Raw genomic sequence first — 57,671 nt, forward strand, 5'->3', positions numbered from 1 at the left:
AACCCTAAAGCGATTAAGATAACCCCTGCACTAATGATTGCCCTTCTGCTGGCAACTCCTGTAATGGCGATGATACCAGCATTGGAAGAATAACCAGTCATTGGGGTACCGCCGAAAAGGGATCCTACGAAACAACCAAGTCCTTCACCGAGAGAAGCTCTGTTCAATCTTTTCTCATCTAATTCACTACCTGTTACAGTTGATACGACAAACCAAGTACCTGTTGTTTCAATTAAAATAATTAAATAGATAAAGACCATCGTTAGGATTGCTTGTAAATCAAATACAGGCTTTCCAAATGGGAAAAAGCTTGGAAGTGAAAACCACGCTGCTTGTTTTACAGTAGAGAAATCGACAGAACCAAATAATGAGGCAGTTAAAGTACCAACGGCAATTGCTAATATTACAGAAATAAGTCGGAAAAATGTTCCATACCCTTGCTTCTTTCGACCTAACAGGATACAAACGACTAGGACAGCGGCAGAAACAAATGCAATTACTACGTTGTGTCCAACATTACCTGGTGCTGAATAAATGCTATTAAATGCAGAAGGCATAAGAGATAATCCAACGATTACAATGACCGTTCCACCAACAAGCGGAGGAATAATTTTTTTTACGGCTTTTGCAAACCATTTTAATGGATAACCAAGGATGGCTATTAATAAAGCCCCTGGAAGTAAGCTTCCTAATACTGCTCCCATTCCTAGCTTTCCACCAATCGCTGCCAATGCACCAATTGGTACATAAGATGGGCCTTGAACAACAGGTAATCTCAGACCGCCAATGGTCTGAATGAGAGTAGCAATCCCTGCAGCCAAGAAACACATTTGAATGAAAAAGGTAGTATTCATGGAATCTAACGCTAGTAAACCTGCAATAATGATGGGTGCGATATATAAGTCCATTGCAAGTACATGCTGCATTCCAAGAAGAAGTGCCTTCCCCCAGCCGATCTTTTCATCTACTCCTACTGTAATGTTCGGATTTTGCTCGTTTTGTGACACAGTACCATTCTCCTTTTTTATTAATTCATGTAAAAACAATCTAGAAAACTAATGAAAATCCTAGTGAAAAAGCGGTTGTATTGATTAAATACTGTATTGATAATAAAAACCATAGTTGAATTATAATGAAGGATTTGAAAATTGTAAATATCTTTTTACGAATACTTTTTTATTAAAATATTATAATGTTCGTCTTTTGGTTGACTTTAAAAAAGTTTCTTCATAGAATATACGTATATAGTTTAGTAGAAGGAGATATAAAGATGATCATCAATGACACCGTTTTACGCAGTGATTGGATTGTTGCATGTAAGATAGAGGACGTAAAGGAAGAACCAATACAGGCTGTAATCCTTGGTGAAAGGATTGTTCTTTTCAAAAATGAGCAAGGCATTCATGCGTTTAAGGATTTATGTATTCATCGGGGAGCCGCACTATCCTTAGGGTGTGTAAAAGACGGTAACCTCGTTTGTCCCTATCATGGATGGGAATATAATTCAGCGGGGACATGTACGAAAATTCCACAGCTTCCTGAAGGAAGGTCAATTCCATTAAAAGCGAAAGCGATTAAATATTCATGTAGAGCAGAGTATGGATTCGTTTGGGTAAACCTAGAAAATAACAACCCTGAGTTCCCTGCATATCCTGAATTTACGGATAGCAGCTATCGGAATGTTCTATGGGGACCGCAGGAAGTAAATGCGAACCCGCCACGAATTGTGGAGAACTTCCTTGATGTTAGCCATCTTTCATTTATTCATGAAGGTTTTCTAGGAGTACCGGAGCATCCTGAAATTGGCGATTACGATGTTCATACAGAAGGAAATCGAATTTACTCCGATGAAATTGCTATTTTTCAACCAGATCCAGATGGTACCGGAATCGCAAAGAATGTCTATTACACCTATGAAATCGTTCAGCCGCTGTCCGTCCGATTCACGAAAAGAGATCCGGATACGGACAATAAGATGACAATCATGCTAATCATCCAGCCAATCGCGGAAGGAAAATCTATTGCGTACGGAATTATGTCAGTAAACTATGAAACAGGTACAACCGACCAAGAAATGATAGATTTCCAAGATATGATCTTTGCTCAAGATAAACCAATCGTCGAAAACCAAAAACCAGAGGATTTGCCTTTAGACTTACAGGTAGAACTATCGTTAAAATGTGATCGAATGAGCATTGCTTACCGGAAATATTTAAAGAAACATGGAGTTACACTAGGTACAGAGTGATTTTCGTAAGCAGAAGACGCTTTCTTTTAGGAAGCAGATTTTCTTTAGAAGGAATTTTTAAATATATTCAGCATTAAAAAAACGTCAACCCCGAAAAGAGATTAGGGTTGACGTTTTTTTTAACGTGATAATATTGTTTGATGGTTGTTATGGTTTGGAGGAACCATCGGAAAGACATTTTCTTCTTCAAGAACATTAAACTCAATAAGAACAGGTCCAATACGCTGAAAAGCGTCAGATATTGTCTGTTGGGCTTCTTCCTCGTTCTGAGCTTTAAAACCTTCAACACCATAAGCTTGAGCGAGCAGTGCAAATTCAGGAGAAATCATTTTAACCTCTGAATAACGACCCTGATAAAACAGTTCTTGCCATTGGCGAACCATGCCTAGATAGCCATTATTTAGAATGGCAATTTTAATGGGAAGCTGATACTTCACTATCGTAATCAATTCTTGAATATTCATTTGAAAACTGCCATCACCAGAGACACAAATAATGGATTTTCCCGGATGAGCAGCAGCTGCCCCAATAGCAGCAGGCAATCCATAGCCCATCGTTCCTAATCCGCCGGATGTAATAAGTGTTCTTGGATGAGAAAACGCATAATGATGAGCCGTCCATATTTGATGCTGACCTACATCTGTTACTACAATGGTATCATGAGCGGAATAGTCACTTAAGAGCCGAATTACGGTCTGAGGTTTAAGCAGACTATTGGATTTATCAAATCGGGGGACAGTCCGTTTCCATTCCATCACTTCGTTTGTCCAGATTTCGGTATTATTACTAATTTGTTGATAATCTAAATAATTATTTAGTTTTAAAATGAACTCTTTGGCATCACTGACAATAGGTAAATCTACTGAAATGATTTTATTGATTTCAGCAGGGTCAATATCGATATGAATCTTCTTCGACTTTGGTGAAAAACCGCTTATTCTTCCTGTCACACGATCACTAAAACGAACCCCAATACAAATTAAAAGGTCAGCATGGTGTACAGCTTTATTGGCAGCAAACGTCCCATGCATCCCTAACATTCCTAAGTATAACGGGTTTCGTGCTTCCATTGAACCTATACCCAAAAGGGAACTTACGACCGGCATACGGGACTTCTCCACAAACTCTCTTAAATGATTTGTTGCCCCGGAAGCAATGACTCCGCCTCCTATAAAAAGAACAGGTTTTCTGGCATTTTCAATTAAATCTTTTGCTGCATTAACTGATTTTTCAAGGATGGGCTTATTGACTTTTGTTGTATTCTGACGCTGCGTTGGAATATTCTTTATAGTCGTATCTGAGGTGAGTTCAATTAAAACAGGACCTGGTCTGCCATCAGCAGCTATCGTTATTGCCTTTTTAAAAACATCGTTAAAACCTTGCAGGGCATTAATTTTAAAAGCATGCTTAGTGATGGGCAGCGTGAGTCCTGAAATATCTAAATCTTGCAGTGCTTCTTTTTTAAATGGATCTTGCCTAAGTGGACCTGCAATTATGACTAACGGTATGGAGTCACTAAAGGCTGTTGCAATCCCTGTAACTCCATTTGTGATTCCGGAAGCAGATGTAAGCAGGACCACTCCAGGATGCCCTGTTGCTCGTGCGTACCCATCTGCAGCATGAACAGCAGCCTGCTCATGCTTCATTTGATAATAACGGACATTAGAGTCTTTATAGGCGAAAAATTCTTGGTGGTCACAACCAAAGAAACAATCCACTCCAAGTGAGCTAAAAGAGTTAAATAATATATCTACATCCAAATATTCTTTTACTACTGACATTTCTACACCTGATTTCTATTTTTAAAGAACATTCTAAAATATTTGGATTCTTTTGTATGTGAAATAAATCATCCTTGCCAAGTTTTTTATTAATTTTCAATTTTTAACGTTTGCCATCTTTTAATCAAATTCCTTTGTGTACTCATTCAACAAAGATAGAGAAAATGACAAAACAAAACCCTATCTTTTTAAAGATAGAGATTTTGTTTGTTGAATATTGGAAGGATCATCTTATTTTTCTGATTGCAAGGGGGTTTTTTTCTGAAGGTCAAGTCTGTTATCCTGATTTTTATAATCATTATTACTCTCATTTACATTTGGTTTACGTTCGTAACGAACAGGGCGGAAATTTACATCATTTTCCTGATTTAATGATTCTCTTTTTTCTGCATTACATGATGTTAATAATCCTCCGGCAAGAAAAGTGATCAAAATCTTTTTTTTTCTTTTTTTATTCATATGACTTCTCCTTGATTCCATTTTATTGTATTTATTTTTACTATGCACGTTGATGTAATTTTTAGTCGTAAAGTTAAAAAACCCGCTAATGTTTCATAGCGGGTTAAAATAAATTTAGAGTTTTTAAAATAATGTATGGAATAAAAGTAAAGAGCGCTAAAAATGAAAAATTGTATATACTAAATTTTAGCAAATATTTTTTCCCGTCATTAGGATTAGTTTGAATATACAATTTGTACGATATCACGCTAGCCAACGAAGCAATAATGGTCCCAAGTCCCCCAATATTTACACCTAATAATAATGGTTTCCAATTAGTGGTGAATTCCGCTAAAAAGATTGAAGCAGGGACATTGCTGATAAATTGGCTTACTAGAATCGAGTTAAAATAGATGGATTCGGCGTCGTTAAGATTTGCAATTGCAACTGTGTGCACTGCAGTAGTATTCGAGATATTACCTGTAAAGATGAAAAAACAACTAAATGTTAATAACAGAAAATAATCCACTTTAAAAAATAATTTACGATTTAAAAATGCAACAGTCAGTAATGTAATGCTAAACGCAACATGGTAATGAATGATTCCAAAAATCGAAGCGAGGATGATGACTAAAACCATTGCCCATATAATTGTTTTTTTCTTATCGATAATCTGTATTGGAGATATCTCGACCCTTAACTCTTTTTTATCCAATTTGAATATGAAGATAAATAAAGATAGAACACCAAGAATAGCAAGTAATAGAACAGTTGTGAAAAAAGGCATTGCGGTTAATCCATAAAAAGAATAAATAAACAAATTTTGTGGATTTCCCATCGGTGTTAGACTGCTTCCGATATTTGCCGCGATGGTTTGTAATATGATTGTTTCCATCATGGGTAGTTTTGTTTTTCTGCTAATCACAAGGGTAAGAGGAACGAAAGTGAGTAATGCCACATCATTTGTTATGATCATCGAACAGAAAAAACATAAAAAAATCAGAATGGCTGAAATTGATCTACTATTTTTGCATTTATTTAAAATAGAAATCGCAAATTTGTCTAATACTCTTAATTCCTCGAATGCCTTTATCACAAGCATGAGGTTCAATAAACTAATCAATACAGGAAAATTTAGATACTCTACTTTGGGAGCTTGAAAGAAACAACTTCCAACTGCAAAAACAAGAGAGATCGTTAACACCATGTCTTTTTTTAAAAAGCTTAAATCCAGCTTGGTACTTTTCTTATTTTGAATGATTACAGACTCTTTCACGAGACACCACCGATAATCTATGTTTCTATCCTTATTGACAACCTTTAGATTCTATCATGTTGATAATGATTTGGGAATAAAAAATCTTATTATGATTAGTTGGTATGGATAATTTTGTGATTTAGGTATAAATGGTATAATATGCACTGTAGTGAAAAATATAGTAATGGAGGACACACAATGTATACAGCTATCTCTCATTTTATTGAAGAATGGAATCAAGAAGCTGCCTCAACACAAAAGGTACTAGACGCTTTAACGGATCAATCAATTCAACAGAAGGTTTCACCTGAAGACCGTTCATTAGGCTCTATTGCTTGGCACATCGTTGCTAGTACTCCAGGGATGCTAATGGAGTTTGGTGTAACGGTAAAAGGTGTGGAGAATGAATTAAGTGTTCCAACTTCGGCAAGGGAAATAGCAGAGACGTTCCGAAGCGTTAGTGCAGAAACTAGTGAAGCAATTAGACAACAATGGACAGATGCAAGCCTAAGTGAAACTAAGAACGTGTTTGGAAGGGAACTGCAAAAATCTTCCATGCTGAATATGCTGATCAAACATATTGTGCATCATCGTGGACAAATGACAGTCCTTATGCGTCAAGCAGGTGTTCAGGTTCCAGGAATATATGGTCCATCGAGGGAAGAATGGAGCCAAATGGGTATGGAAGCGCCATCTATTTAAGCCATTATTCAGAAATTAAGCACCCATGTTTTGGGTGCTTTTTTGTCGTTTCACCAACTAAAAACATATAGCAAATGAAATCCTTATCCCCTGTTATTTGACAAATATCTCAGACTTTCGATGTATTTTGTAGAATAAAATCGAAATTTATTTATTTTGGATGTATAATAGATTCTTGTGTTGGTCTATTAAAAAGAAGGAGGTAGATTTCGATGGAATGGACTTTATTCGGATTGTTTCTTCTTTCCGCATTATTGCTCGTTTTTTCAATAGTTAAGACATACCGTGACTCAAAGCTTGAAAAAAAGCAAATTGATTTAGTACATGTATCCATGATGAAAGAAATCAATAGCATTCAAGACTCAATCCGAGATATCGAGCTTGATATAGAAGTTGTAACAAAAGAAGCTGGAATTCAACTTTCTGCAGATGAGAAGCTTTTTATGCGTGAAGTAATAGATTTATATAGACGTAATTACTCGATTGAAAGCATCGCTGAGATGAAAGAAGTACCAGTAACAGAAATTGAACAGCTGCTAACACCTTATCTAAAAATAAAGGATGAAGGGGGACAAGTTGCCAATGCGAATTAATTTATTGAGCAGCTTTGCAGCAGGAATTCTTATTGCTACAACGATTTGTGGTATTGTTTACTTTACTGATGATACAACCACTGAAAAAGCGTCAGCTAAAGCTTCCAAAGGTGTTAGCTTAACTGCAGCGCAGATGAAGGATGAACTTGAATCTGCCGGTTATGTGGTACAAACGAAAGAAGAATTAGAAAAGACTTTGGAAGCCGCAAAGGGTATTGAAACGAAGCCTGCTGATTCAAAAGAGCAGGATAAGCCAGTAACTCAAGTAGTAGTCAATGTAGCAGATGGGATGACGAGTATCGATGTTGCGAATGTGCTTGTTCAAGCGAGTTTAATCCCTGATGCGTTTAAGTTCACGCAGGATATTGAAGCTAGAGGGTTACAAAATGCTTTGCGTCCTGGATCCTATACAGTCAATAGTGGAATGTCCTACGATGAAATCATTGGATCTATTTTTAAAAATTAAATGAACATAAGAAAGCCGTTCTCTTCTATAGGGACGGCTTTTCTTAATGGAGTAATCTACTAGTATATTCCAAGAGAGCTTCGGTATGATAAAATAAGATTATTATATAGTAAGAGGAGCCTTTACATGGATAACCAATCATACTTCTATCAATTTATTGAGCGGCTTTCTAAAGAACTGGCATTAGTTGCACGTGAATTGGAAAATAGTATTTTTACCAGCCCAAGAACGATGCTGACACACGCACGTGTGTTTGTCGAAAATATATTGCAGCAAGTAATTCGAGCTGAGGAATTGCCAGAAGATCCTCGTGCTAATTTAAAAGACCAGCTTGATATGCTGAACGACAAAGGATATTTAATTCCTGAGATACGAGATGCTCTCCATTTTGTAAGACAAATGGGAAATCAGGCTGCACATAATGCAAGAATGTTCCGTTATTCTGAGGCGCTGTTATCTTGGGAGGCGTTATACAAAATTGTAAAATGGTATGTAGAAGTATATGGACCTGTAGATATTACCGTTCCGGATTATCAGGATCCCTCTCCGATTATGGAAAAAAGATATGATATGTCTGAGCTGGAAATTAGACTCAAGTCATTGGAAGAACTCCTTTCACATTCCGTTGAAAAGCTAACTCCTGAGACTGCACTTGCAGAACCGGCGGTTAGCGTTGAAACAATGGAAGCAGAAGTACCCGCAGTGGACGAAAGTATTCCCGGCGTGACGACAATTCGTACCATTACTTTTAACGGAAGAAAACTGGAAGTTCCTTATTTTCTTCGTGACGCATTCTTGCTGCCACAACGATTTGATAAATCCGAAACCTTTTTAATTCGATTAGGAGCAGAGCAGCAAGCACGGCTTATGAGTGAACTGCCTAAGAACTTAGCAGGCTTACACAAGCATGTGAAACGTTATAGTGAAAAGAATGACGAAATTCTTTTTGAAGAATTAAAGACGTTTATTGGGGAAGAAAAGATTAGAAGGAAGCTTTCACTTGAACGACCAGGTGAACTGTTCTTCTTTTACAAGGCTGACCATATCATTGTCACCGAGGAACTTTCCAAAGTTGCGCTTACCTCGGAGGAATTCACTGGAATTCCAAGCCTATTAAGGCAACTTAATGAGGATCAAATTGAACGAGTGGGGCAGTTACCGAAGGAGCTTGTGATACTCGCAAAATATGAAAATGTCGGGATTGGAACAGTAGAGAAGTTGTTTGAGCAGTTGAAGAAAAAAACATATGAAAAAGCCTCCGTCATTGTACCAAAGGTTGAGGAGGAGTCCATACGGATCAGTAATAAAAAATGGGATTCTTTGTATATCAATGTAAAGCTTGGAAAAGGCAACACGGTTATTCGTGGTGAAAGTGTGCCGGCACTTTGGAAAGAAGGTTTAAATTGGATTGAGGATCATCATCTTCCTCTTCATGAAATGATAAAAGAGGGAGTTGTTCTCGGTTCCACTGATTCGGGAAAACGCTATGCCATGGCGCTTGAACCCGTTCATAAAGATAAACGAACTTTTACGCAATTGCATACGTATAAATCGAAACAAACAGGCACCACTTATTACCTTGAAACGAAAATTAATCCGAAATCTGGACTTGAAACCCTTGCTAAGTTACTTACACGGTTAGGGGTAGAAGTTAAGATTCCATTATTAGAGAGTAATGATTAAAAACGTTTCTAACACCGACATTTGTTTAAAGACGTCGGTGTTATTTTCATTTTGGCAGGCTCTTTTCTCAAGTATTGTTGCCTTTTGAAAATATATAACATTGATTGAGCATTATTTCCACTGAGAATAAGTTAAAATCGGCTTTAAGATTTTAACCACAATGTTCTCGAAAACCAACTTTTTGTAAAAATAATTATATCCATAAAAAAACATAGGATTTATAATAAAATGGAATAAATTTAGTGTTCCGAAATAAATTTAGGAAGATATTCTAATTAGAAGGTGTTGGAGAGAATGAAAAAAACAAAAGAAGAACTGAATATGAAATCCTTGTTCATTTTCTTTATTCCTTTAGGATTATCTGCGAGTCTGGTAACGATATCCCATATCATTATCAACAGTACATTGGTTAGAGCAGATAATTCTGAATTTATTTTGGCTACTTATGCGATTGCGATGAGTTTATTTGGAATTACGGAACGACTGGGAAATTTACTTCGACAAACTTGTTCTTCGTTGGTAAGAGACAAAGGCTCGTATAAATTAATGTCCCATTTTTCCTTTTATCTCATCGGGAGTTTAATGTTGGTTGCATTTGCAGTTGCGTATACTCCGGCTGGAGATTTTATTTTTGCAAAAATCTTTGGAGCCAAAGAGACTATGGTGGATGATATAAAGGCTATTTACCAAGTTCTGATATTCGTTACAATTTTTTCTGCACTCCGTTGTCTAGCACAGGGGGTCATCATTTATAATAGACAAACAAAATGGTTAACAATTGGTATGGTCATAAGACTTGCTGCCATGTATTTGCTGTCTTTATACTTCATTCACACTGGTCATATTACAGGAGTATCCGGTGCGATGATTTTTTTAACAGGAATGATCGTTGAATGTATCATTAGCTTCATAGAAGCAAGGACCTTAGTTCGCAAAATGCCTCCGAAACATGAACTAAAAATAGAGTCAAAGAAAAGTATATTTAAATTTTATAGTCCGCTTATGTTATCTTCTGTGATTGTCGTCATGATTGGACCAGCCATCAATATTGCTTTGGGTAAAACTGTTAATATTGAACTGGCGATTGCAAGTTATGCGATTGCCCTTAGTGTGACGCAATTGATTTTAAGTTTTTTCTCTTATATCCATCAAATTGTGATCAATTTTTATGGAGAACAAAATGCACTTGTAAAAAAGTTCTTACTGGTTATCGGCTTTGTCCCGTGTATATTGGTTGCAATTTTAGCGTATACTCCGCTTGGAGGATTATTTTTTGAACATGTAATCGGGGTCAATGGCAGGTTGTTAGATGCAAGCATTCAAGTATTCAAAGTTACGATGCTAATGGCGCTTGTGTTTCCCTTTGTAGATTATTTTAACGGTTTATTAATGGTGTATAAACGAACAAAGGTAACCATTTTTTCACAGTCTGCTAATTTTGTAGTTACATTGATTTCTTTAGTTATTGGCGTGAATTTTGCTGCACAATGGAATGGTGTCATCGGTGCTATAGGCCTCTCGCTGGGATTATTAGCTGAATTAATCGTTGTAAGCAGCTTCGTTCAAGCATATGAACGCAAAGAAGGTATTGCTATGTTTCAACTAAGGGGTCTTTTGAAAGCAGGAAAAAACCGTTAATGTTTATGCCTCTCGAATAGTAAACCACCAAATCAGTTGGTGGTTTTCTTAGTTATTTTATAAAAATGTGGGTTTGTCCAATGCATGAGAACTCTTTTCCACATAGTATAGTAGGTAATTAATTTATGGCGGTGACTAGAGTGCTTACGATATACGAACCGGAAAAAGTAAACCTGAATGGGAAAGTGCGCTTGCAAGCTAGATTTGATATTGCGGGTATCGAGAATATCCTTTGGTATGAGACGAGTGAGACATATGGAAAATATATGACTACAGAGCGAGTCGATGCGTTTTTGGTTGGTCTGCTATGGCTTGCAATAAGAAAAGGACAAAATATTCTAGTAAAAGGTGCTGTCTCGGAAAAATTGTTTTACGCATTAAATCACCATTTAATTCCGTTAATTGCTCAAATCTATCGTTATAAAAAGATTCGAGTGCTATGCGATAATCTTCAGTCAACACATCTACCTAATGAGGGAGCAGTTGGAACAGGGTTATCATGCGGAATTGATTCCTTATCTACTGTCTACGAGCATTTGGGCGGGGTTGTTCCACCAAATTATCAAATTACTCATTTTACCTTTTTTAATACAGGTTCAAACCAAATGATGGGAAGCCGTAAGTGGCAAGATAAGATTTATCAAGACAGGGTAGCATGGGCTTCCAAATGTGCTAAAGAGCTAGGAAAAGAAATGATCGTAGTAGACAGCAATATAAACGATATCTTAAAGATGAGCTTTGTTAGAACTCATACTCTACGAAATGTGTCGGCACTGTTAGTATTTCAAAAGTTGTTTCATGTCTATTACTATTCTGCTGGTTATCAAACTATTAATGCCAAATTTAATTCAGATTCGGCATCCTATGACTTTCTTAGCCTGCCTTTGTTATCTACAGAAAACGTAACCTTCTATTCAGCAGGGAGTAATTATTCACGAGTGCGGAAAACACAAATGGTTTCAGAATTTGAACTCTCCTACAAATATTTAAATGTTTGTCTCGTCAAAATTAAGAATTGCGGCAGATGTCTAAAATGTAAGAGAACCTTATTGACATTGGACGTTCTCGGATCGATTGATAAATATAAGAATGTTTTTAACCTAGAGGCTTTTTACAAAGTTAAAGATTCTTATATAAAAGAGGTTATTGAAGGTAGAAACAGAGATATCTTGTTTAAAGATATATACGATGAAATGGTTAGGAGAAAGTATATATAGACACAGGATAGTTCTTGAGTGTTTAGGATTTTGGGCTTCATGAATGCTTCATGAAGCCACATTTTTTCGATAGATTACGATTTTGGGCAACATGTTAGCCTTATGACCTCTGTTTTTCAAAGATCATACAATTATTGTTTTTATGAATCGCTTTAATTCGTTACTGTTTCTATAATTTCGTTTATATAAAATGATGGAATTGCAGCCCCAATGATTTCTTTAGTTTCATTATCAGGATTTTGCAAGGTGGCAAAAATTACCCCCACGACTTCACCGTCTTGATTCAGTACCGGGCTGCCGCTATTTCCCTTATAGATAGGGGCTTCAATCATCATAACCGGCACATCCCAGTCTGTTAAATGAGCTTTTCCGATGATTGTACCCTGATTGGCTATTTGGGTAAAAGATAACGGATTTCCGATGAAGATGATTTCCTCACTAATCCATCTTTCCCAATCCTTGTCGGTAGCAATTGGAAGAAAAGGGAGGTTCTCTGCGTCAATTTCTATAATCGCAACATCTATTTCTGGGTGTTTCGCGATTACTTTACCAGGGTATGACCTACCCGATTTAAAATGGACATTTACTCTATTTGTACGTTCAACCACATGTTCATTCGTGACTATTAATCCTGTAGGAGTAACTGTAAAGCCCGTTCCTTTTACTCCATCCCATTCAATCGTTACAACCGATTTTTTGTATTCCTTCACGTCAGGTAGCTTTGATAAATGATTTGACACTTTAACAAAGTTAATCGCAGGGAGGTTGAAAATGTTAATCCATACTTCTAGTCCGCTGATCAAAAGTGCCAGTACGAGCAGGGAACTAACGATTTTAACCATGAATTTTTTCCGCTTTTTCTTTTGAAGTTTCTCTATTTCCCATTCCTGTTTATCATCGGGATTAAAAAAAGTCTCCCAGTCAAAATTGTCTTCTGTATGCTGTGGATCCTTATTTTCGTTATCCATGTTTTATCCCTCATTACAAAATTTTCTATATTCTCTATTATATCGAAAAACGAATCATTATTAATCAACTAAAATTTCATGATAGAATTTAATAAAAAGGAGAGAGGACTTACGGGATGGGAATAAAAAAAGTATCTATTATCGGACTAGGAGCATTAGGAATATTATTCGGCAACCATTTTGTCAAGAGATTGCCAAAGGGGGATGTAAGAATTATAGCGGACCGCGACCGTATCGAAAAATATAAAAGAGAACATGTCTATTGTAATGGAGAACCTTGTGATTTCCACTATGTAACACCCGAAGAACCCTGCGAACCAGCAGATTTACTGATTTTCACTGTAAAATACGAAGGCTTACATGACGCCATTCAAGCTGTTCGGCATCATGTGGGTAAGGACACAATCATATTGTCCGCATTAAATGGTATTACAAGTGAAGGTATTATTGGTCAAGTGTATGGGTTTGATAAGATTCTTTATAGTGTAGCCCAAGGGATGGACGCGGTAAAAATAGGAAATAAACTTACATACGACCATATGGGGATGCTTTGCTTCGGTGATCAAAAGCCTGGAATAATTTCTGATGAGGTTAAGAGTGTTGCGGCCTTTTTTGATAAAATTGATTTTCCATATGAGATAGACACCGATATGAATAAGCGGCTATGGGGAAAATTCATGCTGAATGTCGGAGTTAATCAAACCGTCGCTGTTTATAAAAGCAATTACGGTGAAATTCAACGGGAAGGCGCGGCAAGGGAAACCATGATTGCCGCGATGAGAGAGGTCATTACCTTATCTGAATACGAGGGGATTAATCTAACAGAGGCAGATTTGAATTACTGGTTAAGTGTGTTAGCCACTTTAAGCCCCGAAGGGAAACCTTCTATGGCGCAGGACTTGGAAGCACGGAGATATAGCGAGGTGGCTTTATTCGCGGGAGCAGTATTGAATATGGGGAATAAACATCGAGTACCGACTCCGATAAATAAACAGCTATTTGATACCATTAAATCCATTGAAAATACCTATTAAAAAGTAAATTCTTAGACATAAGTAATAAGCGGTTCTCTTTTTAAAAGAGGACCGCTTTTATGAGTTATAGTTTTCTCGAATTTGTAAATGTACGGTTCAAAACACTTTTAATAATCCCTGGCCTCATCAGTGAGTTTATCGGATTAACTAGATTCATCACTTTCACAAACGCATTATACACCTCTTGATTTTGTGCGGATAAAAGAAAAATATTTTTTGCATACCATTGCTGGATGGACAGTCCAAATGGCTTTTTCCCGCGAGTGTCAGGATATCGGAAATCTTCTGTAAGGACCATATACCAAATCGGGGAAATGATTTTCGCTGCCTTTTTATGAAAATCCGCTGGCATCTTTTGTCGAGCACCTTTATTTATCAATTTTTGCAGTGCAAGAGCCTCTAAAATGGCAATACTCATTCCTTGGCCGAATACAGGGTCAATTCTGCAGAGGGTATCACCGATTAGTAAAAGTCCATCTGGTAATTCAATCTTATCAAACCTTCTCCAAACGATATGTGGGATACGATAGAGGCTTGTTTTGGTAAGAGGAGTTGCATTTTTTATTTCGTGATAGATATCCATTTTTGGCAATTTTTTTGAAAGTTCAATAAAGCCGCTATCGTCTTTTAAAACCTCTTTCTCATTTATAGCGTTATGATAACCCATTATGGTGACAATATAACGATTTCCCTCTATCTTAGAAATCGTACCGCCGATTTTTTCTTGAGGCGGGTTGGGATAAACCATCTTAATCTTCCAGTCTTTTTCCTGGTCTTCAGTCAGTTGAAATTGTTTACTACTATAACTTAAGTTGATGTCAACCTTTTCCTCAGGAATAGAGGTACCTTGTTTATGTAACCAATTAGATGTAAAACTGCTTACTCCGCTGGCGTCCACTATTAAATCTGCTAATAATGGACCATTTTTTAATAAAACACCTGTAATCCGATTATCTTCTTCATTATATAAAAAATCTTGGACGACTTGATTGTAATGCGAAACAACATTTGGAATGCTTTTTATGTATTGTTCTATGTGCCATTCTAAGTGCGGGCGCGTTTGCAGAGTAGTATTGTATCCTCCATCATATCGTATTTTCCAAGCACCATGGTGAAACCATGCAAGATCAATGGTTGAATTGATTTTTACAGCACCGCTCTTATAAAATTCCCCTGTTATACCAGGAAATAAGTTTTCAAGACCATACTCACCGGCATGAAGAAGGGCGTGTAAATGTTCACCTTGAGGTGTAGCTTTACGTGAAAAGGGTCCTTCCGGTTCATTGTCACGTTCGAGGATGATTACTTCTTTGTAAACATCCGACAACACCCGCGCTGCTAATTTACCAGAGATACCTCCACCAATAATAATTGCCTTATCCATTAAGAACATAAGATGAAACACCTGCCAAAATAATATTTTTCAAAAAAAAGTAACCCATAACGGTGGTGGGTTACTTTTTTAAAAGAATGAATTATGCACCAAGCTGATCTAAAATGTATGAAGAATTTTGTTCATCCCATCGAAAAATTCCTTCTTGGAGCTGGATGACTGAATCGAATGGACGTGGAATTGGTAAATTTCCTAACTGCCCTAACAATTGCTCCCTTAATTGAAGGAGTTCGTTTTTGGACGCAATGCGAATAACTTGATTTAATCTAAGATTCTTTACAGTTATGTTCTTACTTTCACAAATGCTATCTTGGAAAGGCTTGTTAAACTGAATCATCATTTCTAAATCATTTAGGCAGGCCACACCAAAAACATCTTTTATGGTGTCTTCATATTTAAGCTGATATCCAGTTGCAAATTTAATCATATTCTTTTCAGGATTTTCTAAAATATAAATTGTATCAATTTCATTTTTCATTTATTAACACCCTTTTGAAGCGGACGGTTTTTTACCTACATCACCGCTTTAATTTGTTAAAACACAACTATTTTATTATAGCATATTTTTCTGTTTTGGTGTAAAAGACAACTCTATATGACGTTTGTCATACTCTGCATATGACACCTGGTACTTACATGAATGATTTTATTTCCCTATACTTATTTTAACGACACAAATCGAAGGGAATTAAAATTATGTCAGTACAAGAAAATACGAAGAATTTACGAAAACAAGTTGCTCCTTTTGAAGGATCAACAACAAAAGAAAGTGTATGGCAGATTATTAACACGGTTGGACCGTTTATCTTATTGTGGTTCATTGCTTATCAATGTTTATCTGTTTCTTATTGGTTGGCATTGGTTCCGATGATCGCAGCAGCAGGGTTTTTAGTACGAATTTTTATCATTTTTCATGACTGTACCCATCATTCGTTTTTCAAAAACAGAAAGGCGAATCGTGCAGTTGGTACCGCAATGGGAGTATTAACATTGTTCCCGTTTGATCAATGGGGTCACGAACACTCTGTTCATCATGCCACAAGTGGTAATTTAGATAAGCGTGGTACAGGAGATATTTGGACACTAACAGTCGATGAATATTTGGCAGCACCACTTAGACTTCGACTAGCTTACCGTTTTTATCGTAATCCTATCGTGATGTTTGGCTTAGGACCAATCTATGTTTTCGCGCTTAAAAATCGTTTTAATCGTAAAGATGCACGTAAAAAAGAGCGAATGAACACCTATTTAACCAATGTCATTCTTGTTGCTTTAGTTACTTTGTTTTGCGTCACAATTGGCTGGCAATCATTCCTGCTCATTCAAGGCACCATTTTCATGATTTCCGGTTCAGCAGGTATTTGGCTGTTTTACGTACAGCATACATTTGAAGATTCTTACTTTGAAGAAGATAAGGACTGGGAATATGTGAAAGCTGCAGTAGAGGGAAGTTCTTTTTACAAACTGCCTAAACTTTTGCAATTCTTAACAGGCAATATTGGATTCCACCATGTTCACCATTTAAGCCCAAGAGTTCCAAATTATAAATTAGAAGAAGCTCATAATCAGACAGAACCATTAAAAAACGTTCCAACCATTACACTTGCGACAAGCTTAAAGTCACTTCGTTTCCGTTTATGGGATGAAAATGCCAAGAATTTTGTTGCTTTTAAAGACGTGAAAGCTTTAGCAAAAAAACGTATTTCTGTTCAAGCGAAACCAGAGTTATAATATTACCCAATTTGGCTGACTCTCCGTGCACGGGGAGTCTCTACATGTGGATCAGCCGCCTGATAAGGAGAGATTGAAGATGATTCGAATTGTAATCGCAGAGGATCAGGCACTGCTGTTAGAGGCCATGGGGAATCTGTTGAATTTGGAAGAGGATATCGAAGTGGTTGGGCAGGCAGGCAATGGGGAAGAGGCACTGACTCTGGTGCAAAATTTACAGCCGGATGTTTGTATTATGGACATTGAAATGCCTGGAAAGACAGGTCTCGAGGCCGCAGAAGAATTACAGTACATTAATTGTAAAGTAATTATTCTTACCACTTTTGCAAGACAGGGATATTATCAGCGTGCATTGAAGGCTGACGTTAAAGGATATTTACTGAAAGACAATCCTAGTGAGGAATTAGCCTCGTCCATCCGAAGCATTATGGCTGGAAAGCGGATTTATTCACATGAACTCATGGATGAGGAATCGAGAGAAGAAGATGACGACTTAATCCCTCAAACCTCCAACCATCACAACAAAATGGGATCTGTTAAAAGTTATTTAACTTCCATTATGGATAAAATAAAATTACCAACAGGTTAAAGCACCCAATTTTTACTGGGTGCTTTTTTATATTTTTTAGATAAATACGATTCACGTAAATCAGAATGGGTAATATATGGGATGCGCAAGATGAAGATATTGTATATTCAAACATTAAAGAAGGCGGAGGAAGGAAAGAAAACTAATTAGTAAACATCAAACCACATTGGTTCATTGTCTTCAGGGTCGCCATTGTAATTGATCAAGATTTCATCTCCTGTTTTGATATCACTATAGGCATAAATATCAATGGTTTGATTTTTGAGATTAAGCTTATATAAAGCATTAGGAGTGTAGGAGTGATTAAACAATGAACCGTATCCAAGCGCTAATGCACATTCTTCTAAATCGTCACCCCACCAAAAAACATATTCAATCATGATGGTTTTTTTCAAATATTTAAATTCATCTTTCGAGGAAATGATCACGGGTGCTTCATGAATGAGCTCACCTTTCTTAATGTCGCAGGTTGCGAATATACCTCTGCCATACTTTGATTTCTTCATTTCAAACATAAAATTAGCACCACCATTATAAATTGAAATACCTTTTATTACTCTATGAATGAATGGGAGAATTTGTTTAAGTAATCCTATAAAGGAAGATTATTTAGGAGGAGCGCACATGACGCAAAATCAGAAAACATATTGTGGAAACGAGTATGACCCATTAAAGCGTGTAATTCTTTGCCAGCCCCAATATATGACGATTCGTGAAGTTATCAACGAAACACAAAAGGAATTTAAGGATGAAGGGATCCATATAAAACGCGCGCTGGAACAACATAATAAGTTTGTCAGAACTCTAGAAACAAACGGGATAGAGGTTGTTTTATTGCCTTATCATAAAAAATTCCCAGAGCAGGTGTTCACACGTGACATTGGCTTTACCCTAGGACAAACCATTTTTGTTGCGAAGATGGCTCATGATGTACGTATCGGCGAGGAAGATGTTTTAAAACAGTGGCTTGATGATGAAGAAATGTCTTATTACACTTTGGCAGAAGACAGGATTGAAGGCGGAGATGTAATCATTGATGGGGAGACGATTTACGTTGGATTAAGTAACCGGACTCACCAGGAGGCGGTGGAACATTTGCAAGGTCTTTTAGTCCAATATGAAGTGAAAGCCATCCCCTTTAAGGAAAAATATCTCCATTTGGATTGTGTATTTAATGTTGTATCACCTGATACTGCCCTGATTTATCGGCCTGCATTAACCGAGGAAGATATAAACCTTTTTTCTTCCCGCTATGAATTAATTGAGGTTTCTGAGGAAGAACAGTTTACACTAGGAACAAATGTACTCTGTATAGGGAATAAGAAAATTTTAAGTTTACCCATTAATAAACATGTAAATCAAAATCTGCGCAGCCGAGGGTTCGAAGTGATTGAGGTCGATATTTCAGAAATTATTAAATCCGGTGGATCCTTCCGTTGCTGTACGCTGCCTATCTTAAGGGGATAAAAAAAGGCTGTCCGAGGAATTCGGACAGCCCACATTCCGTGAAATCACAAGTTATATTCCTTGTTGATTTCGTAATGTTTGTTCAGCCAACGCGACAAGACGTTTGGTCATTTCACCGCCGACTGAGCCATTTGCTCGTGCGGTCGTATCAGCACCAAGTTGAACTCCAAACTCGTTGGCGATTTCTTCCTTCATTTGATTCAGAACATTGTCTGCACCAGGAACCAATAGTTTGTTTCTAGCCATGATACATCACTCCCGACGAAGTATTTTTGAGCAATGTAGAATTGCTCGTATTTAATTTACCCTTATTATTATACCTAATTCGTTACACTAATTGGCATAATAGTTTTGTGTATAATATGGCTGTGATTTCTCATTAAATGCTACACCGACTCCTAAGTACTCATAATCCTGACGCAGTATATTTTCACGGTGTCCCAGTGAATTCATTAATCCTTCATGGGCGAAAATACTGCTCAATTGACCATATGCCAAGTTTTCCCCAGCTGTATGGAACCGAACGGAATCCTCTTTCATTCTGTCAAATGGTGATTGTCCTTGCAAATTCTTATGATCGAAATAATTATTTGTGGCCATATCTGTACTATGCTCTCTAGCTGTTTCTCTCACATGGTCATCCCAGGTGAGGACAGAGAGTTGGTGATTGACTCTGGCTGCATTAGTTAAATCAAACATTTGATACTCAAAGCCTTCTTTTAAGGTTGGCGAAGCTTCCGTATAAAAATCTTTTTTGTTGTCCTCCATGGTTTTACTGACGATTTGTATCGCTGTTACAGTATTATTTTCATGCTTATCATAAAAAATCGTCACATAAGCGTTATCCAATAAAAATAAATCATTGTCACTATCCTCTTGCAGCTGATATATGACCATACCCTTTTGAACTTTCGTTATGGGATCACCGAGAATGCTGCGAACACTTTCTTTCGATGTAGTGCCAATCTTAATACCATTAGTAGAATTCAATAAATCTTGGTTGGTGTATAAACCGGCAGCTTGATTATTATCATCATACATCACCATAAAGAAATTATGATAATTCTCATGATAAGCATGCCAGTTTGTGCCATATTCATTTAAAGAAATCCGTTTGGCTAAACCAAGATTATGTTCGATGTCCGTTTTTGCATTGCCAAGCTCAATATTGTGAATAGAAAAAGTTTGTTGAGATGGTGGTGTTAACTCCACCTTTTTCTGTGGCACTTCATTTGATTTATCTTCGGTTAACGGCATTCCATCTAGTTGAAAACCAAGCTGATTCAACATCTGCTGGATATCGTCATATAAAACACTAATCGTTTCCGGAACTTCTAGATTTTCTTTTAACGACGATACAAAATTAGCATGGATGTTGTATTGATCCAGCTGTTTTGTGATAAATGGCCAGGAAATATATAGTAAAAGTAATAGGACAATTAATCTTAATAAACGAAACATCATCTTGCCTCCAATTCTATTAGGAGTATAGCCAATTTCGATTAACTGTAAAATAAATCAGCCCTGAAATCAAGTTAAATTTTATGTTAATCTTTTCAAATCTGCTTCATCGCAAAAAAATGAAAATGTCAGGCACACGAACAAGTGCCTGACATTTGCTTTATATTTCGAGGATAATTGGTAGAATCATCGGTTTTCTCTTCGTATGCTTAAACAAATACTGGCCGACAGATTTTTTAATATTTTGCTTCATTACGTTCCATTGGCGAATATTATCTGCTTCTAATTCAAGAATCACTTTCTTAACAAGACGATTAATTTCTCTAATTAAATCCTCTGATTCCTTTACATAAACAAATCCACGAGTAATCGTGTCAGGACCTTGGATAATTTTTCGATCGGATTTACTGATCGTTAAAACAATAACAAGCATTCCATCTTCTGAAAGCTGTCTGCGGTCTCGTAAAACAACCTCCCCCACATCGCCAACACTAATGCCATCTACATACGTGTCTCCTGCAGGGATATTTCGTGTCTGCCGAGCCACTGAATTTTCAATATCAATAACATCACCATTTTTTATAATAAATGTATTTCCTTTTTCAACACCGACCGATTCAGCTAACTGCCTGTGATGATGGAGCATTCGATATTCACCATGAATCGGGATAAAATAGGTTGGCTTCATCAGCGTGAGCATAAGTTTCAAGTCTTCTTGGTAGCCATGACCGGAAACATGCATACCGGTTGAGCTGCCTGAGCCATAAATGACCTTAGCTCCTAGTTGAAATAGGTTATCAATGATCTTAGAAACCCCTTTTTCATTTCCTGGGATAGGTGATGCTGCTAAAACAACGGTATCTCCAGGATATATGGTTGCATCACGATAATTTCCTGTTGATAACCGTGCTAAAGCTGCATTAGGTTCACCTTGACTTCCTGTACAGAGAATCGCAACCTTATCAGGAGGGAATTGTTCAATCTCATTCGCATTGATGAGCATCCCTTCTGGCATATCCAAGTATCCGCGTTCCATTGCAACATCCACCACGTTAACCATACTTCGTCCAAGTAACGCCAGCTTACGATTTGTTTTTATCGCTGCCTCAACCACCTGTTGAACACGGTTCACGTTTGATGCAAAAGTAGAAAGAATTATTTTTCCATCCGCCTTTATAAAAGCCTCTAATAAATGGTCACCAACCATTTGTTCAGACGGTGATAACCCCTTGCGTTCGGCATTGGTGCTTTCCGAAATTAAGGCTATGACACCTTTTTGGCCAATCTCAGCCATTTTATGAATATCACTATATTGGTCATTTGATGGTGTTAAGTCAAACTTAAAGTCACCGGTATGAACGATATTTCCTTCAGGGGTGTGGAAGACAATACCTAAGCAGTCAGGGATACTATGACTCACCTTAAAGAAAGAAACACCAATTTCTCCGAATTCTAGTGTGGATTCGGAATGAATGGTAACAAGTTCCGTATCGCGAAGCAGGCGGTGCTCTTCCAACTTTAATTCGATTAACCCCAATGTAAAACGAGTTGCATATATAGGAACTTGATTAAATCTCTTCAAAAAGAAAGGGATACCGCCAATATGATCTTCGTGGCCGTGTGTCACAATCATCGCACGTATTTTGTCCTGATGTTCCTCTAGATACGTCATATCAGGGATTATTAGGTCAATCCCCATCAGACTCTCATCAGGAAATTTACCGCCGCAGTCGATGATGATGATATCGTCTTCATACTGAATGACGTACATGTTTTTCCCGATTTCATTAATGCCTCCCAAGGCAAAAATGGATACAGATTTTTTACTCATTTTTCATTCAAACCTCCCGATTTACGCTTGCATAATGTTTAGTATTACCTCAAGAAGAGATGAGTATGATGAATGTGGAGCAGTTCCTCGAAAAATGAAAGAAAAGATTATTTTTTATTTTAAAAAAATGTATTGATTTTTCTAAAAATAACAATTAATATATGTTATATTAAACCCATAGATTTAATCGGAATTAAAAGTAGTAAACCATGCGGTACCAAGAAAAGGGCGCTATAGACAAGTGCCCTTTAAGTAAACACCGCATATATTTATAACTAGCTAAATCCATTTTCAGCATTTCAAGTGGATTATTTTTGGGAGTGAATGTTGACTGAATTACTCAACATTCATGGAGGAGGGAAGGAATGAAGGTATCGAGTAAAGGTGAATATGCCTTGCGGGCTTTGCTACAGCTGGGAAATCATCAAGGTAATGTACTAGGCATACAAGAAATATCTGAAAAAACCCTTGTAAGCATTCATTATTTGGAACAAATCTTACTTCAATTAAAAAAGCTGGGTTATGTTACGAGCAAACGGGGTGCCAAGGGTGGTTATATGCTGCAAAAGGAACCTCGAGAAATCAATATTGGAGAAGTTATCCGAGATTTGGAAGGTCCTCTGTCACCGATGAGCTGTGCATCTATTACAAAATATGAGCCATGTCCATTAGAGAACGGATGTCAATTAAAGCCGTTGTGGTCGCTGGTACGTGACACCATTGCATTTGTTCTGGAACGAACCACATTGGAGGATTTACTTTTAAACCGAATTACGAAGTTAGAAGGAGAGGATATCATTGTCGTCAAAAGCCCGTCTAGATCAACAGGTGATGGAAAAAATAGCTAGTTTATTAGAAGGCTTAGAATTTGGAACCGTTCAAATCACCGTACATGATTCACAAATCACTCAAATTGACCGCTTAGAAAAGCACCGCTTGCCGCTAAAAAGCAAACAGACTAACGTCGTATCTAATCAATCTAAAAGCAGGTAATAAACATTATGAATAGCTGCCGATCGGACACACCGAAGGCCCTTTAGTATCTTGTACATGTGCTATGTACACGTATGAAACTAATGGGGCTTTTTTTATTGCGAAAAAAGCCTACTAAATTAAAGAGGGGTTAATAACATGATGAAAAAGATTTGGATTACACTATTTTCGCTAACTTTACTTTTAGTGTCCGCATGCTCGAACCAAAGCACCACACCAGAGAAAGATACTCCTGCTGTAAAAAAAGAGGTGGAACTATTAAACGTGTCATACGATCCAACCAGAGAATTTTATGAGGAATTCAACAAAAGCTTTGCCGCTTATTGGGAAAAAGAAAAAGGACAAAAGGTAACCATCAATCAATCTCATGGTGGTTCCGGAAAGCAGTCTCGATCTGTTATTGACGGTTTAGAGGCAGATATTGTTACCTTGGCACTTGCTTATGATATCGATGTCATCGCAGAAGCGGGAAAGCTTCCAGTGAATTGGCAGGAACGATTAGAAAACAACAGTTCACCCTACACTTCTACAATTGTGTTTCTTGTAAGAAAAGGCAACCCAAAAGGGATTAAAGACTGGGATGATCTCGTGAAAAATGACGTATCCGTGATCACTCCAAATCCTAAAACGTCCGGCGGAGCGAGATGGAATTACCTAGCAGCCTGGGGATATGCATTAGAGCAAAATAACGGGGACGAAGCAAAAGCAAAAGAATTTGTCACCAAACTCTTTAAAAACGTTCCAGTTTTAGATTCTGGTGCCCGTGGTTCTACTACTACGTTTGTGGAAAGAGGCATTGGTGATGTACTGATTGCATGGGAAAACGAGGCCTTTTTAGCTCTAAATGAGTTAGGCAAGGATGAATTCGAAATTGTCGTTCCATCTGTAAGTATCCTAGCAGAGCCGCCAGTTACGGTTGTCGACGAAACAGCAAAAAAACATGGAACAGAAGAGGTTGCGAAAGCCTATTTAGACTATCTTTACAGCGAGGAAGGTCAAGAAATTGCAGCTAAAAACTATTATCGTCCGCGTTCAGAGGAAGTAGCTAAAAAGTACGAAGATCAATTCCCTGAAATAAAGTTGTTTACAATTGACGAAGTTTTTGGCGGTTGGAAAAATGCCCAAAAAATCCATTTTGATGATGGCGGAGTCTTTGACGAGATTTACAAACCTTAAGAATAAAGGAGCGTTTTAAGTGGCTGATAAGAAAAAACGACATCGAGTTCTACCTGGATTTGGCCTTTCTATGGGGTACACACTCATTTATCTAAGCCTAATTGTATTAATTCCAATAGCATTTCTATTTTTAAAAGCATCGACGATTAGCCTGGCAGAATTTTGGGAGACCGTTACGGATGAGAGAGTGGTGGCTTCCTATAAATTGACGATTTACACCTCGTTAGTTGCCGCTTTGATTAATGCGGTATTCGGGACACTGATTGCCTGGGTATTGGTAAGGTACGATTTTTATGGCAAACGAATCATTGATGCCCTAGTAGATTTACCCTTTGCTCTTCCCACGGCAGTGGCAGGGATTGCGCTTACCACCATTTATGCTCCTAATGGATGGATAGGGAAATACTTTGAGGCTATGGGAATAAAGGTAGCTTATACGTCACTTGGTATTATGGTTGCCTTAACTTTTATCGGTCTTCCCTTTGTTGTACGGTCGGTCCAGCCGGTGTTACACGATTTAGATCGTCAGTATGAAGAGGCAGCTTCTACACTTGGTGCCAGTTCGACTCAGATCTTCGTGAAAATTATCTTACCAGCCATTTTCCCCGCGATTTTAACAGGATTTGCCCTTGCCTTTGCAAGGGCTTTGGGGGAATATGGCTCAGTTGTTTTCATTTCCGGCAACATGCCGATGAAAACGGAAATTGTTCCATTGCTCATCATTACGAAATTAGAGCAATTCAATTATGCGGGTGCTGCCGCAATCGCGGTTGTCATGCTTGTATTCTCATTCGTTCTATTATTCTTAATCAATTTTTGGCAGTGGAAAACAACGAAAAAGTATCAAATGAACTAGAGGAGATAGGGAATATGATTGTTCAAGAGCTTCGAGAGAAAAATATAAAATCCAATACTGAGCCGGGTCTCCTAAAAAAATGGGTGTTAATTACGATAGCTTTAGGGTTTCTAGGATTATTTATTCTTGTGCCTTTGATCGCTGTGTTCTCTGAGGGACTAAATAAGGGAATTGAGCTGTACTTTGCTTCTTTGACTGAACGAGACGCATTATCAGCAATTAAATTAACGTTACTTACCGCTGCGATCACGATACCTGTTAATACGATTTTTGGCGTGCTGGCTGCTTGGGGGATAACAAAGTTTAATTTTAGAGGTAAAAATATTTTAATTACCTTAATTGACATCCCGTTTGCCGTTTCACCGGTCATTGCTGGCCTTGTTTTTGTTCTTTTGTTTGGTTCACAGGGAGTATTGGGTCCGTTTTTAGAGGCTAATGATATCAAGATTATCTTTGCTGTACCAGGAATCATTTTAGCGACTATTTTTGTTACCTTCCCATTTGTGGTCAGAGAACTACTCCCCATTATGGAAGAGCAAGGAACGGAAGAAGAACAAGCCGCCATTACACTTGGTGCAAGCGGCTGGCAAATGTTTTTTCGGGTGACATTGCCCAATATTAAGTGGGGGTTGTTGTACGGGGTTATTCTTTGTAACGCCCGAGCCATGGGTGAATTCGGAGCGGTATCTGTTGTTTCCGGCCATATCAGAGGGTTAACCAATACCATTCCTCTTCATGTTGAAATTCTATATAACGAATACAATTTTACAGCTGCATTCGCCGCGGCTTCCTTACTTGCACTTCTTGCAATACTAACATTAATTTTAAAAAGCCTTGTGGAGTGGAAAACGAGAAAACACTAAACAGAGATAAAGTGTTTTATTAAAATGGAGGATTGTACAAATGGGGATTACAATCAAGGATGTATCAAAGGCGTTTGGAAACTTTCCGGCCGTTAAAGAAGTAAATCTAGAAATTCCAACCGGTGATTTTGTAGCTTTATTAGGACCATCAGGTTCTGGAAAAACCACTCTTCTAAGGCTCATTGCAGGTTTGGAGGGGTTAGATTCTGGAGGAATCTTTTTCAATGACAAGGATTACACGTATAAAACGATTAAAGAACGGAATGTAGGGTTTGTTTTTCAAAACTACGCGTTGTTTAAGCATATGACGATATTTGAAAATGTAGCTTTTGGATTAAAGGTAAGACCAAGGAAAACACGTCCCTCTAAAAATGAGATTGCTGAAAAAGTAAATGAATTATTGAAGCTCGTTCAATTAGAGCAGCTCGCTAATCGCTATCCCTCCCAGCTTTCAGGGGGACAAAGACAGCGTATTGCATTAGCCAGGGCACTTGCTGTAGAACCAGAAGTCCTGCTTCTTGACGAACCGTTTGGAGCACTCGATGCCAAGGTGCGTCAGGAACTGCGCCATTGGTTAAGGGAAATCCATCAAAGGCTAAACATAACCACGATTTTTGTTACCCACGATCAAGAAGAGGCATTAGAAATGGCTGACACTGTCGTCGTGATGAATCAAGGGAAAATTGAACAAATTGGCTCACCGGAGGAAGTATATCAAAAGCCAGCAAACGCTTTTGTGTATAGTTTCTTAGGAAGAGTAAATGAATTTCGCGATTATGAAGGGTCGGAGGCAATCAGTTATATTCGGCCGCATGAGATTACCCTGCGTAAATTTTCCCAAGGAAACAGCATCTTGTCTGAGGTTTCACATATTCACATTATCGGATCTACTGTAAGGATTGAATTAAAACGGCAGAATACGGGTGTTCTTTTTGAATCAGAAATGAGTATCGAACAGTATCACAATTTGGGTCCTGTAAAAAGAGGTGATATTCTTTTTGCAGAATTTAAAAATATTGTTGTATTTGATTCTAATTCTGAAAATAAAAAAACACATGAAGCAAAAATGGGTATTAGAAACACGTTAAAAAGTAAATTAATATAGAAGGAAACGGTGCTAGGAAATCCTGGCACTTATTTTTATTGAGGAATCGTTATGATTGAAATATATATATATTAAGCATACATTAGAAATAAGAAATTTTTGTCAAATAGCAATAAAAAAAGAATGGAAGGGAAGATACCATGAAATATAACTTTGATGAAATTGTTAATCGGAGAGGGACATATTCCGTAAAATGGGATGGAGGTCAAATGATAAAAAATATGGGTCTCACGGAAAGATATGATGAAGATACCATTCCATTATTTACAGCCGATATGGATTTACCGGTTCCACAGCCCTTAATAGACGCCTTACATAAGACCGTTGATCATCGTATTTTTGGTTATTCTGTATTTCCTGATGAGTATTTCGAAGCGGTTCAGCATTGGTTTAAAAAAAGACATGATTGGGAGTTCAAGAAGGAAGATATTGTCTACAGTCCAGGGACGGTCCATGCTTTGAATGTTGCTGTAAGGGCGCATACAAAACCAGGAGATGGAGTGATTATCCAGCGGCCAGTTTATCCTCCTTTTACATCTTCTATCGAGGCAAATGGACGAACGTTAGTAAATAATCCGCTCCAAAGTGATGAGGAAGGTTATTATTCCATTGATTTTGATGATTTTGAAGCAAAGGCTTCAGATGAAAACACCAAAATGTTCATTTTATGTAACCCGCATAATCCAACCGGAAGAGTGTTTACTACCAATGAGCTAAGAAAATTAGCAGATATTTGTGCGAAAAATGATGTGTTAATCATAGCAGATGAAATTCATGGCGATATCGTTCGACGAAATCATACCTTTATTCCGATTGCCAAAGCAGCACCTGAGCACGCTGACAAAATTATTACGTTTACGGCGATAAACAAGACCTTTAATGTAGCAGGACTACATTGTACCAATGTAATTATCACGAATCCTGAGCTGAGGAAAACCTTCTTTGGCGTCATGGGCATGCACCTGCCGTCACCCTTTACTGTTTCAGCCCTCCTCGCTGTTTATCATGAGGGAGAGGATTGGTTAGAGCAACTGAAAGAGTATGTTGACGGAACCATGGAATGGGCAGTGGACTTTTTAGCAGAGAACATGCCAAAAGTGAAGGTGAGAATACCCGAAGGAACTTATATTATGTGGATGGACTTTAGCGGCTACGGCATATCCCCGGATGAAGTTCATGATCGAATCTATAACAAAGCCAATGTCCTATTAGAAGATGGAAAAATGTTCGGCGAAGAAGGTCAGCACTATCAACGAATCTGCATTCCATCACCAAGACCCATGATAAAAGAAGCCTTTGAGAGAATCGCCCGAGAGTTTGAAGATTTGAAATAGGTAATTGGGATTTAGTTGCGGATAGCTGGACTTAGTTGCGGATAGCTGGACTTAGTTGCGGATAGCTGGACTTAGTTGCGGATAGCTGGTCTTAGTTGTGGATGGCTGGACTTAGTTGCGGAAGAGCTGGGCTTAGTTGCGGATGGCTGGGTTTAGTTGCGGAAGAGCTGGGTTTAGTTGTGGATGGCTGGGCTTAGTTGTGGATGAGCTGGATTTAGTTGCGTATAGCTGAAAATATAGACATGTAGCAGAATGCTAGCAAGATGTTAGCATATATTACACAAGTTGATATCCCTGAAAAAGCGCTAAGTTTTATAGGAGTGATGACATGGAGAGCAGCATGCTTCAAACCTGCACAAACCTGATACAAAATGCAAAAAATATTGTCGTCCTAACGGGTGCAGGCATTAGTACGGAATCAGGCATTAAGGATTTTCGCTCCCAAACAGGGATTTATCAAATGGCACCTGAATATATACTCTCACTTGATAATTTTTATCATGACCCTGCGGGGTTTTATCTGTTTGCTATTGAAAATCTTTACCACCCAGAAGCACTTCCCAATCAAGGACATGAAATCCTTGCTCAATGGGAAACCAATGGAAAGGTTAGTCATATTATCACGCAAAATATTGATGGTCTCCATCAAAAAGCGGGTTCTATAAAGGTGATAGAATTTCATGGCACCATGAAAACCGCTTCTTGTCAAAATTGCGGAAATACCTATTCCACCGAAGAAATGATCACCAGACTAAACACGATGGAAGACTTCTATGTTTGTGACCATTGCAGTACGCCTGCTAAAAATGAAAGGTATATCAAACCCGATGTTGTCCTATTTGGAGATACCGGTGAATGGTTTACGACTGAGGGCTTCAACGAAGTTATTAACATCATCCATCAGGCGGATTGCTTATTAGTATTGGGAACAAGTTTAAAGGTAACCCCATTCTCGACGTTTCCGCAGTATAGAAGAGAAGGTACCCCTTTGATTATTGTGAATAAAGGCGATTCCCCATATGATAAAAGTAAGGAATCTTATGTAATTCATGAATCCATAGGAGAAACCTTAATCAAAATTGATCATCATATTAATCCACCGATTTCCTAAAGAGAGCAGATTTTGTTTTGGAAATAGCATAAAAAGTGGGCGCCCCCAGAGCAATATTGGGGGTTTTTCAAATTTTCTAAATAGATTGACAATTAACGGAAGGGAAAATAGAATTAAAGGGTAGGTTTTTTATAATAAAGGAGAAACGCTGTTTGTTATTACGCAACAAATCGAGGTGAAGCGATTGATTACAAATGAAAGTTTAACTGAATTTAAAGCAGTTTTTAAAGACATCCAGATTAGTGACGAAGACGACCAACATCCTCTTGGAAATACTGGCAGAGTAATAGTTTTTCCAAAAACAGAACAAGAAATTTCAGCTATTTTAGAGTATGCCAATGCCAATAAAAACACTGTCTTCATCATGGGAGGCGGTACAAAAAGAGGATATGGCGGGCTCCTTGAAAAAGCAGACATTCTCTTATCCTTAGCTCAATATACTGGAATCGTTGAGCATAATCCAGGGGATATGACATTGACGGTGAAAGCCGGTACCTCCTTCCAAGAAATTCAAACTTATTTAGCACCATACAAACAAAAAGTTCCACTGGATCCTTTCATTCCAGAACATGCGACAATCGGGGGAATTGTTTCAGCCAACGATAGCGGTCCCAAAAGAATAGGATATGGATCAGCCAGAGACAATGTGATCGGCCTCCGGATGGTCTATCCCGACGGAACTCTGATTCGTTCAGGTGGCAAAGTAGTAAAAAACGTCGCTGGATATGATATGAATAAATTGTTTATTGGAGCAATGGGAACCCTTGGTGTTGTATCACAAGTGACCGTAAAGCTGCGACCAATTGCGCAATATGAATCTATTCTTTTTGTATCTTTCTCTGAAAGAAGTGTTGAAGAAATTCGAGCATTTGCTTCAAAGGTGCTTGATTCAATGATGGAACCCATTAGCCTCGAGTTACTTAACCCCTCCTTAGCTGGGAAATTGACAAACATTAATCAATACACGATGCTGATTTCGTTTGAAGATGTAAAAAGTTCAGTACAGTATCAAGAAAATGTTATCAGAAGTATTGTCCCTGAAAAAACCACCCTAAGATCCCTATCACAAAATGAAGCCACTTCCTTCTGGGATGATTTTTACCACCACCAACCTAACGGCTTAGTAAACATACCTACCACAGAGGCAGTTCTCAAAATTGGCGTTGTCAACTTAGAAGCTATCAAAATTTTACAAGAGGCAGAGCTAACCGCGGATGCTTGTCATGTTTCCATCGAAGCACATGGAGGTTTAGCGACGGGCATTTGTCACCTGACCATTCGTGGTGCAGCCGAGGATATTTTATCTGCGATTCAACACATAAGAAAAAGTGCGAAGAAGAATGGAGGGTATGCTGTTGTGAAGCACCTGCCATTTTCGCTCCGAAAAGAACTGAATGTTTGGGGAGAAAAAACAGCGGCACACTTTCTGCATGAAGGGATTAAACAAAAAATTGATTCCAACAAAATCTTAAATAAGAATCGTTATGTCGGAGGGATCTAGCATGAGTGTAAAGGAAAGTGATGTAAATCAAGACATGCCTTGTACATCCTCTCTAGGAAACTATCTATGGCGTGATCCGCCGCAGGAAAAAAAGTGGGCAGATTGTGTTCATTGTGGGATGTGCTTGGAATCTTGTCCTACATATGAACAAACGGGAGAAGAACAGCACTCACCCCGAGGCCGTGTCTATCTCATAAAAGCAGTGGCAGAAGGAAAGTTGAGTGTGGATGAACACTTTGCGAATCCTGTTTTTTCCTGTCTTGATTGTCGTGCTTGTACGACTGCTTGTCCGGTTGATGTCGATGTTGGCGGGCTAATTGAGGAAGCAAGAGGCCAAATCCGGCAAGCGGTGCCGCTTAAAGGCTGGAAGGGAGCGGTAAACAAGTTCTTTCTTCATGGGGTGTTCCCGCACCGTAATCGCTTACGTTCTCTCGGCGGTTTGTTACGGTTTTACCAGCGGAGCGGATTGCAAAAGGCGGTTCGGAAAACAAAACTAATCACTATCATGCCACAGCACTTAATCGAACTGGAATCGATTATGCCGGATGTCAAACGCTCAGATCGAAAAACTCATATAAAAGCTAAAGGTGAAACCAAGCATGAAGTGGCACTGTTGACTGGCTGTGTAATGGATGTATTTTTTAGTGATATCAATGATTCCACCATTAATGTTCTCACTCGGAATGGAAATGACGTGACCATCCCGACAAATCAAACCTGCTGCGGTGCACTGCATGTTCATGCTGGTGACCGTGAAATGGGCAGGAAGCTAGCAAAGCAGAATATCGAAGCTTTTGAAAAAGCCAAAACGGTCATCGTTAATGCGGCTGGCTGCGGCTGTATGATGAAAGAATATACAGAGTTGTTCCGTGATGAACCAGAATGGAAAAAACGAGCGGAAGTATTTGAGGAGAAGGTTGTGGACATCTCCAAATACTTGCATGACACTGGCTATGAAAAGCCAAGAGCAGCCATTACTACCCGAATCACCTATCATGATGCTTGTCACCTAGCGCATGGGCAAGGAGTGAGGCAGGAACCCCGTGACATTCTGCTTGATATTCCAGGAGTAGAAATGGTACACATGCCAAACGCAGACCGCTGCTGTGGGAGCGCGGGAATCTATAATATTACCAATCCTGAAATGGCGGATGCGGTTCTCAAAAGTAAAATGGAAAACGTTCCAGAGGATGTCGAAATGATTTCGATGGGAAATCCCGGCTGCATGATGCAAATGGCCTTAGGTGTGCAAAAATACGGAAGAAACCAGAAGATTGTCCACACTGTTCAGCTTCTTGACTGGGCCTATCAAAAACAAGAAGGGGATGAAAAACATGCCCATCTTAAAGATTAATACCACTGACAAGCACATTATCAATCTTGCAACAATTGTCGGGGGACCACACTCTATTTTATATAAAAAAGCGGACCTACTCGCATATGATTGCGATGGATTTACCATTCATAAACATTTGCCAAAGGCGGTTGTTTTTCCAAAAAATACGGGGGAAGTTTCGAAATTAGTAAAGTATTGTTCTGATCATAGTCTCCCATTTCTGGCTCGTGGTGCTGGAACAGGATTGAGCGGCGGGGCCATTCCTGTTAATGGGGAAGTCATCATTAGCATGGTTCGGATGAAAAAGCTAATCAGTGTTGACCTTGAAAATCGAAGAGCAGTGGTAGAACCAGGCTTCGTCAATCTTAAACTAACAAACTCCATTTCTGACAGAGGTTACTACTATGCCCCTGATCCTTCGAGCCAGTATTGCTGTACGATTGGAGGGAATGTAGCAGAAAATGCGGGTGGTGCACATTGTTTGAAATATGGAGTCACTACGAACCATATTCTTGGTCTTGAAGTCGTTCTGCCGAATGGAGAGATTATTGAGATTGGCAGGAATGGAGTTTTGGATGAGCCTGGATACGATTTACTCGGACTCTTGACTGGCTCTGAGGGAACTTTAGGAATAGTTACTAAAATAACGGTTCGCATTTTAAAAAATACAGAAGGAAAACAGACAGTCCTCGCTTATTTTGACAAGGTGGAGGATGGAAGTCAGGCGGTTTCAGATATTATCTCAGCAGGAATTGTTCCTGCAGCACTGGAAATGATGGATAAAACTGCCATTGAAGCGGTAGAGGCAGCTGCATTCCCTGTCGGACATCCGAAGGATATTGAGGCCGTTTTACTTATTGAAGTTGATGGCATTGCCGCGGGCATAGAGGAACAAATCAACCAGATTTTGGAGGTTTGTAAAAAAAGTAATGTACGAGAGGTCCGTGCCGCCAAGGATGAGGCAGAAAGAGGTAGGTGGTGGGCCAATCGTAAAACAGGTTTTGGAGCGATGGGTGCCATTTCACCGGATTATTTAGTACAGGACGGTGTAATTCCGAGAAGCAAGCTCCCAGAGGTACTGAAGAAAATTGCGCAAATTAGTGAAGAATCAGGTCTCAGGATAGCGAATATTTTTCATGCAGGCGATGGGAATCTCCATCCACTCGTTCTATTTGATGCCCGTGTACCGGGTGAGATCGAAAAAGCATTAGAAGCTGGAAGTCTTTGTTTGAAGGCTTGTGCCGATGTTGGTGGAACGATTACGGGTGAGCATGGGGTAGGAATCGAAAAGAGAGAGGAAATGCGTTTTGTTTTTAAAGAGGAAGAAATACTAGCACAAACCAATATTCGTGAAGTATTTAATCCTGATAATCTTTTAAATGCCGGGAAACTTTTCCCGACACCAGGACGCTGTGTTGAAATAAAAAAAGAGATGAAAGTATAACAGAAACGATGTTTGGTATTAAAGAACAACTACTATTGGGGAGGAATGTCGAATGAATAAATATAGGAATGTAGGGGAATTACAAGTTGCCAGTGAGTTATATGAATTTATAAATTCTGAAGCATTGCCGGGAAGCCAAGTGGACCAGGGGCAGTTTTGGGAAGGGTTTGAAAATATCATTAAAGAGTTGACTCCGAAAAATAAGGAATTGCTAGTAAAGAGGGAGGAATTGCAAACAAAAATTAATCGATGGCACCGTGAAAATAAAGTCTTCCATTTTGATAGCTACAAAACATTTTTAGAAGAAATCGGTTATCTCCTGCCAGAACCAGAGGAATTCAGTATATCTACTGAAGGTGCAGATGATGAAATTGCGCTAAAAGCGGGTCCTCAATTAGTTGTACCTGTTGATAATGCCCGATATGCCATTAATGCGGCAAACGCCCGGTGGGGAAGTTTGTATGATGCCTTATACGGTACAGATGTGATTAGTGATGAAGGCGGCGCACAAAACCAAAGTGGATATAATCCTGTTCGCGGCGAGAAAGTCATTGCTTTTGCTAGGAATTTCCTTGATGAGACAATCCCTCTACAAGTTGGAACACATAAAGAGGCAGTAAGTTATACTATTGACCAAGGAAGTTTGTACGTTACCTTACGTAATGGAGATATTACCCGTTTGAAAAATGAAGAAAAATTCGTTGGGTATCAAGGTGATTCAAAACAGCCTTCAGCTGTGTTGTTGAAAAATAATGATAATTATTTTGAAATTCAAATCGACCGAGCTCATCCGATCGGAAAAACGGATGCAGCAGGTGTAAAAGATATTCTCCTAGAGTCGGCTCTTACTTCAATCATGGACTGCGAAGACTCTGTGGCCGCTGTTGATGCACAGGATAAGGTTCTCGTATATCGTAATTGGCTTGGCTTAAACAAAGGCAGCCTAAGTGCCACTTTTACAAAAGGAAATAAAACCTTAAATCGGACACTCAATCCTGACCGCAGTTATGTGTTGCCTAGTGGCAGTGAATTTACCTTGCCAGGGCGCGCTTTAATGCTGGTTCGAAATGTCGGCCATCTAATGACCAATAATGCCATACTTGATGGTAACGGGAATGAGGTACAGGAGGGTATTATCGACGCTGTTGTTACCTCTCTATGTGCAAAGCATTCACTAATAGGAAACACTACATTCAAAAACTCAGAAAAAGGCTCTATCTATATTGTAAAACCAAAAATGCATGGTCCAGAAGAGGTCGCTTTTGCAAATGAGCTTTTTAACAGGACAGAGGATTTGCTGGGGTTAGCTAGAAATACCCTGAAAATTGGGGTAATGGATGAGGAACGCCGTACATCGTTAAACCTTAAAGCCTGTATCAAGGAAGTGCAAGAGCGTGTCGTCTTTATTAACACTGGATTCTTAGACCGGACCGGTGATGAAATGCACACGTCGATGGAGGCAGGTGCGATGATTAGAAAGAATGAAATGAAATCTACACTTTGGCTGCAAAGCTATGAAAAGTCAAATGTGAATAATGGTCTTTCAACCGGTTTCCAAGGACGTGCTCAAATCGGTAAAGGAATGTGGGCAATGCCTGATTTAATGAAGAGCATGCTCGAGCAAAAAATAGGTCACTTAATGGCTGGAGGAAATACAGCATGGGTTCCATCGCCGACAGCCGCAACGCTTCATGCTCTACATTATCATCAAGTAAATGTAAAAGATGTACAAAATAATCTTCTCGGCAGTATTTCTGATTTACGGGATGATATTTTACAAATTCCTGTTTCTGACGATACGAATTGGAGTCCAGAAGAAGTCCAAGCAGAGTTGGATAATAATGCCCAAGGAATACTTGGCTATGTCGTTAGGTGGGTTGAGCAGGGAATCGGTTGTTCAAAAGTACCTGATATTACTAATATCGCGCTCATGGAAGACCGAGCCACCCTTCGTATTTCCAGCCAGCATGTTGCGAACTGGCTGCACCACGGAATTTGTACGAAGGAAAAAGTGGTCAAAACGATGGAAAGAATGGCGAAAGTAGTAGATGAACAAAATGCCCACGATCCTGCATATAGACCAATGGCCGATAACTTAGAGCAATCTGTGGCATTCCAAGCAGCGTGTGACTTGATATTTAAGGGGTATGACCAGCCAAGCGGATATACGGAACCAATCTTGCATAGCCGCCGTTTGGAAGCGAAAGCCAAATATTCAGTTCGATCCTAATCAGGGTATTTTTTTCAAAATGCCCTGGCAAAGAGGTGGGGAAGTTTGCAAAGAGATAATGTCGTAAAATCCGTAAGCAGGGCACTGGATATTATTGCACTTGTGGGTATGAAAAAGGGCGGTCTCGGTGTTACCGAGATTGCCAATCAAATTGATATCAATAAAAGCTCTGTTTTTAGAACATTATCCACCCTTGTGCAATATGGTTATATCGAACAGGATACGGAAACAGGTAAATACAAGCTGGGCTATAAGTTCCTGGACATTAGCTCAAAGCTGTTAGAATCCATTGATCTAAGAACCGAAGCAAAACCATTTCTCCAAGAACTTGAAAATAAGACGAATGAAGTGATTCATCTGGTTGTCTATGACCAGGGTGAAGTCGTTTATATTGAAAAATTAGAAGGAAATGAAACCCTGCGAACACATTCAAAGGTTGGAAAAAGAGCCCCAATGCATTGTACGTCCGTTGGGAAGGCGATCCTTTCCCATTTGCCTGAAATGGAAGTACTCTCCATCCTTGACCGAAAAGGGATGCCTTATCATACAGACCATACCCTTACTACAGCGGAGGAAATCCTGCGTGAACTTAACCTGATAAGAACAAGGGGTTACGCGTTAGACTTAGAAGAAAACGAGTATGGTATAACCTGTATCGCTGCACCTGTATTTGATCATTTAGGAAATGTGGTTGCGGCTGTCAGTATTTCTGGTCCAACGACACGAATGACAACCGAACGTCTGAAACAGCTCGGACCAATTATGATCCAAACAAGCCAGAAAATATCAGCAAGACTTGGGTATCTAGTTCCTGTAAATAGTGAAAACTAAGGCAAATTGATGAGAGCCCGAAAACTACTAAAAGAAGAAAAGCCGCAAAACTTTACCTAGTTTTGCGGCTTTTCGATTGGCTCTATTATTATTCAATGTTGATTTTCGTGTAGGGTTGAGTTTCATAAGCGGAGAATTTCCGGCTATTGTATATAGAGAAGCTTAGAAAGCATATATAAGCGAAGGTATTCCGGTTAATAGCTTTAAATAAGACAAAAACCAAGAGTTTGGATACAATAAGCGGAAAAGCTCCGCTTATTTTTAAGGAAATATGGGTATTTGCCAATTTAAACGGAAATTCTCCGCTTATTCTCCAAATACAGTGAAATCAACATTCAGTTTTTAAAAGAGCCTAACTATAAAACGGCCTCTTGCCTGTCCTTGTAATATCACAGGAAGAGTCTCTGGAAGCTCTTCTAAACTTATTTCTTTGGAAATGGATTCTAGAACTTCCGGTTTGAAGTCACGGGCCATTCGCTCCCAGAGCGGTTTGCGGACTTCCATTGGACAGTACACTGAATCAATACCAAGAAGATTAATCCCACGAAGAATAAACGGAAACACCGTGGTAGGTACATTGCCGCCGCCCGTTAATCCACTGACCGCCACTGACCCATTGTACTGAAGTTTACTTAAAATAGCCGCAAGGGATTCTCCGCCAACCGGATCGACGGCACCGGCCCAAAGCTGTTTATCTAATGCTTTGACCTTCCCGTTGTAAACTTCGTCCCGAGAAACAACCTCTTTGGCACCAAGTTTATGTAAATAGTCGTGTTCACTTTCTTTTCCAGTGCTGGCAACAACATCGTATCCTCGTTTTGCCAAAATGGCAACTGCGATACTTCCAACGCCGCCAGTAGCCCCAGTAACCAACACCTTTCCTTTTTCAGGAGAGAGTCCGTTTTCTTCAAGTCTCTGTATGGAAAGGGCAGCCGTTAACCCAGCGGTCCCATAGATCATCGCTTCTTTTAAAGATAGGCCATCAGGTAATGGGACAATCCAATCAGCGGGAATCCGCGCATATTCACTGTAACCGCCATAATGGGAAACCCCAATTTCATAGCTAGTAGCAATGACTTGATCTCCCTCTCTGTAGCGGGGGTCTTCGGAAGAAACCACTACTCCTGCTAAGTCAATCCCCGGTACAAATGGGTAGGACCTGACAATTTTACCTTCAGGAATACTGGCTAAGCCGTCTTTGTAATTAATACTTGAATAAGCAACTTTAATTAAAACTTCACCCGCAGGTAAATCATTTAAAGAAATAGGTTTAATCCCAACCGTAAAATCACTTTCTGACTTATTAACGACTAAAGCTTTAAAATCCTCTTTCAAAACATAACACCCTCTCCATTATTAAATTTTCCATTTCCATCATACTACATTATTATAAAAGTATAGAACTCTAAATGGAGTGATGTTCATGTTCGCGGCAGGACAAAAGGAAATGCAGAAAATGGATCAGTATACGATTGAAAAAATCGGCTTACCTGGTGTTGTGTTAATGGAAAATGCGGGAGCGAGAGTAGTAGAGGAAATACTCCAAAGTACAACCAGTACCCGTCCAAGAGTGATTGTTTTAGCAGGAGGCGGCAATAATGGCGGTGATGGTTTCGTCATTGCACGCAGGCTATTTGATATTGGATTACATCCACAGGTATGGCTCTTAGTAGACCCTGTACGTATAAAAGGAGACGCGAAAATTCATTTTGAAGTATACATAAAAAGAGAACTACCCCTATTTCACCTCGAAGAAAAGGGTTTAGAAATGCTTCGGGATCAATTAAAACAAGCAGACATTATTCTCGACGCGATACTAGGAACAGGTGTAAACGGTCCAGTCCGAGAACCTTTAAAAGACGTTATTTCGCTGGTCAATACATATGAAGGTAAGAAATCAATTATTTCAGTTGATATCCCATCCGGCGTTAGCAGTGATACCGGTAAAGTCCAGGGGGAAGCCATAAAAGCTTCGATGACGGTTACCTTTGTGTTCCCTAAAAAAGGATTCTTTTTAAATGAAGGCCCCCAACATATTGGTGAGTGGAAGGCTGTAGACATTTCTGTACCGCCTACGATTGTCAAAGATTTAGGATTAGATTAACCTAAACTAATTACCGAGCGTCTCGCCAAGGCTGCAATTCCAATCCGGTCAAAACATGGTCATAAGGGCACTTTCGGTCATGTACTTATTCTAGGCGGTTCTCGGCAATACGTTGGTGCTCCAATCTTCTCAGCAAAATCCGCCTTGCATACTGGAGCAGGACTAGTCACTTTAGCCATACCAGAAACGATTTATCCAATGGCAGCTGCACAAAATCCTGAATCTTTATTATTACCTTTATCAGCAGAGGATGGACATTTTGCTGAAAAGGCAATCGAGGAGCTAGCACCATTGTTAAATCAATATGACTGTGTGACTGTTGGGCCAGGAATAAGCCGATTTCCAAACGGAGAAGAGTGGATGAAAGCATTATTCTCTAACCTGACCAATCAACCCGTTGTCATTGATGCGGACGCTCTTTACCTAATGAGTAATCAAAAGGATTTACTTAAGAACTATAAGGGTCAGGTAATCATGACTCCACACCCAGGAGAAATGTCAAAGCTGCTAAATATATCGGTTAAGGAAGTAGAAGGAAATCGATTTGAAATCGCGCGACAATTTGCCAAAGAGCATTCAATCTATTTACTTTTAAAAGGACACCGTTCTGTAATTGCTGAACCATCAGGAGGGTTATATATTAATCCACACGGCCATGATGCCCTCGGAAAAGGCGGGAGCGGTGACATACTAACAGGTCTTATTGCGTCCTTTCTTGCTCAGGGAGCCTCACCTATAAACGCGCTTATTTCTGCGAGCTATTTACATGCTCGTGCTGGTGAAGAAAGAGCGAAAGAATTATCGCATTATGGTGTTATGCCTTTTGATATTATCGATGGGGTAAAGAGACTTTTAAACGAAATGTAGAATACTTATTGGTGTACTAAATTTAATACTTTGAACTAAAATAGAAAAAGGAAAAATTTTTAGATAGCTGATAGCATGTCTTCGTTTGGTTTTATTATTGAGTTGAAACCTAGTATTCTATTTTTCCGTCTTTTATTTTAAGCAGCTTAGAAATTTGATAAGGAGTGATTGATTTGAAAAATTTTTATAAGGTGACAGCATTTGCTATTATTTTGGCATTACTAGTATCCGTAAGTAGTACAAGCAAGGTGTTTGCCGATACAAATAGTAATACTGAAGAGAGTATCAATGAAAAGTTTGGGCTGCCTATCGTCGTTTACGGGGAAGCATTATCAGCTGCTCAAAAGGAAGAAGTGCGAGATCTTTTAAAAGTAACGGACACAAGCAAAGTGAAAGAGATTACGGTTTCTGGACAAGACCTAGTGAAGTATATTAAAGGTGATGCACACTCTAATATGTATTCCTCGGCTAAAATCACGCGGAAGGATGCTGGAGAAGGACTTGTGATTAATCAGGTAACGCCAGAAAATATTACGGAGGTTACCGATGAAATGTACGCAAACGCCTTGTTGACTGCTGGAATTCAAGACGCAGTTGTTGATGTGGCTTCTCCTGTTAAAGTTAGTGGACACTCTGCATTAGTAGGAATTTATAAGGCTTATGATGAAGGTGAAGGCGCAGCGCTAGATTTGGGGCGTACTGAAGTAGCCAATGAGGAATTAAACTTGGCTACTGATTTAGCAAAAAAAGAAGGACTGAATCAGGATAAGGTAAGTGAGCTGCTAACAGAAATCAAAAAGGAAATTGCTGAACAAAACCCAGCAACAAAAGAAGAAGTCGCAGCAATTATTGATGAAAAACTAAAGACGCTTGAAATCAGCTTAAGTCCGGAGGACCGTCAGCTGTTACTAGATTTGTTTGAAAAAATGAGAGATTTAAATATTAACTTCGATAATGTTAAATCACAGCTTGAAAATCTTACCCAGGATATTCAGCAGCGGATTGAGGAAGCAGTGGGGGATAAGAATTTTCTACAGCAAGTAGCCGATTTCTTTAAACAATTAATTGAAAGTATTAAAAGCATATTCTCGTAGTTTTAAGGCTCAGTTATCCTACTGAGCCTTTCGTTTGTAATGAAATTTTAATGATAAAAAAAAGAGGAATGACATCAGGACTATATAAAAATCCCCATTTTTTTGTTAAAATGGTATTTAAGGAAAAAGTTTCGACAAAATTCAATGAAAATCTGCTTTAGTTAGATTATAGTACATACTAGCATAATTAATCTGCTATTAGCTTGAGTTATCTAAACATAAACATTTGAATTATTTGAATTTTGAATAATGAACTATTAGGGAGCAGGAGGAATTCTATCGTGTGGGATTTTGAAATGGACATAGATCAAGTTGCAAGAATAAAAGTAATCGGTGTTGGCGGCGGGGGAAATAATGCTGTAAACCGAATGATAGAAGACGGAGTTCAAGGTGTTGAGTTTATTGCTGTTAATACTGACGCTCAAGCACTTAAACTATCAAAAGCAGAAATTAAGATGCAAATCGGTGCAAACTTAACCAGAGGTTTAGGCGCAGGAGCGAATCCTGAGGTTGGCAGAAATGCAGTTGAGGAAAGTAGAAAGCAGATCCAAGAAGTACTAAAGGGAGCAGATATGGTCTTTGTTACTGCAGGTATGGGCGGAGGAACCGGGACTGGAGCTGCACCAGCGATTGCCCAGATCTCCCGTGAGCTTGGTGCTTTAACCATTGGTGTTGTGACACGCCCATTCGGATTTGAAGGTCGTAAACGTTCAACGAATGCAGCTGCTGGAATTGATTTAATGCGTGAAGCAGTGGATACCTTGATTATTGTTCCAAACGATAAACTATTGCAAATCGTAGATAAAAAGACTCCTATGATTCAAGCATTCCGTGAGGCCGATAACGTGCTCAGACAAGGTGTACAAGGAATTTCCGATTTAATCGCGGTACCTGGATTAATAAACCTCGATTTCGCAGACGTGAAAACGATTATGTCTAATCAAGGGACGGCATTAATGGGTATCGGCATGGCGAAAGGTAAGGACCGCGCTGTGGAAGCAGCGAAGAAGGCTATTTCAAGTCCGTTGTTAGAAACTTCTATCGATGGCGCTCAGGGTGTCCTCATGAACATCACTGGCGGCAGCAATTTAAGTTTATATGAAGTTCAAGAGGCAGCTGATATCGTTTCTTCTGCTGCGGACAAGGAATTAAACATGATTTTTGGATCAATTATCAATGAAGACTTAAAAGATGAAATTATGATTACGGTAATCGCGACAGGGTTTACAGAGACAGAATTATCTTCTAAAAAGAACACAGTGAGTCCTTCACGGGATATTACTTCAAGACCACAATCTCAGGGAATCTCTCGACGTGAGCAGAATATTCAAGAAGACCCTGCGCCTAGCCAGGACAGACAAAGACAGCATTCTGAAGATACGTTGGATATTCCTACATTCCTGCGTAATCGTAATCGAAGATAAAAGCAAAAATAAGGCTGCTGAGAATAAACTCGGCAGCCTATTTTAGACCGAAAAATAATTGTTAATGATTCGACAAAATTTTAAAAACTTTAAGCAGAACTAAAAGTATTTATGCTAAAATAATAGTGAAATAACAACAGCAAGGAGAAATCGCTATGTTGAAAGATATTTTTATAGGCTTATCTCAAAATCAACTTTTAAATAATGCTGCTAAAAAGTATGGCTTAAAAATGGGTGCACAAAGTGTAGTTGCAGGTACGAATATCGATGAAGTAATCAAAAGTATCAAAGAACTCAATGCACACGGTATCTCTTGTACCGTTGATAACCTAGGTGAATTCGTCTTTAAAGAGGAAGAGGCAACTGAAGCAAAAGAACAGATTCTTAACGTTATTGAAGCGATTCATGAGCATAAAGTTAATGCCCATATATCTTTAAAACCGACGCAATTAGGTTTGGATATCGAATACGGATTCTGCCTTAGCAACTTAAGAGAAATTGTTGAACGAGCAAACAACTACGGCATTTTTGTAAACGTTGACATGGAAGATACTGGACACCTCCAGCCGACTTTTGATCTTTTGGATGATTTATCAAAGGAATATGACAATGTCGGAACTGTTATTCAAGCTTATTTACTTCGTGCTGATGAATACTTGGAAAAATATAAAAACTACCGTATGCGGATTGTAAAAGGTGCTTATAAGGAGCCTGCTGAATACGCTTACCAAAATAAAAACGAGATTGACGCTAATTTTATTAAACTTATTGAATGGCATTTGTTAAACGGAAAATTTACATCAATCGCTACACATGATCACAATGTCATAAACCACGTAAAATCATTTGTCAAAAAGAACAACATTCCGAAGGATCAGTATGAGTTTCAAATGCTTTATGGTTTTAGAAAAGACATGCAGCTGCAACTGGCTAAAGAAGGATATAATTTCTGCACTTATGTTCCTTTCGGCAATGACTGGTATGGTTATTTCATGAGACGTTTGGCGGAAAGACCGCAGAATTTAAATCTTGTTGCTAAGCAAGTATTTAACAAGAAGACAAATACCATAATAGGTGTAGCTGCGGGTGCATTTTTGTTAGGTCGATTGACGAAGAATTCGAATAACAATAAGAAACGTAAATAGTAACGTAAAAACTCCTTTCAAATGAAAGGGGTTTCTTTTTTTTTTGAATCAAATAGGTCTAAAGAACTATTCTTGTAAAAATTGACAAGTTTGTACCGGCTGAATAATAAGTATTGATTGATGGACGGCAATTTATAAAAAGGGGGAAATTTTATGAAAAAGAAAAGGTTATATCTCTCAATGGTCATTCTCTTAACACTCTCTATGATTCTAGCAGCTTGCGGAAACAAAGAGGAGGGCGGAGAAAAGCCTGCAAAGGAAGGGGAGGAAAAGCCACAATTTATTAGTATTCTAACAGGGGGTACTGGTGGAACTTATTATCCATTAGGCGGCTCCTTTGCTGAGATTATTAAAGATGAAACAGGTATTGATGCGAATGCTGAAACGAGTGGAGCTTCAGCTGAGAACATGACCACCCTTAAGAATGGAGATGCCGAAATTGCTTTTTCCCAAACAGATATCGCTTCGTATGCTGTTGAAGGAAAATTAATGTTTGAAAACAATAAGGTTGATAATGTAAAGGCAATTGCTACCTTATACCCGGAAACGGTACAAATCGTTACCACAAAAGAATCAGGGATAACCTCCGTTGAAGATCTAAAGGGTAAAAAGGTGTCAGTAGGTGCACCTGGTTCAGGCACAGTTGCCAATGCTGAACAAATTCTAGAAGTACATGGCATGACATTCGATGATATTAATAAACAAGATTTATCATTTGATGAGTCTACACAAGGGATTCAAGATGGTACGATTGACGCGGCTTTTGTAACAGCAGGAACTCCGACAGGGGCGGTTGAAAGCCTTGGTGCAACCGAAAATGTAGTTATTGTGCCAATTAAACAAGATAAAATCGAAGCAATAATCAAAAAATATCCATTCTACGTAAAAGAAGAGGTACCTGCTGGAACGTATGGATTGGAGTCTGCTGTAACAACCGTGGCTGTTCAAGCAATGTTAGTAGCGAGCAGCGATCTTAGTGATGAGGTAGTTTATAACATTACCAAAGCAATCTTTGAAAATCTTGATAAAGTAACTCATGCTAAAGGGAAATTAATTAAGGTCGAGAACGCATTAAACGGCGTGGGGATTGAAGTTCATTCTGGCGCACAAAAATACTTTGATGAAAAAGGCATTAAAGCACAGTAAAAGATTTGTTTGTGGATGAATTGGCCGGCAGAATAGAAGCCGGCCTCCTTTTCTATCAGAAAGGGAGGGGGAAATGCTTATAGTAAGACCTATACAATATCTATTAACCTTTTTCATTATCGTATTCATTTTAGCACTCATACCTTACCAAAAAGCGATTGTCTTCCAGCCAAATCACAGCAATGCGAAATTTGCTTACATTCCTGTAAGAAATGAAACATATTTTGCTATCAAATACACCCATTCCATTCATTTATCAGATGTGGTTGAAAGTTATAGAATTACTCGCGACGATAGAATTCGACAATATGAGCTGATGTATGAGGATTTTGCAATTGGTATGCCCTCCAATGCTGATAATGGAGAAACATTCGAACAAAAAAATGGTGCCTATTACATCAAGAACATGAAACGAGATTTTCCTTACTTTCATTTAAGAATCGGACAGGTTCGTGCTAATCATAGAGTGATTTTTAAAAATAGGGAATACCCATTATCCCGTTCAATAAGTCCTGGCACGTCTGTTAAAGTAGAAATCCGTAAATTGAATTTTTTTAAGCAATGGAAAGGAGTGAATATCCTTGAGTCACTATGAAGAAGCACTGTCAGAGGCAAAGCAGCAGGAGCTTTTAGAAAAATATGACCCTGAAGCTGGTACAAGAAAACTAAAAGGACTTCCTCTTTGGATTGCATTCGCAGGCCTATTAGCCTTTTCTCTCTTTCACTTATATACTGGAATATTTGGTATGTTAACTGCTCAGCTGCAGCGTTCCGTTCATTTAGGTTTTGCGCTTGCACTCATTTTCTTATTATTTCCTGCTCGAAAGAAAAATCGAGGAAAAGAATATAAGGTCGCATGGTATGATATCATCTTTGCGATTGTTTCGGTCATCGTTGGTGCTTATTGGCCGGTCATGATTGATGAATTGGTAATACGGACAGGAAATATCACACAAATTGATTTCTTTGTTGGGCTATCAGCCATTTTACTCGTGTTAGAGGCAACACGAAGGACAGTTGGTCTGCCAATCACCATTATTGCAATCATTTTTATGGTGTACGCTGTTTTTGGACCATATATGCCGAGTGCCATTGCACACCGTGGGCTAGAATTAGATCGGTTAGTCCAAACGATGTTCTTCACAACGGAAGGAATTCTTGGTACACCGATTGGCGTATCTTCTACTTTTATCTTTCTCTTTCTACTATTTGGTTCCTTTTTAATTAAAACTGGTGTTGGCGAGTATTTTAATGATCTGTCGATTGCGATTGCCGGCAGGAGTGTGGGCGGACCTGCCAAGGTAGCTGTTTTTTCGAGCGCTTTACAAGGAACGATTAGCGGCAGTTCTGTTGCTAACGTCGTAACCTCTGGTGCTTTTACTATTCCGATGATGAAAAACCTAGGTTATAAAAAGGAGTTTGCGGGTGCAGTTGAGGCCTCGTCTTCTACCGGCGGGCAGTTAATGCCGCCGATTATGGGAGCAGCAGCATTCTTAATGGTCGAATTTATCGGAGGTATCTCCTATTGGGAAATAGCAAAGGCAGCGGCTATACCGGCTGTACTATATTTTACCGGTATTTGGATCATGACTCACTTTGAAGCAAAGCGGATTGGTCTTCGGGGTTTAACAAAGGAAGAAATGCCAAGTAGGAAAGAGGTACTTGGAAAACTTTATTTACTACTTCCTATCATTGCTATCATTCTCTTGTTAATGTCTGGCATGAGTGTCATACGAGCAGCATTATGGTCAATTGTTATAACGGTTGTAGTAAGTGCAATAAGAAAGGAAACTAGAATCGGATTTAGAGGCATTATTGATGCATTAGTTGATGGAGCACGGTCCGCTTTAGGTGTTGCTGCAGCAACTGCAGCTGCTGGGATTATTGTTGGTGTAGTAACAAAAACTGGATTAGGATTAAAAATGGCAAACGGGCTCCTCGATATTGCAGGAGGCGCATTACTGCCGACCTTGTTTTTGACGATGATTGCTTCCTTGATATTGGGAATGGGTTCACCCACGACTGCAAATTATGTTATTACCTCAACAATTGCAGCACCAGCAATCATATTGTTAGGTGTTCCTGATTTATCTGCTCATTTATTTGTGTTTTATTTTGGTATTGTCGCGGACATTACGCCTCCAGTCGCTCTCGCTGCTTTTGCTGCAGCGGCCATATCGGGCGGAGAACCTTTTCGAACGGGCGTGGAATCGACAAAGCTTGCGATATCTGCGTTTATCATTCCCTATATGTTTGTCTTGTCCCCAGAATTGCTGATGATTGATACCACTTGGACTTATCTCATTTGGGTTGTATTTACAGCCTTTATTGGCATGATAGCCATTAGTGCTGGAGTTATCGGGTTTTGGGTAAGAAAGTTGAATTGGGTTGAACGTATCGCTTCGCTTGCAGCAGGATTATGTTTAATTTATCCTGGAAATATATCCGACATCGTCGGTTTAGTATTGTTTGCGATATTACTCACCCTGCAATATTTTTATAAACGTAATCAGATTCCTAACGTGCAAAATTGAAGATAGTAAAACTCGGGGCCTCTTTTTCAGGTCCTGAGTTTTTTTATTTTCGTGTTTGTTCCTTCTGCCTTGTAATAATTGAAAGGCATGGTTTATGATAAATTTTGGATTAATTGGTAGAATAAATAAGAAGTCTTGAACCAGGGGGATACATAAAATGGAACAAACCATGAATAAGTCTGACCGCCCGCCTTATGGAATCATTGCGGTTTTGATGATTGGTGCTTTTATTGCTTTTTTAAATAATACATTATTAAATGTTGCTTTACCTTCCATCATGAAGGACTTGGATGTCGATACATCGACAGTCCAGTGGCTGACAACAGGATTTATGCTAGTAAATGGGATTATGATCCCGACTACTGCGTTCTTAATTCAAAAATATACGGTTCGCCGGTTATTTTTAGTCGCAATGGGGTTGTTTACAGTTGGTACACTTATAGCCGGAATTGCCCATGCATTTCCTTTATTATTAGCAGCCCGAATGGTGCAAGCCTCAGGCTCTGCCATTATGATGCCGTTGTTAATGAATGTGATGCTGGTGAGTTTTCCTATTGAAAAAAGGGGAGCTGCAATGGGAGTTTTTGGATTAATCCTTATGTTTGCACCCGCCATTGGTCCAACTTTATCTGGCTGGATTATCGAGCATTATGATTGGAGAATGCTGTTCCATTTCGTATCTCCAATTGCAGCAGTCATTCTAATCATAGGCTTTTGGAAGCTTAGGGATAAAAAGGAGAAAGTTGATATTAGCCTTGATTTCTTTTCTCTTTTACTTTCAAGTATAGGTTTTGGAGGATTGCTATACGGTTTTAGTTCCGCGGGTAGTAAAGGTTGGGGCAGTCTGCATGTTTATCTGACGATTATAATCGGGGTTGTATCCTTGTTTTGGTTTATCTTACGTCAATTGAAGCAAGAACGCCCGATGCTGAACTTCAGGGTTTTTAGGTATAATATGTTCGCTTTATCCTCAGCCATTTCTATGATTGTAAATATTGCGATGTTCTCGGGTTTTCTACTCCTCCCTATATATGTTCAAACGATTCGTGGGATATCTCCGATGGATGCAGGATTAATGCTGTTACCAGGTGCCCTTGTGAATGCATTCATGTCACCTGTTACTGGAAGATTATTTGACAAATTTGGCGGACGTATATTAGCTATTACCGGTTTGTTCATCACAACTGTTACTACTTATTTATTTAGTATGTTATCCTTTGAAACTACCTATATGTATATGGTTATATTACATGCTGTTCGTATGTTTGGAATGTCAATGGTGTTTATGCCTGTATCGACTAACGGATTGAATCAATTACCGCCGCGTTTTTATCCCCATGGTACAGCCATGAACAATACCATGCAGCAGGTATCAGCTGCAATAGGTACAGGTTTATTAATTACGATTATGTCTAATCGTTCAGAGTCGTACGGGAAAGAACTTGCAGCCGACGCCATGCAAAAAATGTCAGGTCAGCCAACAGAAGCAGCGCTTGCGGAAATGAAGCAGCAGATTGCGCTGAAAGCCATGTTAGAAGGAATTAACTATACCTTCTTTATATCAGCCATCATTATTGGAGCAGCCTTGGTTCTCGCATTCTTTATTAAACGAGCCAAACCTGCAGAAGATCAACAGGATGATACTTCTTCTCATAAGCAGGCCGTAAATAAATTAGCTAAGACTTAATCAAAAAATGGGAAATCGTACTAGTGACGATTTCTCTTTTTTTATTTGGGGCTTTTCTAGATTTGTCCTAAAATTAAAAAATGAGAATATAGTTTAGTACGGTTAAAATATTTTTAAGCAGGGGGGGATTGTATTTCAAGACCTGGGTGATTGGCACAAAAAGCTTTTAAAAAATTCCACTAAAATGTAAGCGATTACATTGAGGGCGGGAGGGATGTAATTGAATATCTTATTATGCTGTGCAGCAGGGATGTCCACTAGTCTTTTGGTGGCGAAGATGGAAACTGCTGCAAAAGCAGAAGGAATTGAAGCGAGAATATGGGCAGTAAGTGCAAATGAGGTGAATAATCATTTGGACGAAGCAGATGTTTTGCTCGTAGGTCCACAGGTAAGATATTTGCTGCCTCAATTAAAGAAAAAAGGACAAGAAAAAGGAATTCCTGTTGACGCGATCAACCCTGTACATTATGGAATGTGCAATGGTGCGGAGGTATTAAAGTTTGCGAGAAATTTAATAGGTTCATAATTTCACATAGGGGTGAATAGATATGGCCAAATTTACTCAAATACTTGAAGAAAAGTTTATGCCAATCGCAGGAAAGGTTGCTGGTCAGAAGCACTTACAAGCACTACGTGATGGAATTATCTTAACGATGCCGCTTATCATCATTGGCTCTATTTTCTTAATTATTGGCTTCTTACCGTTTAAAGGATATCCAGAATTTATGGCTGGTTTATTTGGAGACGCCTGGCTGACTAAACTTCTTTATCCTGTGACCGCGACCTTTGATATTATGGCGCTTATAGCAGGGTTTGGTATTGCTTATCGATTGGCAGAACATTACAAAGTTGATGCATTGAATGCAGGAGCTATTTCTGTTGCATCATTTATTCTTGCCACACCGTACTTTACCATGTTCACACCGGAAGGGGCCAGCGAAGCAATCCAAGTTGGCGGAGTACTCCCAATCGCATTACTAGGAAGCAAAGGGTTGTTTGTAGCGATGATCCTTGCGATGTTTTCAACTGAACTTTATCGATTCATTATCCAAAAGAATTTCGTGATTAAAATGCCGGACGGGGTTCCACCAAGTGTAAGTAAATCTTTCGTTGCATTATTCCCGGCATTCATTGTTATTTTAGTAGTTTGGCTGATTCGCTTGTTAATAGAAAACACCTCATTTGAAACCCTGCACAATGTGGTTGGACAGTTATTACAAGAACCATTAGGAGCACTTGGAGGTTCATTGATTGGTGCTTTAATCGCTGTATTCTTTGTCCAATTATTATGGTCAACTGGATTACATGGTGCAAGTATTGTCGGTGGTGTAATGGGTCCGATTTGGCTGGCCGCAACAGACGCTAATAGGGTAGCGTTGACAGCTGGAGATGAACTGCCAAATGTAGTTACACAGCAATTTTTTGATATTTTCATTTATATGGGTGGTTCGGGTGCCACATTTACATTTGCCTTAATGATGCTGTTTATGGCAAGAAGTCAGCATTCCAAAACGTTAGGCAGATTAGCGATTGGACCGGGAATCTTTAATATCAATGAACCGATCACTTTCGGAGCGCCAATCGTCGCCAATCCATTGCTGATCGTTCCATTTATTCTGGCACCTCTTGTTCTTACCATTACCACCTATATTGGCATGAGCACAGGTTTTGCCCCTAAGACTGCAGGAGTTGCGGTTCCATGGACCACACCTCCCATTATTGGTGGTTACCTTGCGACAGGTGGAAATATCAGAGGTGCTTTAATGCAATTAATAAATTTAGCCGTTTCCTTTGCCATCTACTACCCATTCTTTAGAATGTGGGATAAACAAAACTACCAAGTGGAACAAGGGGTTAACAAATAAAAATAGAATACAAGGGAGCTTGCCAGACGGCAGGCTCTTGACATTGTATGGGGGAGCGTAACATGAATAAAGAAGAATTATATAACCTATCATTTCAATTAATCTTGCACAGTGGAAATGCCCGAAGTCTTGCGATGGAAGCTATTTTTGCAGCAAAAGAAAAAAATTTTACCCGAGCCTTTGAAAAGCTTGCTGAAGCGGACATTGAAATAACGTCGGCACATGTTTACCAAACACAATTGATACATGCGGAGGCGGCTGGAGAGTCATTTGAAATACCCATCATTCTAATACACGCTCAAGATCATTTAATGACGGGTATGACAATGAAGGATTTAGCAAGAGAGTTGGTTGAAGTTCGTCAAGAAATGAATCAGTAATCATGAGGAGGTATGCTTTCAGTGAATAATATGATTAAAATTGCCACAATTGGCGGTGGTTCAAGTTACACACCTGAACTTGTTGAAGGATTCATTAAACGATACCATGAGCTTCCATTAAGAGAGCTTTGGCTTGTAGATGTTGAGGAAGGGAAAGAAAAATTAGAGATCGTCGGAAATTTAGCAAAGCGGATGTTTCAAAAAGCTGGACTTCCCGTTGAAGTTCACCTAACGTTAGACAGACGGAAAGCTTTGGCGGGTGCTGACTTTGTAACTACGCAATTTAGGGTGGGCTTGTTGGAGGCTAGAGCAAAAGATGAACGCATCCCCCTAAAATATGGTGTCCTGGGCCAAGAAACGAATGGTCCAGGGGGGCTGTTCAAAGCATTACGAACAATCCCTGTTATTTTGGATATTGTGAAAGACATGAAGGAGCTTTGCCCAGAGGCCTGGCTGGTCAACTTTACGAATCCTGCTGGAATGGTAACGGAAGCCGTTCTTAGGTATAGCGATCACCGTAAAGTAGTAGGTTTATGTAATGTACCCATTGGCATGGAAATGGGTATCGCAAAATTCTTGAACGTTGAACACTCACGAGTTCGCATTGATTTTGCTGGTCTAAATCACATGGTATATGGGTTAGACGTGTACGTTGACGGTGTTAGTGTGAAAGAACAAGTCATCGAATTCTTAACGAATCCAGAAAACTCTAGTTTTGTTAAGAATGTCCAAGGGCAAGGCTGGGAACCGGAATTTATTCGGGCATTAGGTGTACTGCCGTGCCCTTATCATAATTATTACTACAAGACTCGGGAAATGGTAGAGAAAGAAACAAAAAATGCGGAAACTGTTGGCACAAGAGCGGAAGTAGTAAAGAAATTAGAAGATGATCTCTTTGAACTTTATAAAGATCCAAATCTTTCTATTAAACCACCACAACTCGAGAAACGCGGCGGGGCTTATTATAGTGATGCGGCAGTAAGGTTAATTTCTTCTATCTATAATGACAAGTGTGATATTCAGCCTGTTAATACGATGAATAATGGCTCGATTGCCAGCCTTCCTGATGATAGTGCTGTCGAAGTTAGCTGCATGATTACAAAAGAGGGACCAAAACCTTTGGTCATGGGTGACCTTCCTGTACCCGTCCGCGGTCTGGTACAACAAATAAAGTCATTTGAACGGGTTGCTTGTGAAGCCGCTGTAACGGGTGACTATAATCTAGCGGTTCTTGCTTTAACAATAAATCCACTTGTTGCTTCGGATACCATTGCAAAAAAAATCGTTGACGAAATGATAGAAGCGCATAAGGATTATTTACCTCGATTTTTCAAAAAGAAATAAGGGAGTGGCGACTGCTTGATTAAGCTTATAGTTAATGCAGATGATTTTGGGTATTCCAGAGGAATTAATTATGGAATTATAGACGCTCATAAATATGGAATTGTTAATTCTACAACCATGATGATGAATATGCCTGGTGTCAATCATGCAGTAGAACTAGCGAAAAAACACCCCACACTAAAGCTTGGGATTCACCTTGTTCTAACTTGTGGAAAACCTTTGCTGTCAGATGTTCCAACCCTAGTGGATGAACAGGGGAATTTTAAAAATCTAAAAGATTTTATTAATGAGCATAATTTTTCCTTAATGGAACTGGAAAGAGAATGGACCGCACAAATTGATCGGTTTTTAGACTTTGGACTCACGGCTACTCATATTGATAGTCATCATCATGTCCACAGTATACCTGAATTTTTACCGGTCATTCAAAGGCTGTCAGAGAAGTACAATTTACCTGTAAGGTGCATTTCGGAGCAGCCCGTGCAAGGAGTTACTTCCTTTACAGACCTCTTTTTTCATGATTTTTACGGCGAAGGTGTAACACACGATTACTTTCATGACTTATCTAAGCGTGATGTCGATAATCAAACCATTGAAGTCATGTGCCATCCCGGATACCTAGATTTTGAAGTATTAAATGGTTCGTCATATGCAGCCGACAGAGTAAAAGAGACGAGTATCCTAACTTCTGTTCGTTTGCCAGATAATATTATATTATTATAATAATTTGAACAGCCGTTTTTAGTGGCTGTTCTTTTATTTTAGTTTCTATTAGAAATATGGAATATTTCCCCATGATTCGACAATTAGAATCATATTTTCATAGTAAAATAGTACCGGGAAAAGGTAGATTCTATTTTCAAGGGGATATTTATCAATGAGCAGACAATATGATTTAGATTGGATTCGGGTTCTAGCTACACTAGCTGTATTCATTTATCATGCATTAATGTTTTTTAATCCATGGGCATGGCATGTTAAGAATAATGTGACTGACCCGACTTACATCACGGCCATTTCGTTATTTATGAGCTCCTGGTTAATGCCGATCTTTTTCGCAGTATCAGGAATCAATTCGTACTTCGCTTTACAGAAGAGAACAGGTTGGCAATATATGAAGGAAAGGATAGGTCGACTAGGGATCCCCTTATTATTTGGGGTCATGGTGCTAACTCCTCCTCAAGTCTACATGGAGCGGGTCAGTCATGAGCAATTTTCTGGATCATTTATTAGCTGGTATCCACACTATTTCGAGGGAGTTTATCTCGATATCGGCGGGTCGGGGAATTTTGCATTCGTAGGATTACATTTATGGTATCTTTTCGTCCTTTTGGTCTTTAGCACCATAACACTGCCATTTTTCCAAAAATTGAAACCTTCTATTTCAAAAGAGTTAAAGCCATTACAGCTTTTATCTTTATCAATTCCGTTAATGCTCCTCAACATACTGGTGGATGTTGTAAATTTAGGAGGATGGGATATTAGTTTTTATTTGGTCATTTTTCTTTATGGGTATATTTTCTTCACAAAAGCTTCCTTTAAGTCTATTTGTCAAAGGATGCTGCCAATTACGATGGTAACATCCCTGTTTACGACTGTATTTTTTGTGTATGGATTCATGTCAGGAATGCCTGCAGCAGGTAATGTGCTATCCATCATCCTAGCTTCGGTTAAGGCTTTGAGCTGCTGGAGCTGGCTGCTTGTCATTTTTGCCTTGGCAGATAGAAAGCTATCTTTTTCAAATAATTGGTTGAAGTATGGAAACCAAGCGTCTATGCCTTTTTATGTACTCCATCAGCCGGTAATTGTTACATTAGGTTTTATGCTGGCAGATTTGGATTGGTCCATACCGGCAAAACTTGTTATTCTTTTAACAATAGCTTTCGTTATTATTATGACGATTTACCATTTTATAATTTTAAGAATTTCCTTTATTCGGATTTTGTTTGGAACGAAAGCAAAAAGAGAAGAACGTATGTATAACAAACCAAATGTTAAGATTTAAAGAATGTTTCTTTAATGACGATAAAAAGTGTTAGGAGGAATATAAAGATGAATAGATGCGGCTGGGTAAATCAGGATCCACTTTATATTGATTATCATGATCATGAGTGGGGCGTGCCTGTATATGATGACCGATTACTATTTGAATATTTGAACTTAGAAGGAGCTCAAGCAGGCTTAAGCTGGTACACAATATTGAAAAAGAGAGAAAATTATCGTAAGGCATTTGATCATTTTGACCCTGCGATCATCATTTCCTATAATGAACGGAAAATCGAAGAACTTTTACAAAATGAAGGAATTGTACGTAATAAACTCAAAATCAATGCTGTCATTACAAATGCTAAGGCTTATTTGAAGGTAAAAGAAGAATTTGGTTCCTTTAGCAAGTATATTTGGTCATTTGTTGATGGCAAGCCAATTATCCATCAATTTAAAGATTTATCAGAAGTTCCAGCTACAACCGATATAAGTGATCGATTAAGTAAGGATTTAAAAAAACGAGGATTTAAATTTGTGGGATCGACGATTTGTTATGCTTTTATGCAAGCGACAGGGATGGTAAATGATCATGTAGAATCTTGCATATGTTACCATAAAATTCAAGGATAAGCCTTTTTTAAACTTGGTTTGAAACCAAACCGAATGAAGACCGTCTAATAGAATGAATCCAATTTCAGGAAATTTTGTTAAGGGGATTTGCAGGAATTATGTGCCCGAAAGCGGAATAGATTAGAAGAATGAGAGCGAAGTTCTTTTTCTGAATATTTGGTAGTGCCTCGTGAGGAATGATGAGATTTGGGGGAAAGAGGAGAAGTTGTAATGTCTATTAGGACTTGGGCGATTTCATTCATATTAGTTGGAAGTTTAATTGGCTTAGCGGGATGCGCCGAAAAAACCAACGGTAAGGACGTTGAATTGGAGAACAAAGTAATAGAACTTGAAAAGAAACTTGAAGAACAAAAGGCCGCAGAGAAAGCAGAGAGGAAGGCTGCGGAAGAAGCGGAAGCCAAAAGAATAGCAGAGGAAGAGGCTAAAAAGCCTAAAGTAGTAAATGTCATTGATCCGAATACAAAAAACATTGTTAGATCCTTGGTCCCGGTGGATTTGGGTTTTGGAACTGATAATGAAAAATATAAGCAAGAGCTCAAGCAATGGGCTAAAGAGTTAGCAAGGGGTACAGAAACGACTCCGGGCTACGATTCGAAGATGATACTCGATAAAATCGACGCAAATGGTCAGGTTATCAAAGGTAAACCAAGAGTAGTTCTTGAAGAAGCAGAACTAGTTACAAAGGTCATTGAAGCATCTGCCAAGGGTGGCGATGTTATCCTGCCCATCTATATAACAGAAAGCGGCTATAATACAGAAGACGCAGCGCATTTGTCGGAGGTGGTAGTCGCAACTTATACCACTAAATTTAATCCTAGCGTAACAGGGAGAAACAAAAACATTGAACTATCAGCGATCGCAATCGATAATGTCATTGTTGGAACAGGGGATATTTTCTCCTTCAATCATACTGTCGGACCAAGTGATGAAGCCCATGGTTACCAGCCTGCTCAAGAAATAGTAAATAAACAATTGGTGATGGGAATTGGCGGTGGTATTTGCCAAACATCTTCAACCTTGTTTAATGCAGTTGACAAACTAGCTGTTGAATATGTTGAATGGCACCATCATTCTCTGACAGTCGGGTACGTACCTGTTGGGAGGGACGCAACGGTTTCTTACGGTGGGAAAGACTTCCAATTTAAAAATACAGCTGGTGTGCCGTTATTGGTTAAAGCCATTTATAATCCGAATGGTACCTTAACCGTTGAAATAAGAACCTCTGCGGCTTACCAAGCCTTACTTCAAAAGAGATAAGTAGTAACCCGTAAGACGTGTAATAATCACACGTCTTTTTCTTTTGCTGAAAACGGTGCAAAAATTGCTCAAGTGGATTTACAAATTGTTTTCACTCTTATAATATTTTGAACAAAAAACCACGAAGATCATTTCTGTTCATCGTGGTTTTGATTTTATTCTAGTCCTTCAATTTGAATTTCTTTGGTCGGAAGGAAGTCTTCATCTGTATCCAAATAGGTGACATTGACCTTATCCCCTTCTTTTAAGTAAATGACCAATGGTTCTTTTTCAGAGGAAATGATATAACTTTTCTTATTGTCTAAAAGGAAGGAAACAACTGTGAAGTCTCCTGATTTTTCTTTATAAACACGGAGAACGGTACCCGTTACCTGTTTTTCGTCCGCTTTGGAACTGCCATCTACTGAACCGCCTCCTCGTTGTAGCGCGGTTTTATATTGTTTTAGAGCTTCGTTTGGAGTAACCCCAAATACAGAAATTTCAGGATTTGCAGCAGAAACTATAAAGTAATTCTGCAAGAATCCATTCGAATCCAGTACTGGTGTCAGCCAGCTTGCTTCACCGTAGAAGTTATAAATGACAGGCATTTCTCCATGCCATTTCTTTTCAATAAATTTCTTTTCAATTATTTGCAGGGCACCTTGTGAATCCATATATGACTCTTCAGGGTTACCTGTATAATACGTAGCTTCCCCTGTACGCGAATTGGTCAAGGAGTAGCCAAGCATGGAGTCGACCCCTTCTTTTGGACTTGTGAAGTCAGTGAAATAATACATAACTCCATTCTCATCAAAAATCGGACTTACATTAGCCTCAGTACCTTCATCGGAAGGAAGTTTTACGTCTGATTTTCCAAAAAGGCTATTCCAAAATCCATGAACATAATTGCCAAAGTAGCTGTTTTGCAAGCTGACGATTTCAGGTGATACT

Annotated in this window: 54 protein-coding genes (2 of these 54 cut by a window edge); 41 read left to right on the forward strand and 13 right to left on the reverse strand. The window is 38.9% G+C overall.

Going from position 1 to position 57,671, the window contains the following annotated elements; genetic code table 11:
- Positions 1 to 1,007: the 5' portion of a uracil-xanthine permease family protein gene (locus ACN6MT_RS17505; RefSeq protein WP_419887275.1), read on the reverse strand. 337 nt of this gene lie to the left of the window's left edge; only the first 1,007 of its 1,344 coding nucleotides appear in the window; its start codon is at positions 1,005 to 1,007; the stop codon falls past the left edge of the window.
- Positions 1,008 to 1,270: 263 nt separating this feature from the next.
- Between ACN6MT_RS17505 and ACN6MT_RS17510 the strand changes: the two genes are divergently transcribed.
- Complete coding sequence (locus tag ACN6MT_RS17510; protein ID WP_419887276.1) at positions 1,271 to 2,248, forward strand: Rieske 2Fe-2S domain-containing protein; 978 nt, start codon at positions 1,271 to 1,273, stop codon at positions 2,246 to 2,248.
- A gap of 119 nt (positions 2,249 to 2,367) precedes the next feature.
- Here ACN6MT_RS17510 and ilvB read toward each other — a convergent pair whose 3' ends face one another.
- The 3 genes from ilvB to ACN6MT_RS17525 all read right to left on the reverse strand — a co-directional run bounded on the left by ilvB (position 2,368) and on the right by ACN6MT_RS17525 (position 5,743).
- Positions 2,368 to 4,029, reverse strand: a complete 1,662-nt coding sequence (gene ilvB, locus ACN6MT_RS17515; RefSeq protein ID WP_419887277.1) for a biosynthetic-type acetolactate synthase large subunit — start codon at positions 4,027 to 4,029, stop codon at positions 2,368 to 2,370.
- A gap of 231 nt (positions 4,030 to 4,260) precedes the next feature.
- The gene (locus ACN6MT_RS17520; RefSeq protein WP_419887278.1) at positions 4,261 to 4,488 is read right to left on the reverse strand and encodes a hypothetical protein; all 228 of its coding nucleotides are present in this window, start codon (positions 4,486 to 4,488) and stop codon (positions 4,261 to 4,263) included.
- A gap of 103 nt (positions 4,489 to 4,591) precedes the next feature.
- Positions 4,592 to 5,743 carry an SLC13 family permease gene (locus ACN6MT_RS17525; protein ID WP_419887279.1) on the reverse strand — a complete coding sequence of 384 codons (1,152 nt, stop codon included), beginning with the start codon at positions 5,741 to 5,743 and terminating at the stop codon, positions 4,592 to 4,594.
- A 180-nt stretch (positions 5,744 to 5,923) separates the two neighbouring features.
- On the opposite strand from ACN6MT_RS17525, the gene ACN6MT_RS17530 reads away from it, so the two are divergent.
- The 6 genes from ACN6MT_RS17530 (at position 5,924) to ACN6MT_RS17555 (ending at position 12,024) form a co-directional block, all read left to right on the forward strand.
- The gene (locus ACN6MT_RS17530) at positions 5,924 to 6,427 is read left to right on the forward strand and encodes a DinB family protein (protein WP_419887280.1); all 504 of its coding nucleotides are present in this window, start codon (positions 5,924 to 5,926) and stop codon (positions 6,425 to 6,427) included.
- Positions 6,428 to 6,639: 212 nt separating this feature from the next.
- Positions 6,640 to 7,020 (forward strand): hypothetical protein, encoded by a 381-nt coding sequence (locus ACN6MT_RS17535; protein WP_419887281.1) that lies wholly within the window; start codon positions 6,640 to 6,642, stop codon positions 7,018 to 7,020.
- The gene (locus tag ACN6MT_RS17540; RefSeq protein WP_419887282.1) at positions 7,010 to 7,486 is read left to right on the forward strand and encodes an aminodeoxychorismate lyase; all 477 of its coding nucleotides are present in this window, start codon (positions 7,010 to 7,012) and stop codon (positions 7,484 to 7,486) included. The genes ACN6MT_RS17535 and ACN6MT_RS17540 overlap by 11 nt, the downstream gene beginning before the upstream one ends.
- 126 nt (positions 7,487 to 7,612) lie before the next feature.
- Entirely contained in the window at positions 7,613 to 9,169 is a 1,557-nt protein-coding gene (locus ACN6MT_RS17545) for a DUF4145 domain-containing protein (protein ID WP_419887283.1), read from the forward strand.
- Between the two features lie 294 nt (positions 9,170 to 9,463).
- Positions 9,464 to 10,807: a multi antimicrobial extrusion protein MatE gene (locus tag ACN6MT_RS17550; RefSeq protein WP_419887284.1), complete on the forward strand. Its 1,344-nt coding sequence runs from the start codon at positions 9,464 to 9,466 to the stop codon at positions 10,805 to 10,807.
- Between the two features lie 140 nt (positions 10,808 to 10,947).
- A complete protein-coding gene (locus tag ACN6MT_RS17555; RefSeq protein WP_419887285.1) occupies positions 10,948 to 12,024 on the forward strand; it encodes a hypothetical protein in 1,077 nt (358 codons plus the stop codon).
- Positions 12,025 to 12,176: 152 nt separating this feature from the next.
- On the opposite strand, the gene ACN6MT_RS17560 is transcribed toward ACN6MT_RS17555, so the two are convergent.
- A complete protein-coding gene (locus ACN6MT_RS17560; RefSeq protein ID WP_419887286.1) occupies positions 12,177 to 12,992 on the reverse strand; it encodes a S1C family serine protease in 816 nt (271 codons plus the stop codon).
- Between the two features lie 116 nt (positions 12,993 to 13,108).
- On the opposite strand from ACN6MT_RS17560, the gene ACN6MT_RS17565 reads away from it, so the two are divergent.
- Positions 13,109 to 14,026, forward strand: coding sequence for a ketopantoate reductase family protein (locus tag ACN6MT_RS17565; protein WP_419887287.1), 918 nt, complete (start codon positions 13,109 to 13,111; stop codon positions 14,024 to 14,026).
- 64 nt (positions 14,027 to 14,090) lie between these two features.
- Here ACN6MT_RS17565 and ACN6MT_RS17570 read toward each other — a convergent pair whose 3' ends face one another.
- Together ACN6MT_RS17570 and ACN6MT_RS17575 are read right to left on the reverse strand one after the other, a co-directional pair.
- A complete protein-coding gene (locus tag ACN6MT_RS17570) occupies positions 14,091 to 15,419 on the reverse strand; it encodes a glutamate synthase subunit beta (RefSeq protein WP_419887288.1) in 1,329 nt (442 codons plus the stop codon).
- 82 nt (positions 15,420 to 15,501) lie between these two features.
- Positions 15,502 to 15,897, reverse strand: a complete 396-nt coding sequence (locus tag ACN6MT_RS17575; protein ID WP_063251854.1) for a hypothetical protein — start codon at positions 15,895 to 15,897, stop codon at positions 15,502 to 15,504.
- A gap of 218 nt (positions 15,898 to 16,115) precedes the next feature.
- On the opposite strand from ACN6MT_RS17575, the gene ACN6MT_RS17580 reads away from it, so the two are divergent.
- Complete coding sequence (locus ACN6MT_RS17580; protein ID WP_063251855.1) at positions 16,116 to 17,150, forward strand: fatty acid desaturase; 1,035 nt, start codon at positions 16,116 to 16,118, stop codon at positions 17,148 to 17,150.
- Between the two features lie 79 nt (positions 17,151 to 17,229).
- Positions 17,230 to 17,739: a response regulator gene (locus ACN6MT_RS17585; protein WP_419887289.1), complete on the forward strand. Its 510-nt coding sequence runs from the start codon at positions 17,230 to 17,232 to the stop codon at positions 17,737 to 17,739.
- Between the two features lie 146 nt (positions 17,740 to 17,885).
- On the opposite strand, the gene ACN6MT_RS17590 is transcribed toward ACN6MT_RS17585, so the two are convergent.
- Positions 17,886 to 18,254, reverse strand: coding sequence for an SET domain-containing protein (locus tag ACN6MT_RS17590; RefSeq protein WP_419887290.1), 369 nt, complete (start codon positions 18,252 to 18,254; stop codon positions 17,886 to 17,888).
- A gap of 109 nt (positions 18,255 to 18,363) precedes the next feature.
- On the opposite strand from ACN6MT_RS17590, the gene ACN6MT_RS17595 reads away from it, so the two are divergent.
- Positions 18,364 to 19,206 (forward strand): dimethylarginine dimethylaminohydrolase family protein, encoded by an 843-nt coding sequence (locus tag ACN6MT_RS17595; protein WP_419887291.1) that lies wholly within the window; start codon positions 18,364 to 18,366, stop codon positions 19,204 to 19,206.
- A 51-nt stretch (positions 19,207 to 19,257) separates the two neighbouring features.
- Here ACN6MT_RS17595 and ACN6MT_RS17600 read toward each other — a convergent pair whose 3' ends face one another.
- From ACN6MT_RS17600 to ACN6MT_RS17610, 3 genes are all read right to left on the reverse strand, one after another.
- On the reverse strand, positions 19,258 to 19,452 hold the full coding sequence (locus ACN6MT_RS17600) for an alpha/beta-type small acid-soluble spore protein (protein ID WP_063251859.1): 195 nt from the start codon (positions 19,450 to 19,452) through the stop codon (positions 19,258 to 19,260).
- A gap of 87 nt (positions 19,453 to 19,539) precedes the next feature.
- Complete coding sequence (locus ACN6MT_RS17605; protein WP_419887292.1) at positions 19,540 to 20,670, reverse strand: CAP-associated domain-containing protein; 1,131 nt, start codon at positions 20,668 to 20,670, stop codon at positions 19,540 to 19,542.
- Positions 20,671 to 20,827: 157 nt separating this feature from the next.
- A complete protein-coding gene (locus tag ACN6MT_RS17610) occupies positions 20,828 to 22,498 on the reverse strand; it encodes a ribonuclease J (RefSeq protein WP_419887293.1) in 1,671 nt (556 codons plus the stop codon).
- 365 nt (positions 22,499 to 22,863) lie between these two features.
- On the opposite strand from ACN6MT_RS17610, the gene ACN6MT_RS17615 reads away from it, so the two are divergent.
- From ACN6MT_RS17615 to ACN6MT_RS17675, 13 genes are all read left to right on the forward strand, one after another.
- On the forward strand, positions 22,864 to 23,346 hold the full coding sequence (locus ACN6MT_RS17615; RefSeq protein ID WP_419887294.1) for an RrF2 family transcriptional regulator: 483 nt from the start codon (positions 22,864 to 22,866) through the stop codon (positions 23,344 to 23,346).
- Complete coding sequence (locus tag ACN6MT_RS17620; RefSeq protein ID WP_082799388.1) at positions 23,297 to 23,491, forward strand: YezD family protein; 195 nt, start codon at positions 23,297 to 23,299, stop codon at positions 23,489 to 23,491. Before ACN6MT_RS17615 ends, ACN6MT_RS17620 begins: the two co-directional genes overlap by 50 nt.
- 141 nt (positions 23,492 to 23,632) lie before the next feature.
- Positions 23,633 to 24,667, forward strand: a complete 1,035-nt coding sequence (locus tag ACN6MT_RS17625; RefSeq protein ID WP_419956470.1) for a sulfate ABC transporter substrate-binding protein — start codon at positions 23,633 to 23,635, stop codon at positions 24,665 to 24,667.
- A 70-nt stretch (positions 24,668 to 24,737) separates the two neighbouring features.
- A complete protein-coding gene (cysT, locus tag ACN6MT_RS17630; protein WP_419956471.1) occupies positions 24,738 to 25,523 on the forward strand; it encodes a sulfate ABC transporter permease subunit CysT in 786 nt (261 codons plus the stop codon).
- Between the two features lie 14 nt (positions 25,524 to 25,537).
- Positions 25,538 to 26,386 carry a sulfate ABC transporter permease subunit CysW gene (gene cysW, locus ACN6MT_RS17635; RefSeq protein WP_419887295.1) on the forward strand — a complete coding sequence of 283 codons (849 nt, stop codon included), beginning with the start codon at positions 25,538 to 25,540 and terminating at the stop codon, positions 26,384 to 26,386.
- A gap of 40 nt (positions 26,387 to 26,426) precedes the next feature.
- Positions 26,427 to 27,491, forward strand: a complete 1,065-nt coding sequence (locus ACN6MT_RS17640) for a sulfate/molybdate ABC transporter ATP-binding protein (protein WP_419887296.1) — start codon at positions 26,427 to 26,429, stop codon at positions 27,489 to 27,491.
- A 140-nt stretch (positions 27,492 to 27,631) separates the two neighbouring features.
- Positions 27,632 to 28,825 carry a MalY/PatB family protein gene (locus tag ACN6MT_RS17645; RefSeq protein WP_419887297.1) on the forward strand — a complete coding sequence of 398 codons (1,194 nt, stop codon included), beginning with the start codon at positions 27,632 to 27,634 and terminating at the stop codon, positions 28,823 to 28,825.
- 328 nt (positions 28,826 to 29,153) lie between these two features.
- Complete coding sequence (locus ACN6MT_RS17650) at positions 29,154 to 29,936, forward strand: NAD-dependent protein deacylase (RefSeq protein WP_419887298.1); 783 nt, start codon at positions 29,154 to 29,156, stop codon at positions 29,934 to 29,936.
- Between the two features lie 184 nt (positions 29,937 to 30,120).
- Entirely contained in the window at positions 30,121 to 31,437 is a 1,317-nt protein-coding gene (locus ACN6MT_RS17655) for an FAD-binding oxidoreductase (RefSeq protein ID WP_419887299.1), read from the forward strand.
- Position 31,438: 1 nt separating this feature from the next.
- Positions 31,439 to 32,791, forward strand: coding sequence for a (Fe-S)-binding protein (locus tag ACN6MT_RS17660; RefSeq protein WP_419887300.1), 1,353 nt, complete (start codon positions 31,439 to 31,441; stop codon positions 32,789 to 32,791).
- Positions 32,772 to 34,217, forward strand: coding sequence for an FAD-linked oxidase C-terminal domain-containing protein (locus ACN6MT_RS17665; protein ID WP_419887301.1), 1,446 nt, complete (start codon positions 32,772 to 32,774; stop codon positions 34,215 to 34,217). The genes ACN6MT_RS17660 and ACN6MT_RS17665 overlap by 20 nt, the downstream gene beginning before the upstream one ends.
- 52 nt (positions 34,218 to 34,269) lie before the next feature.
- Positions 34,270 to 36,447, forward strand: a complete 2,178-nt coding sequence (locus tag ACN6MT_RS17670) for a malate synthase G (protein ID WP_419887302.1) — start codon at positions 34,270 to 34,272, stop codon at positions 36,445 to 36,447.
- A 45-nt stretch (positions 36,448 to 36,492) separates the two neighbouring features.
- Positions 36,493 to 37,278 carry an IclR family transcriptional regulator gene (locus ACN6MT_RS17675; protein WP_419887303.1) on the forward strand — a complete coding sequence of 262 codons (786 nt, stop codon included), beginning with the start codon at positions 36,493 to 36,495 and terminating at the stop codon, positions 37,276 to 37,278.
- A 342-nt stretch (positions 37,279 to 37,620) separates the two neighbouring features.
- Here the strand turns inward: ACN6MT_RS17675 and ACN6MT_RS17680 are convergent, their stop codons facing one another.
- Positions 37,621 to 38,613 (reverse strand): NADPH:quinone oxidoreductase family protein, encoded by a 993-nt coding sequence (locus tag ACN6MT_RS17680; protein WP_419887304.1) that lies wholly within the window; start codon positions 38,611 to 38,613, stop codon positions 37,621 to 37,623.
- Between the two features lie 88 nt (positions 38,614 to 38,701).
- Here ACN6MT_RS17680 and ACN6MT_RS17685 point away from each other — a divergent pair, with 88 nt between their 5' ends.
- From ACN6MT_RS17685 to ACN6MT_RS17765, 17 genes are all read left to right on the forward strand, one after another.
- A complete protein-coding gene (locus ACN6MT_RS17685) occupies positions 38,702 to 39,382 on the forward strand; it encodes an NAD(P)H-hydrate epimerase (RefSeq protein WP_419887305.1) in 681 nt (226 codons plus the stop codon).
- Between the two features lie 42 nt (positions 39,383 to 39,424).
- On the forward strand, positions 39,425 to 40,249 hold the full coding sequence (locus tag ACN6MT_RS17690; RefSeq protein ID WP_419956472.1) for an NAD(P)H-hydrate dehydratase: 825 nt from the start codon (positions 39,425 to 39,427) through the stop codon (positions 40,247 to 40,249).
- A 173-nt stretch (positions 40,250 to 40,422) separates the two neighbouring features.
- Positions 40,423 to 41,343, forward strand: a complete 921-nt coding sequence (locus tag ACN6MT_RS17695; RefSeq protein ID WP_419887306.1) for a DUF1002 domain-containing protein — start codon at positions 40,423 to 40,425, stop codon at positions 41,341 to 41,343.
- Between the two features lie 296 nt (positions 41,344 to 41,639).
- Positions 41,640 to 42,767, forward strand: a complete 1,128-nt coding sequence (gene ftsZ / locus ACN6MT_RS17700) for a cell division protein FtsZ (RefSeq protein WP_411833326.1) — start codon at positions 41,640 to 41,642, stop codon at positions 42,765 to 42,767.
- Between the two features lie 155 nt (positions 42,768 to 42,922).
- On the forward strand, positions 42,923 to 43,912 hold the full coding sequence (locus ACN6MT_RS17705; protein ID WP_419887307.1) for a proline dehydrogenase family protein: 990 nt from the start codon (positions 42,923 to 42,925) through the stop codon (positions 43,910 to 43,912).
- A 153-nt stretch (positions 43,913 to 44,065) separates the two neighbouring features.
- Positions 44,066 to 45,058 (forward strand): TAXI family TRAP transporter solute-binding subunit, encoded by a 993-nt coding sequence (locus ACN6MT_RS17710; protein WP_419887308.1) that lies wholly within the window; start codon positions 44,066 to 44,068, stop codon positions 45,056 to 45,058.
- A 73-nt stretch (positions 45,059 to 45,131) separates the two neighbouring features.
- On the forward strand, positions 45,132 to 45,653 hold the full coding sequence (locus tag ACN6MT_RS17715; protein WP_419887309.1) for a DUF1850 domain-containing protein: 522 nt from the start codon (positions 45,132 to 45,134) through the stop codon (positions 45,651 to 45,653).
- On the forward strand, positions 45,640 to 47,592 hold the full coding sequence (locus tag ACN6MT_RS17720; protein ID WP_419887310.1) for a TRAP transporter permease: 1,953 nt from the start codon (positions 45,640 to 45,642) through the stop codon (positions 47,590 to 47,592). Before ACN6MT_RS17715 ends, ACN6MT_RS17720 begins: the two co-directional genes overlap by 14 nt.
- Before the next feature lie 157 nt (positions 47,593 to 47,749).
- Entirely contained in the window at positions 47,750 to 49,279 is a 1,530-nt protein-coding gene (locus ACN6MT_RS17725; protein WP_419887311.1) for a DHA2 family efflux MFS transporter permease subunit, read from the forward strand.
- Positions 49,280 to 49,499: 220 nt separating this feature from the next.
- Positions 49,500 to 49,805 carry a PTS sugar transporter subunit IIB gene (locus ACN6MT_RS17730; protein ID WP_063251882.1) on the forward strand — a complete coding sequence of 102 codons (306 nt, stop codon included), beginning with the start codon at positions 49,500 to 49,502 and terminating at the stop codon, positions 49,803 to 49,805.
- Positions 49,806 to 49,827: 22 nt separating this feature from the next.
- Positions 49,828 to 51,144 carry a PTS cellobiose transporter subunit IIC gene (gene celB / locus ACN6MT_RS17735; RefSeq protein WP_063251883.1) on the forward strand — a complete coding sequence of 439 codons (1,317 nt, stop codon included), beginning with the start codon at positions 49,828 to 49,830 and terminating at the stop codon, positions 51,142 to 51,144.
- 62 nt (positions 51,145 to 51,206) lie between these two features.
- Positions 51,207 to 51,524: a PTS lactose/cellobiose transporter subunit IIA gene (locus ACN6MT_RS17740; RefSeq protein ID WP_063251884.1), complete on the forward strand. Its 318-nt coding sequence runs from the start codon at positions 51,207 to 51,209 to the stop codon at positions 51,522 to 51,524.
- Between the two features lie 21 nt (positions 51,525 to 51,545).
- A complete protein-coding gene (locus ACN6MT_RS17745; protein ID WP_419887312.1) occupies positions 51,546 to 52,868 on the forward strand; it encodes a 6-phospho-beta-glucosidase in 1,323 nt (440 codons plus the stop codon).
- Between the two features lie 15 nt (positions 52,869 to 52,883).
- Positions 52,884 to 53,591: a chitin disaccharide deacetylase gene (gene chbG / locus ACN6MT_RS17750; RefSeq protein WP_419887313.1), complete on the forward strand. Its 708-nt coding sequence runs from the start codon at positions 52,884 to 52,886 to the stop codon at positions 53,589 to 53,591.
- Positions 53,592 to 53,745: 154 nt separating this feature from the next.
- Positions 53,746 to 54,873: an acyltransferase family protein gene (locus ACN6MT_RS17755; protein WP_419887314.1), complete on the forward strand. Its 1,128-nt coding sequence runs from the start codon at positions 53,746 to 53,748 to the stop codon at positions 54,871 to 54,873.
- Between the two features lie 47 nt (positions 54,874 to 54,920).
- Positions 54,921 to 55,484, forward strand: a complete 564-nt coding sequence (locus ACN6MT_RS17760) for a DNA-3-methyladenine glycosylase I (protein ID WP_419887315.1) — start codon at positions 54,921 to 54,923, stop codon at positions 55,482 to 55,484.
- Between the two features lie 210 nt (positions 55,485 to 55,694).
- Positions 55,695 to 56,741 carry a VanW family protein gene (locus tag ACN6MT_RS17765; protein ID WP_419887316.1) on the forward strand — a complete coding sequence of 349 codons (1,047 nt, stop codon included), beginning with the start codon at positions 55,695 to 55,697 and terminating at the stop codon, positions 56,739 to 56,741.
- Positions 56,742 to 56,896: 155 nt separating this feature from the next.
- Here ACN6MT_RS17765 and ACN6MT_RS17770 read toward each other — a convergent pair whose 3' ends face one another.
- Positions 56,897 to 57,671, reverse strand: partial view of a hypothetical protein gene (locus ACN6MT_RS17770; protein ID WP_419887317.1) — the 3' portion only. The gene runs 938 nt beyond the window's last position; only the last 775 of its 1,713 coding nucleotides appear in the window; its start codon lies beyond the right edge, outside the window — the gene reads right to left on this strand; the stop codon is at positions 56,897 to 56,899.

Origin of the sequence: Neobacillus niacini, from assembly GCF_048572935.1 — a bacterium.
GTDB classification, from domain to species: Bacteria; Bacillota; Bacilli; order Bacillales; family Cytobacillaceae; genus Neobacillus; species Neobacillus niacini.

Excerpts from the sequence above, each read along its gene's own strand:
- ACN6MT_RS17510 (WP_419887276.1), top strand. The coding sequence starts at position 1,271 with ATGATCATCAATGACACCGTTTTACGCAGTGATTGGATTGTTGCATGT.
- ilvB (WP_419887277.1), bottom strand. The coding sequence starts at position 4,029 with ATGTCAGTAGTAAAAGAATATTTGGATGTAGATATATTATTTAACTCT.
- ACN6MT_RS17520 (WP_419887278.1), bottom strand. The coding sequence starts at position 4,488 with ATGAATAAAAAAAGAAAAAAAAAGATTTTGATCACTTTTCTTGCCGGA.
- ACN6MT_RS17530 (WP_419887280.1), top strand. The coding sequence starts at position 5,924 with ATGTATACAGCTATCTCTCATTTTATTGAAGAATGGAATCAAGAAGCT.
- ACN6MT_RS17535 (WP_419887281.1), top strand. The coding sequence starts at position 6,640 with ATGGAATGGACTTTATTCGGATTGTTTCTTCTTTCCGCATTATTGCTC.
- ACN6MT_RS17540 (WP_419887282.1), top strand. The coding sequence starts at position 7,010 with ATGCGAATTAATTTATTGAGCAGCTTTGCAGCAGGAATTCTTATTGCT.
- ACN6MT_RS17545 (WP_419887283.1), top strand. The coding sequence starts at position 7,613 with ATGGATAACCAATCATACTTCTATCAATTTATTGAGCGGCTTTCTAAA.
- ACN6MT_RS17550 (WP_419887284.1), top strand. The coding sequence starts at position 9,464 with ATGAAAAAAACAAAAGAAGAACTGAATATGAAATCCTTGTTCATTTTC.
- ACN6MT_RS17560 (WP_419887286.1), bottom strand. The coding sequence starts at position 12,992 with ATGGATAACGAAAATAAGGATCCACAGCATACAGAAGACAATTTTGAC.
- ACN6MT_RS17565 (WP_419887287.1), top strand. The coding sequence starts at position 13,109 with ATGGGAATAAAAAAAGTATCTATTATCGGACTAGGAGCATTAGGAATA.
- ACN6MT_RS17570 (WP_419887288.1), bottom strand. The coding sequence starts at position 15,419 with ATGTTCTTAATGGATAAGGCAATTATTATTGGTGGAGGTATCTCTGGT.
- ACN6MT_RS17575 (WP_063251854.1), bottom strand. The coding sequence starts at position 15,897 with ATGAAAAATGAAATTGATACAATTTATATTTTAGAAAATCCTGAAAAG.
- ACN6MT_RS17580 (WP_063251855.1), top strand. The coding sequence starts at position 16,116 with ATGTCAGTACAAGAAAATACGAAGAATTTACGAAAACAAGTTGCTCCT.
- ACN6MT_RS17585 (WP_419887289.1), top strand. The coding sequence starts at position 17,230 with ATGATTCGAATTGTAATCGCAGAGGATCAGGCACTGCTGTTAGAGGCC.
- ACN6MT_RS17590 (WP_419887290.1), bottom strand. The coding sequence starts at position 18,254 with ATGTTTGAAATGAAGAAATCAAAGTATGGCAGAGGTATATTCGCAACC.
- ACN6MT_RS17595 (WP_419887291.1), top strand. The coding sequence starts at position 18,364 with ATGACGCAAAATCAGAAAACATATTGTGGAAACGAGTATGACCCATTA.
- ACN6MT_RS17600 (WP_063251859.1), bottom strand. The coding sequence starts at position 19,452 with ATGGCTAGAAACAAACTATTGGTTCCTGGTGCAGACAATGTTCTGAAT.
- ACN6MT_RS17605 (WP_419887292.1), bottom strand. The coding sequence starts at position 20,670 with ATGATGTTTCGTTTATTAAGATTAATTGTCCTATTACTTTTACTATAT.
- ACN6MT_RS17610 (WP_419887293.1), bottom strand. The coding sequence starts at position 22,498 with ATGAGTAAAAAATCTGTATCCATTTTTGCCTTGGGAGGCATTAATGAA.
- ACN6MT_RS17615 (WP_419887294.1), top strand. The coding sequence starts at position 22,864 with ATGAAGGTATCGAGTAAAGGTGAATATGCCTTGCGGGCTTTGCTACAG.
- ACN6MT_RS17625 (WP_419956470.1), top strand. The coding sequence starts at position 23,633 with ATGAAAAAGATTTGGATTACACTATTTTCGCTAACTTTACTTTTAGTG.
- cysT (WP_419956471.1), top strand. The coding sequence starts at position 24,738 with ATGGGGTACACACTCATTTATCTAAGCCTAATTGTATTAATTCCAATA.
- cysW (WP_419887295.1), top strand. The coding sequence starts at position 25,538 with ATGATTGTTCAAGAGCTTCGAGAGAAAAATATAAAATCCAATACTGAG.
- ACN6MT_RS17640 (WP_419887296.1), top strand. The coding sequence starts at position 26,427 with ATGGGGATTACAATCAAGGATGTATCAAAGGCGTTTGGAAACTTTCCG.
- ACN6MT_RS17645 (WP_419887297.1), top strand. The coding sequence starts at position 27,632 with ATGAAATATAACTTTGATGAAATTGTTAATCGGAGAGGGACATATTCC.
- ACN6MT_RS17650 (WP_419887298.1), top strand. The coding sequence starts at position 29,154 with ATGGAGAGCAGCATGCTTCAAACCTGCACAAACCTGATACAAAATGCA.
- ACN6MT_RS17660 (WP_419887300.1), top strand. The coding sequence starts at position 31,439 with ATGAGTGTAAAGGAAAGTGATGTAAATCAAGACATGCCTTGTACATCC.
- ACN6MT_RS17665 (WP_419887301.1), top strand. The coding sequence starts at position 32,772 with ATGCCCATCTTAAAGATTAATACCACTGACAAGCACATTATCAATCTT.
- ACN6MT_RS17670 (WP_419887302.1), top strand. The coding sequence starts at position 34,270 with ATGAATAAATATAGGAATGTAGGGGAATTACAAGTTGCCAGTGAGTTA.
- ACN6MT_RS17685 (WP_419887305.1), top strand. The coding sequence starts at position 38,702 with ATGTTCGCGGCAGGACAAAAGGAAATGCAGAAAATGGATCAGTATACG.
- ftsZ (WP_411833326.1), top strand. The coding sequence starts at position 41,640 with ATGGACATAGATCAAGTTGCAAGAATAAAAGTAATCGGTGTTGGCGGC.
- ACN6MT_RS17705 (WP_419887307.1), top strand. The coding sequence starts at position 42,923 with ATGTTGAAAGATATTTTTATAGGCTTATCTCAAAATCAACTTTTAAAT.
- ACN6MT_RS17710 (WP_419887308.1), top strand. The coding sequence starts at position 44,066 with ATGAAAAAGAAAAGGTTATATCTCTCAATGGTCATTCTCTTAACACTC.
- ACN6MT_RS17715 (WP_419887309.1), top strand. The coding sequence starts at position 45,132 with ATGCTTATAGTAAGACCTATACAATATCTATTAACCTTTTTCATTATC.
- ACN6MT_RS17725 (WP_419887311.1), top strand. The coding sequence starts at position 47,750 with ATGGAACAAACCATGAATAAGTCTGACCGCCCGCCTTATGGAATCATT.
- celB (WP_063251883.1), top strand. The coding sequence starts at position 49,828 with ATGGCCAAATTTACTCAAATACTTGAAGAAAAGTTTATGCCAATCGCA.
- ACN6MT_RS17740 (WP_063251884.1), top strand. The coding sequence starts at position 51,207 with ATGAATAAAGAAGAATTATATAACCTATCATTTCAATTAATCTTGCAC.
- ACN6MT_RS17755 (WP_419887314.1), top strand. The coding sequence starts at position 53,746 with ATGAGCAGACAATATGATTTAGATTGGATTCGGGTTCTAGCTACACTA.
- ACN6MT_RS17760 (WP_419887315.1), top strand. The coding sequence starts at position 54,921 with ATGAATAGATGCGGCTGGGTAAATCAGGATCCACTTTATATTGATTAT.
- ACN6MT_RS17765 (WP_419887316.1), top strand. The coding sequence starts at position 55,695 with ATGTCTATTAGGACTTGGGCGATTTCATTCATATTAGTTGGAAGTTTA.